Below are 57,294 nucleotides of genomic sequence, written 5' to 3' on the forward strand. Positions count from 1 at the left end.
GATCGGGCTCGGGCCCTTCAACCTCGGCCTCGCCTGCCTCACCGAGCCGATCGCCGAACTCAGCGGCGTCTTCCTGGAGTCGAAGCCCCACTTCGAGTGGCACTCCGGCATGTTCCTGGACGGCGCTCATCTGCAGACCCCGTTCATGTCGGACCTCGTCACCCTCGCCGACCCGACCTCCCCGTACTCCTTCCTCAACTACCTGAAGGAAACGGGCCGTCTGTACGCGTTCTACATCCGCGAGAACTTCTACCCGCTGCGCGTCGAGTACGACGCCTACTGCCGCTGGGCCGCGGACAAGCTGAGCAGCGTCCGCTTCGGGACGACGGTCACCGAGGTGACCTACGAGGACGAGCTGTACGTCGTGCGCACCGGCGCCGGTGACGTGTTCCGCGCCCGGCACCTGGTCCTCGGTACCGGCACCTCGCCCCATGTCCCCGAGGCCTGCGCCGGCCTCGGCGGCGACTTCATCCACAACTCCCGCTACATGCAGCACAAGCGGGAGCTCCAGGCCAAGGACTCGATCACCCTGGTCGGCAGCGGACAGTCCGCCGCCGAGATCTTCCACGACCTGCTCAGCGAGATCGACGTCCACGGTTACCGGCTGAACTGGGTGACCCGCTCGCCGCGCTTCTTCCCGCTCGAGTACACCAAGCTGACCCTGGAGATGACCTCCCCGGAGTACATCGACTACTTCCACGCGCTGCCCGAGGCGACCCGCTACCGCCTTCAGTCGGAGCAGAAGGGGCTGTTCAAGGGCATCGACGGGGAGCTGATCGACGCGATCTTCGACCTGCTCTACCAGAAGAACGTCGCCGGCCCGGTCCCCGCCCGGCTGCTGACCAACTCCTCGCTGGAGAGCGCCCGGCACGACGAGGGCACGTACACCCTCGGCTTCCGCCAGCAGGAGGCGGGCACGGACTTCGAGCTGCGCTCGGCGGGCCTGGTGCTGGCCACCGGCTACCGGTACGCCGAACCCGCCTTCCTCGCCCCGGTCCGCGACCGGCTCCGCTACGACTCCCACGGCAACTTCGACGTGGCCCGCAACTACGCCGTCGACGTCACGGGCGGCGGGGTCTTCCTGCAGAACGCGGGCGTCCACACCCACTCGGTCACCTCGCCGGACCTCGGCATGGGCCCGTACCGCAACGCGTCCATCATCCGCGAGCTGCTCGGCACCGAGTACTACCCGGTCGAGAAGACCATCGCGTTCCAGGAGTTCACCGTATGAGCATCACGACCGCCGTCGGCACCTTCACCGTCCGCCCCCTGGATCCCGTCGAGGACGCCCCGCTGCTGCACGGGTGGGTGACCCATCCCAAGGCCGCCTTCTGGATGATGCAGGAGGCGAAGCTGCACGACGTGGAGCGCGAGTACATGGCCATCGCGGCGAGCGGGCACCACGAGGCCCTTCTCGGGCTGCTGGACGGCGAGCCCGTCTTCCTGATGGAGCGCTACGACCCCCGCCACGTCGAACTCGTCGGCCTGTACGAGCCGGAGCCGGGCGACGTCGGCATGCACTTCCTGGTCGCCCCGAGCGACACCCCCGTGCACGGCTTCACCCGGGCCGTCATCACCGCGGTGATGGAGCACCTGTTCGCCGACCCGGACGTCCGCCGGGTGGTCGTCGAGCCCGACGTGGGCAACAAGGCCGTGCACGCCCTCAACGAGGCCGTCGGCTTCGTGCCCGTCCGGGAGATCGACAAGCCGGAGAAGCGCGCGCTGCTGAGCTTCTGCACCCGCGAGCAGTTCCGGAAGGCGGTGGCCGCGTGACCCCCGCCGAGAGCGTCGCCCACCTCTCCCCCGAGCGCTGGGCCCGCGCCGAGCGCCTGCTGCTGCGCAAGGCGCTCGCCGAGTTCGCCCACGAGCGGCTGATCACCCCGCGGGAGCTGCCGGACGGCGGCTACGAGGTCACCGCCGACGACGGCCTCACGCGCTACCGGTTCACCGCGACCCGGCGCCTGCTCGACCACTGGCAGATACCGGCGGAGTCCATCACCCGGCACCGTGACGGCACGGAACTCCCGCTGTCGGCATTGGAGTTCTTCGTCGAGCTGAAGGAGTCGCTCGGTCTGAGCGACGCGATCCTGCCGGTGTACCTGGAGGAGATCTCCTCCACCCTCGCGGGCACCTGCTACAAGCTCGCCAAACCGCAGGTCGGTGTGCGCGAGCTGGCCGGCGCCGGGTTCCAGGCCGTCGAGACCGGCATGACCGAGGGGCACCCCTGCTTCGTCGCCAACAACGGACGGCTGGGCTTCGGGGTGGGCGACTACCTCGCGTACGCCCCCGAGACCGCGAGCCCGGTCCGTCTTCTGTGGCTGGCGGCGCACCGCTCCCGGGCCGCCTTCACGGCGGGCGCCGGGATCGAGTACGCCTCCTTCGTGCGCGAGGAGCTGGGCACGGAGACGGTCGAGCGGTTCGACGGGGTGCTGCGCGGGCAGGGACTCGACCCCGAGGACTACCTGCTCATACCCGTCCACCCCTGGCAGTGGCACAACAAGCTGTCGGTGACGTTCGCCGCCGAGGTGGCCCGGCGGCGGCTGGTCCCGCTCGGCGAGGGCGACGACGCGTATCTGGCCCAGCAGTCCATCCGGACGTTCTTCAACACCGACCACCCGCACAAGCACTACGTGAAGACGGCGCTGAGCGTCCTCAACATGGGCTTCATGCGCGGTCTGTCCGCCGCCTACATGGAGGCGACCCCGGCCATCAACGACTGGCTGGGCCAGCTCGTCGAGAACGACCCGGTGCTGAAGTCCACCGGTCTGTCGGTCATCAGGGAGCGGGCGGCCGTCGGCTACCGGCACCTGGAGTACGAGGCGGCCACCGACCGGTACTCCCCGTACCGCAAGATGCTGGCCGCGCTGTGGCGCGAGAGCCCGGTGCCCTCGCTCCAGGAGGGCGAGTCCCTGGCGACGATGGCCTCCCTCGTCCACGTCGACCACGAGGGCCGTTCCTTCGCGGCCGCGCTGATCGAGCGGTCGGGGCTCACGCCGGTGGAGTGGCTGCGCGGCTATCTGCGCGCCTACCTGACCCCGCTGCTGCACAGCTTCTACGCCTACGACCTCGTCTACATGCCGCACGGTGAGAACGTCATCCTGGTCCTGGAGGACGGGGCGGTGCGGCGGGCCGTCTACAAGGACATCGCCGAGGAGATCGCGGTCATGGACGCGCAGGCCGTGCTGCCGCCCGCGGTCGAGAGGATCCGGGTCGACGTCCCCGAGGACACGAAGCTGCTGTCGGTCTTCACGGACGTCTTCGACTGCTTCTTCCGCTTCCTGGCCGCCCAGCTCGCGGACGAGGGAGTCCTCTCCGAGGAGGGCTTCTGGCGGACGGTCGCCGAGTCGGTGCGCGCCTACCAGGAGGCGACGCCCGAACTGGAGGACAAGTTCCGGCAGTACGACCTGTTCGCGCCCGAGTTCGCGCTGTCCTGCCTGAACCGGCTCCAGCTGCGCGACAACCGGCAGATGGTCGACCTGGCGGATCCGTCGGGCGCCCTGCAGCTGGTCGGGACCCTGAAGAACCCGATCGCCGGGTTCTGAGCGACGGGCTCGCGACGAGCCCCCGGTACGGGCGGGCGCCCCGGAGACGGTCCTCCGGGGCGCCCGTCGTCGTGTGCGGTCAGTGCGCGGGCCAGGGGACCTGCGGGGAGCGGTGGTAGCCGATTCCCAGGGCGTCCCAGCGCGGTGCCTGGGCGGCCAGCCGCACCTTGTAGGTGTCCCAGTCGTGCGTGGAGGCGGGGGACCAGCCGAGCTCGGCGGCCCCGGGGAGCCTCGGGAACGCCATGACGTCGATGTCGGCGGAGCTTCGGATCGTCTCCGTCCACAGCGGCGCCTCGACGCCTCTGACGGCCGCGGCCGGGACTCCGGGAAGGTAGCTGCCCGGGTCCCAGTCGTAGGCCCGCCGCACCTCGACCAGGCCGGCCCAGTCCTGCCCGAGCGGGGTGTCGGCGGTGTACTTCATGTCGAGGTAGAGCCGGTCCGCGGGCGACAGCACGATCCCGGTCCCGTTCCGCGCGGCCCGGGCGACCTGCTCCTTCTCCTCGGCGCCGGTGTCGTCGAGCCCCCAGTACTGGGCGACGGCGCCCGCGGCCGGCGTGGCCCCGGTCAGCTGGTGCCAGGCCATCACCTTCTTGCCGTACTTGGCGACGATGGGCTGCACCTTGTCCATGAAGGTCACATAGTCGGCGTGGCTGGTGGAGTGCGCCTCGTCGCCGCCGATGTGGAGGTAGGCGCCGGGGGTGATCGCCGCGAGCTCGCGGATCACGTCGTCCACGAAGGCGTACGTAGCCGGCTTGCCGACGCACAGCGAGCTGAAGCCGACGTCGGTGCCGGTGTAGAGCGGCGGCGCGACCCCGTCGCAGTTGAGGTCCGCGTACGAGGAGAGGGCCGCGTTGGTGTGGCCGGGCATGTCGATCTCGGGGACGACCTCCAGGTAGCGGGAGGCGGCGTACCGGACGATCGCGCGGTAGTCGGCCTGGCTGTAGTGGCCGCCGGGTCCGCCGCCGACCTCGGTGGAGCCGCCGTGGGCCGCCAGCCGGGGCCGGGAGCCGACGGCGATGCGCCAGCCCTGGTCGTCGCTCAGGTGCAGATGCAGCTTGTTGATCTTGTAGAGCGCGAGCTCGTCGATGTAGCGCTTCACCTGGGCGACGGTGAAGAAGTGCCGGGAGACGTCGAGCATGGCGCCGCGGTAGGCGTAGCGCGGGGAGTCCGTGACGGTGACGCCGGCGACCCCCCAGGGTCCGCGCTGGACGGTCCTCCGCTCGACCGCGGCGGGCAGCAGCTGACGCAGGGTCTGGACGCCGTGGAAGAGGCCCGCGGGCCGGCCGGCCGTGATGGTCACGCCCGAGGCCCCGCTGCGCAGCCGGTAGCCCTCGGCGCCCAGGCCCTTGCCGCCGAGCCGGAGCCGGATCGCGCCCGCCCCGTGCGAGGAGACCGGCAGCCGGTAGCCCGTGGAGGGCCGCAGGATGTCCGCGAGGTACTCGCCGACCGCGCGGACCTCGGGCGTGCCGTCGACGCGGATGCGGGTGCCCGCGGTGATCCGGTACGGGGCGCCGCCCTCCTCGAGGGAGGCGGGGGCCGGCACGAGCCGGACCGGCGGCGCGGCCGCCCGGGTGTGCGGTGCCGCGCCGGCGAGCGAGAAGCCGGCCGCCGCCACGAGCAGCAGCGTGCCGAGGAGGCGGGGCGTTCTGCGGTGCTGTCTCACATGCGCTCCCTTCGGGACCCGGCGCGGGGTCCCCCGGCCCGTCCTCGGCCGTTTCCCGTGCCGTGGCCCCTCGATGTGGTCGAGACGCCTGATTGGTCGAGACCACTCTGCCGCAGGTGCGGTGGAACAATCCTCCCCATGGCGGAAATCATCCAGCGGGACGGCACGTGGATCTTCGACGGGGACGCCGTGCGGCTGACTCCGGGGCGGGACAAGAACGTCGGTCTGCTGCGTCGCACGCTGGGTGAACTCACCGTGCCGCTGGGCGCGTTGGCGGGCGTCTCGCTGGAGCAGGGCCGCAGGGCGGGGCGGCTGAGGCTCCGGCTGCGCGAGGGCGCCGATCCGCTGCTCCAGGCGACCGGGGGCAAGCTCACGGAGCCGAACGATCCGTACCAGCTGACGGTGGAGCCCGACCGGCTCGGCGTCGCCGAGTACTTCGCGGACGAGGTCCGGGACGCGCTGCTGCTCGACCAGGTCCCCTCCGGGCCGGTCGACGGCTATCTGCTGCCCGGCCCGGCGGTGCCGTTGTCGGCGTCCGCCGGTGACGGCACGGCGAGCTTCGACGGCGAGCGCGTCCGGCTGGAGTGGAACTGGAAGACGGAGGACGCGAAGTCCGCGTCGGGCGCCCGCTCGCTCGCCCTCGGGAACATCACGGCCGTCGAGTGGCGGCCCGCCGCCGGGCTGGAGAACGGCTGTCTGCGCTTCACCGTGCGCGGCGCGGACACCAAGGCGCCGCCGAAGTACGACCCCAACTCCGTGGAGCTGTGGGGCTTCAAGAGGGACCCGCTGATGGCGCTGGTCGCGGCGGCCGTGCAGGCGAGGCTGCCGCATCCGGCGGCCTCGGGCGAGGCCCGGGCCGCCGAGCTGCCGGCCGGTCCGGCGGCCCCGGGTCCGGACGCCGGGTCCGACCACGACGCCCTCCTGCGCAGGCTGCGCGAACTGGGCGAGCTGCACAGGGAGGGCGTCCTGACGGACGAGGAGTTCACCCTGGCCAAGCAGGCGGTCCTCAAGCGCCTGTAGGCACGGGCGGACGAGGACCGCCGCCGGCGCGGGCCGGCCGCCGGTCAGGTGGCGGTACGCCCCGCCTTCCGGGCGCACCTGATGCCTGCCGGCCGTGTCCGCGTGGCCGGTGACCGCCCGGCCGTGGCGTGGCCGGTGGCCTGTTCCGGACCGCGCGCCCCGGACCGGGGTGCTACTTGGCCCGGCGTGCGATGGTGAAGTGGTCGACCTCCCCGCCGGTCTCGGCGATGCCGCGGACCTTCAGGGTGGCCAGGCGTCCCTTCGGGGCGGGCTGGACGTCGACGCGCAGGAACGAGTAGTTGAGGTAGCGCACGCGCGACCAGTCGACCGTCTCGTTCTGCCGGCCGTCCTTGAGGTTGACGAAGGAGGCCACGGACTCGACCTCGTTCTCCTTGCCCTCGTAGGACTCCGGGGCGCTGAACGCGTACAGGCTGCGACCGGCCGCGCCGGCCGTCACGTACACGACCCCCTCGGTCTCGGTGTACGCCGTGCCGCCGATCGGCAGCTTCTTGGTGACCGCGTTCGCCTTGATGACGTCCGTGCGCTCGTACTGGTGGTTGTGGCCGTTGATCACCAGGTCGACGGTGTACTTCTCGAACAGCGGCACCCACTCCTGTCGCACGCCCCCCTCCGAGGCGTGCGCCGTGGAGGTGCAGTAGGCGCAGTGGTGGAAGAAGACCACGACGAAGTCCACGTCCTTGGACGCGCGGAACTTCTTGAGCTGGCCCTCCAGCCACGTGGTCTGGGTGCCGCCGGAGATGCCGAGGTTGGCCGGGATCTCGAAGGAGACGTCGTTGGCGTCCAGCGAGATGATCGCCGTGTTGCCGTGGACGAAGGAGTAGACGCCGGGCAGGTTGGCCTTGTCGGGGCCGTTGTCGGGGAGCGTCCAGCGGGCCTCCTCGCCGCCGTAGCCGTTGGGCGAGTACCAGGCCTCCATGTCGTGGTTGCCGTACGCCGGCATCCACGGCACCTGCTTGGCGACCGTCTCGGTCTGGGCGAGGAACTGGTCCCAGATCCGCGAGTCGAAGCCGGTGTCGGTGGTCTTGCCCTGGCCGGCCGGGTCCGCGTAGGCGATGTCGCCGGCGTGCAGGTGGAAGGCGGGGTTCTGGGCGAGCAGCAGGGCGTCGTTGGCCAGGCCGTGGTAGCCGACGCCCTCGTCGCCGAAGGCGGTGAAGGTGAAGGGCTCGGCGTGCGCGGGCGCGGTGGTGAAGGTGCCGAGCGTGCCGAGCAGGTGCGGGGCGGCCGGGTCGAAGCCCGCGTGGCCGACGCCGTAGTAGTAGGTCTTGCCGGGGCGCAGACGGGTCAGCCGCGCGTGCAGGTAGTACTGGGTGTGGTCGCCGCTCGCGCCCACGCCGGCCGGGGTGTAGAGGGTGCGCACCTCGGCCTCGATCTTGCGCGAGAGGTCCCAGGGGTGAGCGCCGATGCGGATGTAGGGCTTGCTGACCGCGGCCGGCACCTGCCAGGAGACGGTCATCTCGGTGCGCGGGTCGTTGCCGAAGGCGAGGTGGCGGCCGAACGGGGCGACGAGGGCGCCGTCGACCTTCTCGGCGGCGGCGGGGGCGGAGGTCCGCCGCGCCGGGGCGGCGGCCTCGGCGACGCCGGGCACGAAGGCTCCGCCGGCGACGGCGCCGATGGTCACGGCGCCGCCTCTGATCATGTTGCGCCGGGAGAATCTGGCGCGGAGGTACTCGTGCTGCTCGGCCATGGTCATCTTCTCGGCGAGCCGCTCGGGTACGCCCATGCGTGGAGTGTCCATGGCTCCAGAAGTTGCTCTCGGCAATCGACGCGGCGCAAGACGCGGGATGGACAGCCTGTAAACAGCGGCCCATAAGAGTTTCAACACCCGCTTGCCCGATATCGGGCAGGATTCTTGCGAATCGTCTTCCCGTCCTCCAGGATCAACGGGTGCACGACGAACTCGTTGATCATTTGACGCGGTCGACCCCCCTGAACCGGGGCGAGGCGCTGCGGGTGGTCCAGGACGTTCTCGCCTACTTCGACGAGACGGCCCAGGAGTTCGTCCGGCGCCGCCACCGCGAGCTCCAGGCCCAGGGCCTGGTGAACGCGTCGATCTTCGAACGGATCGAGGCGGACCTGAAATATCGCGCGGTCGCGCCGCCGGAGCTCACGCTCAGGCAGCTGCGCCGCATCGTTTACGGCTGAGGGAATCACCTGTATGTGCGGAATCGTCGGATACATCGGCAGGCGTGACGTGACCCCGCTGCTGCTGGAAGGCCTGCAGCGCCTGGAGTACCGCGGCTACGACTCGGCGGGCATAGTCGTGACGTCCCCGAAGTCGGCCGGCCTGAAGATGGTCAAGGCGAAGGGCCGCGTGCGCGATCTGGAGGCCAAGGTCCCCAAGCGCTTCGCCGGCACCACCGGTATCGCCCACACCCGCTGGGCCACCCACGGCGCCCCCTCCGACGTGAACGCGCACCCGCACATGTCCGCCGACTCCAAGGTCGCGGTCGTGCACAACGGCATCATCGACAACGCCTCCGACCTGCGCAAGAAGCTCGAGGCGGACGGCGTCGAGTTCCTCTCCGAGACCGACACCGAGGTCCTCACCCACCTGGTCGCCCGCTCCCAGCAGGAGAAGCTGGAGGACAAGGTCCGCGAGGCGCTGCGGGTCATCGAGGGCACCTACGGCATCGCGGTGATGCACGCCGACTTCCCCGACCGCATCGTGGTGGCGCGCAACGGCTCCCCCGTCGTGCTCGGCATCGGCGAGAAGGAGATGTTCGTCGCCTCGGACATCGCCGCCCTGGTCACCCACACCCGCCAGATCGTCACGCTGGACGACGGCGAGATGGCCACCCTCAAGGCCGACGACTTCCGGACGTACACCACCGAGGGCACCCGGACGACGTCCGAGCCGACCACCGTCGAGTGGGAGGCCGCCTCGTACGACATGGGCGGCCACGACACGTACATGCACAAGGAGATCCACGAGCAGGTCGAGGCGGTGGACCGCGTGCTGCGCGGCCGCATCGACGACCGGTTCTCCACGGTCCACCTCGGCGGTCTGAACCTGGACGCCCGTGACGCGCGCGCCGTGCGCCGCGTGAAGATCCTCGGCTGCGGCACCTCGTACCACGCGGGCATGATCGGCGCCCAGATGATCGAGGAGCTGGCCCGCATCCCCGCGGACGCCGAGCCGGCCTCCGAGTTCCGCTACCGCAACGCGGTCGTCGACCCCGACACCCTCTACATCGCGGTCTCCCAGTCCGGTGAGACCTACGACGTCCTGGCCGCCGTCCAGGAGCTCAAGCGCAAGGGCGCGCGGGTCCTCGGCGTGGTCAACGTCGTCGGCTCGGCGATCGCCCGCGAGGCGGACGGCGGCATGTACGTGCACGCCGGCCCCGAGGTCTGCGTCGTCTCGACGAAGTGCTTCACCAACACCACCGTCGCCTTCGCGCTGCTCGCCCTGCACCTCGGCCGCACCCGTGACCTCTCGGTCCGCGACGGCAAGCGGATCATCGAGGGCCTGCGCAAGCTCCCCGCCCAGATCGCCGAGATCCTGGAGCAGGAGGACGAGATCAAGAAGCTGGCCGAGCAGTACGCCGAGGCCCGCTCGATGCTCTTCATCGGCCGCGTCCGGGGCTACCCGGTGGCCCGTGAGGCCTCGCTGAAGCTGAAGGAGGTCTCGTACATCCACGCCGAGGCCTACCCCGCCTCCGAGCTCAAGCACGGCCCGCTGGCGCTCATCGAGCCGGCGCTCCCCACCGTGGCGATCGTCCCCGACGACGACCTGCTGGAGAAGAACCGCGCCGCCCTGGAGGAGATCAAGGCCCGCAGCGGCCAGATCCTCGCCGTCGCGCACCAGCACCAGGAGAAGGCCGACCAGACGATCGTCGTCCCGAAGAACGAGGACGAGCTCGACCCGATCCTGATGGGCATCCCGCTCCAGCTCCTCGCCTACCACACGGCGCTGGCGCTCGGCCGGGACATCGACAAGCCGCGCAACCTCGCCAAGTCGGTCACCGTCGAGTAGTCGCCGCCACCGCCGGGCGGCACCGCGCCGCCCGGCGAACGCCGCGCAACTCCCTTGCCGGCCGACGGACATGAACGGTCCCCGTGCGCACCACCCGCGCACGGGGACCGTTCTTCGAGGGGCCGGAGCCGCCCAAAACCCCGGCCCGCGCCGGGGTCAGCCGGTGGCCGTCACCCCCCGGCCGGCGGCGCGTCGCGGAAGTGCGGTGGGCCAGTGGGCGAGAGCCGCGGTCGCCGCGTACCAGACGACCGCTCCGGCCGCGACGGAGAACCAGCCGCCGGCCTTGCCGAGGCCGGTGCTGTCCGCGAACCGGCCGATGGCGAGGAGCAGCAGGGAGACGAAGAACAGTCCGTGGGCGCCCTGGCCGAGCGTGTCCCCGCCCGCGAGGGTGAGCGAGAGCACCAGGAGCGCGAAGAGCAGCAGGAAGAGTCCCGCCGCGTTGTCGGAGACCTGGGCGCCGGCCGAGACGGCCCAGGTGAACCAGAAGGCGCCGAGTCCCGTGAAGGCCGTGCCGTTGGCCGTGTCACGGTCGCGGAAGGCGAGGAGACCGGCGACGAAGAGCGCTACGCCGCCTATGTAGTGGGCCAGTGACACGGCGTCGGCCGCCGTCACTCCGTCGATCAAGTCGGTGTACCCGAGGCCGAAGGCCAGCAGGGTGACACCGAGCGCGAGTCTTCCGACGATGGTGGTGGTGCTTCCCGCAGAGACGTCGTTGTCCACGGCGGGCTCCCTTCATGCCTGTGCAGTTGTGCTGCGCCGTACCGGTCGCCGCTAGGACCGGCGTCCCTTATATGCCCTTCACAAAGGCACAAACACCTCTACGCGTCAGTAGGTTCACTGAACGAACAGAGAAGGGGGGCGGTCGGGCGCCGACGAGGACATCGGCAGGAACACCGGCAGGGACGCCGACGGGAACCTCGTACCGGGAAGGGACGGGCCGTCAGGGAATGACGATGACGGGGCGCTTGGCCCGCTTGGCGAGCCGTCCCGCGACCGAGCCGAAGATGCGTCCGACGATGCCGTGCGTGGAACCCACCACTATCGCGTCCGCCTCGTACTCCCGGCCCACTTCCTCGAGTTCGTGGCAGATGTCGCCGCCGCGCTCGACCAGGATCCAGGGCACCTCGGAGAGGTACTCGGCGCAGGCGAGTTCGAGTCCGAGCACCTCGGTGCGGTGGTCGGGGACGTCGACGAAGACGGGAGGCTCGCAGCCCGCCCACACCGTGGTGGGCAGCCGGTTGGCCACGTGGACGATGATCAGGCCCGATCCGGAACGGTGGGCCATCCCGATCGCGTAGGCGAGGGCACGCTCGCTGGACGTCGAGCCGTCGAAACCGACGACGACGCCGTGCTTGAAGGCGGGATCGCAGGAGTGGCGGGGTTCTTCCGCCGCCAGGGGCTCGGCCGCCGTGGGATCGGCGAGCGGGCGCTTGCGGTCCGCGGGATCGAAGAATTCGTGACCGGCCATGGGTGTCTCGGCGTTTGGATCCTCGTGGTGGGGACGACAACGAACGGCAGAGCTGTGTCTGGGAAACATCTTCCCAACCCCATACCCCCAAGGGTACGGCGGCACGCCTCCTCTGCCCAGATCCCGCGCGCCTTACGCGGCATTCCAGGGAGCATGCACGAGAGGACGCCCGTAACGCAATGGTTGCTGCCCCGTACAGCTGGTTTGCGCAGGGTCCCCGGTGAATTTGCACCCGCCCCCGCGAACGGGGATCCCGGCCGCCGCGGGCGACCGGCCGACCCCCGTCCGGACACCCGCTCCACCGGCCGGGCAGTGACCGGCGGGTCGAACACGCGTTGAACCGGTCGCGGCCGTCGCACGGACGGCACGCCGTGGAGATCACACCCCGTGGACAGCACGGAGGACACCGGAGCGAGAGGGAGCAGCGCGTGCCCGGACCCGAGACCGTCCCCCGTCCCCGCGTACCCTCCGCCCCCGCCTTCCCCTCCGTCCCGCCGGCCCGCCCCGTCCGGCGCGCCCCGGCGGCGGCCCCTCCCGGATCACGCGCCGGATCGCGATCGGGAACGCACTCCGCTCCGCGCCCCTCCGCGCCGACCGCGGCGGACCCCGTGGGCGAGGTGATCCGCTGGGCCGCGTTCAGCTGCTTCCTGGTGCCCGTGGTCCTGCTCTGGTGCGGCGGCTCGCCCGCCGGCGCGGCCGGTACGGCCCTCGGCCTCGCCGCGATGACCGGACTCTGTGTGATCCTGCTGCGCCGGTCCGAACGGGGGGCGGTGCTCCTGGCCGACGAGCAGCGGGAAACGCCGCGCCCACGGGCCCGGCGGCACGCCGTCGGACAGCGCCGACGGCATGTCAGGGGCGGCACGGGGCATACGGGCCGGGCGGGGTTCGCGGGGTCCGGGAACGACTCCGGGGCACGGCTCGGCCCATGGGGCAAGAACGGCACGGGAGTTCACCGAGGCGGACGTCACAGTGGGGGGAACAAGTCGGTCGACTGACCGGTTTGCGCGTACACCTACGCTGGTTTTCAGCCAACTTCCGGCCATGGCTCATCCCTTGCTCGAACGACCCCCCAACCCCCGTTCGACCTGCACCTAAAGGGGTATCGGGGGCTCGCGCACCCTACGTGGATTGGCCACCGCGACGAGGCGCACTTCCCTGCGGCGCCCACGAGTGCAACGCTTCGTGATCGAATGCTTCGCGCCAAGTTGCCATGTCGACATTCTGCGGAGTAGCGAACTGGTCACCTTGGCGCCGACGGACACAGTAGATTCGATCTTGTCTTACGGCGGGGGACTCGTGCAGGACCGAGGGGAAACGTGCAGGAGCGACACAACCGAGGAGCCGCGACCACCGAGGGGGGCTTAGCAGGATGAGCCACGACTCCACTGCCGCGCCGGAAACCGCGGCCCGGAAGCTGTCCGGGCGACGCCGCAAGGAGATCGTCGCGGTGCTGCTGTTCAGCGGCGGCCCCATTTTCGAGAGTTCCATTCCGCTGTCGGTGTTCGGGATTGACCGCCAGGACGCCGGCGTGCCGCGCTACCGCCTTTTGGTGTGTGCCGGCGAGGAAGGCCCGCTGCGGACCACAGGGGGCCTGGAACTCACCGCACCACATGGCCTGGAAGCGATCTCCAGAGCAGGCACGGTCGTCGTGCCCGCCTGGCGGTCGATCACCTCGCCACCACCGGAGGAGGCGCTCGACGCACTGCGCCGGGCCCATGAGGAAGGCGCCCGCATCGTCGGGCTGTGCACCGGCGCCTTCGTGCTGGCCGCGGCCGGATTACTGGACGGCCGTCCGGCGACCACCCACTGGATGTACGCGCCGACGCTGGCCAAGCGCTACCCGTCGGTGCACGTCGATCCCCGCGAGCTCTTCGTGGACGACGGCGACGTGCTGACATCGGCGGGTACGGCGGCCGGAATCGATCTCTGTCTGCACATCGTGCGGACGGACCACGGCAACGAGGCGGCCGGCGCGCTCGCCCGGCGTCTGGTCGTCCCACCGCGGCGCAGCGGGGGCCAGGAGCGCTATCTCGACCGGTCGCTGCCGGAGGAGATCGGCGCCGACCCGCTCGCCGAGGTGGTCGCCTGGGCTCTGGAGCACCTCCACGAGCAGTTCGACGTCGAGACGCTGGCGGCTCGCGCCTATATGAGCCGCCGGACCTTCGACCGCCGGTTCCGCTCGCTCACCGGAAGCGCTCCGTTGCAGTGGCTGATCACCCAGCGCGTCCTCCAGGCGCAGCGTCTCCTGGAGACGTCCGACTACTCGGTGGACGAGGTCGCGGGCCGCTGCGGCTTCCGCTCACCGGTCGCGCTGCGGGGTCACTTCCGGCGGCAGCTGGGTTCGTCCCCGGCCGCGTACCGGGCGGCGTACCGCGCCCGCAGGCCGCAGGCCGACCGGTCCGTGGATCCGGACGGCCCGACGGGCCCGGTCGGACCGCCGCCGTCGCTGCACCAGGAGCACGCGGGCCCGGTGCCGATGCAGTCCCGCCGCGCCGCGGTGGCCGGCGCGCTCGGCGCGGCGGCCTCGCTCTCGGCCGACGCGATGCGGGAGCGGGCGGAGCTGTACGCCGCGGGCAGGGCGAGCCTGCCCGGACAGCGCAGCGCGCCGTAGTCCGGAGTCCGGACGACGACGGGCGAAGCAGAACGCGCGGGGTCCGCACCTTCTCGGGTGCGGGCCCTTTCGCGTGCGGGCCGCGGCCCGGCGCGATCCGCCGCCCCGGCGGGGCGCACGGGCGGGTCCACGGAAGGGGGCGGGCCGTAGGGTGAGGCACATGAACGATCGCATGGTGTGGATCGACTGCGAGATGACCGGACTCTCGCTGTCGGATGACGCGCTCATCGAAGTGGCCGCGCTGGTCACCGACTCTGAGCTGAACGTGCTCGGCGAAGGGGTGGACATCGTGATCCGCCCGCCGGACGCGGCCCTGGAGACGATGCCGGACGTGGTGCGCCAGATGCACACGGCCTCGGGTCTGCTGGAGGAGCTCGCCCGGGGCACGACCCTGGCGGACGCCGAGGAGCAGGTCCTCTCCTATGTACGTGAGCACGTCAAGGAGCCGGGCAAGGCCCCGCTCTGCGGGAACTCCGTCGGAACGGACCGCGGCTTCCTGCTGCGCGACATGCCGACGCTGGAGGACTACCTCCACTACCGCATCGTGGACGTGTCCTCCGTCAAGGAGCTGGCCCGCCGCTGGTATCCCCGGGCGTACTTCAACAGCCCGGAGAAGAACGGCAACCACCGCGCGCTCGCGGACATCCGCGAGTCCATCGCCGAGCTGCGCTACTACCGCGAGGCGATCTTCGTCCCGCAGCCCGGCCCCGACTCGGACACCGCCCGCACCATCGCGGCCCGGCACGTCCTGCCCGCCGAATAGGCCTTTGACGGGGCCCTGCTGGGCCCCGCAAAAAGGTGTGCGCGAGCACCCCTCAGAACCCTGTACACTTTTTCTCGGCCGGTCAGGGAAAACCCCGAAGACCGGACATGGTGGGTGTAGCTCAGTTGGTAGAGCACCTGGTTGTGGTCCAGGTGGCCGCGGGTTCAAGTCCCGTCACTCACCCTGAGTGATCAGCCGGTGACCTGGTGAACAGGTCACCGGCTGATTGCGTTCCCGGGCCGTGGTGACCGTACGCTCCCCCTCGTGTCCCAGCCCACGCATCCCCCCGCCACGCCGCGCCTGGATCTTCTTCCACTGCGCCCCGAGCACGCCGACGAGATGGCCGGGGTGCTGTCCGATCCGGCGCTGCACACGTTCATCGGCGGGGCGCCGGACACTCCGGGGGCCCTGCGGGCCCGGTACGAGCGCCTCGCCGCGGGATCACCCGATCCCGGCGTCCTGTGGCTCAACTGGGTCCTGCGCGAGCGCGCGACGGGATCCCTCGTGGGCACCGTCCAGGCGACCGTCACCGACGGGACCGCCGAGGTCGCCTGGGTCGTGGGCACGCCCTGGCAGGGCCGTGGGTACGCGGTGGAGGCGGCGCGGTCCCTGGTCCGGCAGCTGGTCCGGACGTACCCGCTCACCACGGTCGTGGCCCATGTGCACCCGGCCCACCACGCCTCCGCCGCCGTCGCCGCGGCGGCGGGCCTCACGGCGACGGACGAGATCCAGGACGGCGAGACCCGCTGGAAGCTGACCGTACGCACCTGACAACCCCGGCTCCGGGCCCCGGACCGGCCCCGTGACGCGGGACCGGCCTTCCGCCGCCGACGGAGGGTGGGCGGAGTCCGTCATCCCGGCAGGGCGCCCGGCTGCCCGGGCGCCGGTGCGACGGCCTCAGGAAGAGGCGCGTACCACCAGTTCCGCGGGCAGCACGAGCTGCCGCTTCTCCAGGCCCCGGGAGGCCACGGGACGGCGGTCCGCGATCTCTCCGAGGAGGAGGTCGATCATGGCCCGGCCCATCTCCTCGATGGGCTGGCGGACGCTGGTCAGGGGCGGGTCCATGTGCCGGGCTATGGCCGAGTCGTCGTAGCCGATGAGCGCCACGTCGTCCGGGATGCGCCGCCCGCTCTCGCGCAGCACCTGACGGGCGCCCGCCGCCATCACGTCGGAGCCGGCGAAGACCGCGTCGATGTCGGGGAAGCGCTCAAGGAGCAGGGTCATCGCCCGCCGCCCTCCCTCCTCGGTGAAGTCGCCGGGAACGATCAGCCGGTCGTCCACCTCCCGGTCCGCGTCCCGCAGACCCTGGCGGTAGCCGTCGACACGCCGCTGGGCGCCGTAGACGTCCATGCGGCCCGCGAGGTGGCCGATCCTGGAGCGCCCCCGGGAGACGAGGTGCTCGACTGCCGCCCGTCCGCCGCCGTAGTTGTCGGAGTCCACCGACGGAAGCGTCTCCTCCGCCGAGCGCCGGCCGCTGATCACGGCCGGGATCTCGAGCTGGGCGAGCAGGTCGGGGAGCGGGTCATCGGCGTGCACCGAGACCAGCAGGACGCCGTCCACGCGGTGCGCGGCCAGGTACTGGGCCAGGCGCTGCCGCTCCCGGTCGCTGCCCGCGAATATCAGCAGCAACTGCATCTCCGTCTCGGAGAGTTCCGCGCCGACACCGCGCAACATGTCCGAGAAGTACGGTTCCGCGAAGAAGCGCGTCTCCGGTTCGGGGACGACGAGGGCGATCGCGTCCGTGCGGTTGGCCGCGAGGGCGCGGGCCGCCGTGTTCGGGACATATCCGAGCTCCGCGACCGCCGCCTCGACCGCGGCCCGGGTCGCGTCGCTGACCCTCGGGGATCCATTGATCACCCGGGAGACCGTGCCGCGGCCCACACCCGCGCGCGCGGCCACCTCTTCGAGGGTCGGCCGCCCACCGCTGCGGCCCCGCGCTCCGTGGCCTGCCATGGCCCTCCGCCTCCCGTTGACACCAAGTTGGCCTGGAATCTAACAGCCCCGTCCGGCGGGGCTCGCGCCACTGGGCCGCAGCCCGGCGATCATCACCGCGCGGACAACCCCCGTCCGGACGCCCGGGGAGCCATGAGAGGCTTCCGGCCATGTGGCGGAATGACATCTTCAGCTAACAGGCCGATAACTGAACGCATCTCTCCGCTCCCCCGCCCTTGACACCCCCGCCCGAACCAGCGACTCTTCAACACATCACTGGTGGGAGCGCTCCCACAGTACCTGACACATACACAACCCGCACGTTCCCCGCCCGAGCCGCAGCGAGAAACAACGGGCGCCACCAATGCAGTTGGCCGGGGGGTCGGCACGTCAGGCAACAGGAGGACGCAATGCGTACGAGTACCCGCCGGTCCCGCAGACTGGCGGCCATAGCGGCCGTCGCAGCGATGACCGCAGGGCTGCTGGCCGGCTGCTCGAAGGACTCGAACGACGGCAAGTCCGACTCCGACGGCGGAGGCAGCGGCAAGACGCAGCTGACCATCGGCACGTTCGGTGTCTTCGGCTACAAGCAGGCCGGTCTCTACGACGAGTACATGAAGCTTCACCCCAACATCTCGATCAAGGAGAACGTCACCACTCGTACCGACGTCTACTGGCCCAAGACGCTCACGCGTCTGCAGGCCGGCTCCGGCACCGACGACATCCAGGCGATCGAGGTCGGCAACATCACCGAGGCCGTCCAGACCCAGGCCGACAAGTTCGTCGACCTCGGCAAGGAGGTCGACAAGTCGCAGTGGCTGGGCTGGAAGCTCTCCCAGGCCACCACCAAGGACGGCAAGACGATCGCGCTCGGCACCGACATCGGCCCGATGGCGATCTGCTACCGCAAGGACCTCTTCGCGAAGGCCGGTCTGGAGACCGACCGCACCAAGCTCGCCGCGCAGTGGAAGGGCGACTGGGCCAAGTACGTCGACCTCGGCAAGACGTACATGAAGAAGGCGCCCAGCGGCACCAAGTTCGTGGACTCCGCCTCCTCGGTCTACAACGCCGCCCTCGGCGGCGAGAGCCAGCGGTACTACGACAAGGACGGCAACGTCATCTGGGACAAGTCCACCGGTGTGAAGAAGTCCTGGAACGCCGCCATGACCGTGGCGACCAGCAACATGTCGGCGAAGCTGAAGCAGTTCGACCCGACGTGGGACCAGGGCTTCGCCAAGGGCTCGTTCGCGACCGTGGCCTGTCCCGCCTGGATGATGGGCTACATCCAGGAGAAGTCCGGTGACGCGGGCAAGGGCAAGTGGGACGTCGCCGCCGCGCCGACCGCGGCCAACTGGGGCGGTTCGTTCATCGGTGTGCCGACCGCGGGCAAGCACCAGAAGGAGGCCGTCGCCCTCGCGAAGTGGCTGACCGCGCCCGAGCAGCAGGCGAAGGTCTTCGCCAAGCAGGCGAGCTTCCCCTCGACCCCGGGGGCGTACTCCAGCCTGACGCCGGCCGCCGCCACCACGGAGTACTTCTCCAACGCGCCGATCACCCAGATCTTCGGCGACTCGGCGAAGACCATCCCGGTCCAGTACTTCGGCACCAAGGACCAGCCGATCGGCACCGCGATCACCGACGTCGGCATCCTCCAGGTCGAGCAGAAGGGCAAGACCCCCGACCAGGGCTGGAACGCGGCAAAGGCTGAGATCAAGGACGTGCTCGGCCAGTGACCAGCTCCAAGCAGGCTCTCGCGCAACCCGCGACGAGCGCCGACGCCGCGCCCGGCTCTCAGCCGGGCGCGGCCCGGGGCGCTCAGGGTCGCGGTACGCCGCCGCAGCACCCGGGTTCCTGGCGCAGCCGGCTGTACCGCTGGGACATGAAGGCGTCGCCGTACGCATTCATCGCCCCCTTCTTCATCATCTTCGGGGCCTTCGGCCTCGTACCGCTGCTCTACACCGCCTGGTACTCGCTGCACAATGTGCAGCTGTCCGGCCTTGACCACCAGACCTGGGCCGGTCTGGACAACTACAAGAATCTGCTGTCCTCGGAGTTCTTCTGGAACGCCCTGGAGAACACCTTCTCCATCGGCGTCATCTCCACGGTGCCGCAGCTGCTCATGGCCCTCGGGATCGCCCATCTGCTCAACTACCGGCTGCGCGGCTCGACCGTGTGGCGGGTCGTGATGCTCACCCCGTACGCCACCTCGGTGGCGGCCGCGACGCTCGTCTTCACGCTGCTGTACTCGTGGGACGGCGGAATGGTCAACTGGCTGCTGCACTTCGTGGGGGTCCACCCGATCAACTGGCGCGAGTCGGACTGGGGTTCCCAGTTCGCCGTCTCCTCGATCGTGATCTGGCGCTGGACCGGCTACAACGCGCTGATCTACCTCGCGGCGATGCAGGCCATTCCCACGGACCTGTACGAGTCGGCCGCGCTGGACGGCGCCGGCCGCTGGCAGCAGTTCCGCCACGTGACGATCCCCATGCTGCGGCCGACGATCCTGTTCACCGTGGTCGTGTCCACGATCGGTGCCACCCAGCTCTTCGGTGAACCGCTCCTGTTCGGCGGCGTCAGCGGCTCCAAGGGCGGCTCCGCCCACCAGTACCAGACGCTCGGCCTCTACATGTACGACCAGGGCTGGGGCATCGGCAACCTCGGCAAGGCGTCGGCGATCGCATGGACGATGTTCCTGATCCTGCTGATCATCGCCGCGGTCAACCTGCTGATCACGCGACGGCTGAGGAAGTCCCAATGACCACGACTGAACTGACCGCCCCCCAGGCGGAGACGAAGGGGACCGGGGACACCAGGGGCACGGGGCGCCGCCGGGTGCTCGGCGCGGGCAAGCAGCTCCACGCGGGGCCGGTGACGTACATCGTCCTGACCGTGTTCGCCCTGGTCTCGCTCGCGCCGCTGGTCTGGACGGCCATCGCGGCCTCGCGCAACAACACCCGGCTCGCGCAGTCGCCGCCGCCGCTGTGGTTCGGCGGGAACCTGTTCTCGAACCTCGAGTCCGCCTGGGACCAGGCCGGGCTCGGCACCGCGATGATCAACTCCACGATCGTGGCCGGGACCATCACCCTCGGCACCGTCGTGTTCTCCACGCTCGCCGGGTTCGCCTTCGCCAAGCTGAAGTTCAGGTTCTCCGGACTCCTGCTGCTGCTGACCATCGGCACGATGATGATCCCGCCGCAGCTGGCCGTCGTCCCGCTGTACCTGTGGATGAGCAACCTGGGCTGGTCCAACCAGCTCCAGACGGTCATCCTGCCGACCCTCGTGAGCGCTTTCGGCACGTTCTTCATGCGGCAGTACCTGCTGCAGGCCCTGCCCTCCGAGCTGATCGAGGCGGCACGGGTGGACGGCGCGAACAGTCTGCGCGTCGTGTGGCACGTCGTCTTCCCGGCGGCCCGCCCGGCGATGGCGGTGCTCGGTCTGCTGACGTTCGTCATGGCCTGGAACGACTTCCTGTGGCCCATCATCGCCCTGAACCAGCAGGAGCCGACGGTGCAGGTCGCCCTCAACGCGCTGGGCACCGGCTACATCCCCGACCAGGCCGTCATCATGGCGGGCGCGCTGCTCGGCACCCTGCCGCTGCTCATCGCCTTCCTCCTGTTCGGCAAGCAGATCGTGGGCGGAATCATGCAGGGCGCGATCAAGGGCTGACCCGCCCGTCCAGGGGCCGGGTCACCGGAGCCTCGGCCCCTCACGTCCGCCCTTCCCTTCCCCACCTCCAACACGTCGGTCTTCACGACCCCCTTGGGAGCGCTTCCATGCCTGAGTCCGCAACACCCGTGACTTTCCCTCCGGCCTTCCTCTGGGGTGCGGCGACCTCCGCCTACCAGATCGAGGGCGCGGTCCGCGAGGACGGCCGAACGCCGTCGATCTGGGACACCTTCAGCCATACACCGGGCAAGACGGCCGGCGGCGAGCACGGTGACATCGCTGTCGACCACTACCACCGCTACCGCGACGACGTGGCCCTGATGGCGGACCTGGGCCTCGGCGCGTACCGCTTCTCCGTCTCCTGGTCGCGGGTGCAGCCCACCGGCCGGGGTCCCGCCGTCCAGCGCGGCCTGGACTTCTACCGCCGCCTGGTCGACGAGCTCCTGTCGAAGGGCATCAAGCCGGCCGTCACCCTCTACCACTGGGACCTGCCGCAGGAGCTGGAGGACGCGGGCGGCTGGCCCGAGCGCGAGACCGCGCTGCGCTTCGCCGAGTACGCGCAGATCGTGGGCGAGGCGCTGGGCGACCGCGTCGAGCAGTGGATCACCCTGAACGAGCCCTGGTGCAGCGCCTTCCTGGGCTACGGCTCCGGGGTGCACGCCCCCGGCCGCACCGACCCGGCGGCGGCCCTGCGCGCCGCCCACCACCTGAACCTCGCGCACGGGCTCGGCACCTCGGCGCTGCGTTCCGTGATGCCGTCCCGCAACTCGGTCGCGGTGAGCCTCAACTCCTGCCCGATCCGGCCGCTCACGCAGGACCCGGCGGACCTGGCCGCGGTCCAGCGCATCGACGACCTGGCCAACGGCGTCTTCCACGGCCCGATGCTGCACGGCGCCTACCCGCAGTCGCTGTTCACGGCGACCCGGTCGATCACCGACTGGTCCTACGTCCAGGACGGCGACCTCGCGCTGATCCACCAGCCGCTGGACGCCCTCGGCCTCAACTACTACACGCCGACGCTCGTCTCGGCCGCCGCTGCCGCGACCGAGGGTCCGCGCGCGGACGGGCACGGCTCCAGCGCGCACTCCCCCTGGCCGGGCGCGGACGACGTGATGTTCCACCAAACTCCGGGCGAGCGCACGGAGATGGGCTGGACGATCGAGCCGCAGGGGCTGCACGACCTGATCATGCGCTACACCCGGGAGGCCCCGGGCCTGCCGCTGTACATCACGGAGAACGGCGCGGCCTACGACGACAAGCCGGACCCGGACGGCCGCGTCCACGACCCCGAGCGCGTCGCCTACCTGCACGGCCACCTGTCCGCCGTGCACCGCGCGATCGCCGACGGCGCCGACGTCCGTGGCTACTTCCTGTGGTCCCTGCTGGACAACTTCGAGTGGGCCTACGGCTACGAGAAGCGCTTCGGCGCGGTCTACGTCGACTACGCGACGCTGACCCGCACGCCGAAGTCGAGCGCCCACTGGTACAGCCAGGCGGCCCGCACGGGCACGCTGGCGCCGGTGACGCCCGCCGAGTAGGCGGACGCATCCCCCGGTCACGGGGGACCGAGGACACGGGGCGCGACACCCGAGGGGGGTGCCGCGCCCCGGCCCGTACGCGCCGCCCCGACAGGCGCGCGGCGCGAGGGAGAAAGGGCCTGGGCCCCGTCCGAGTCACCGGACGGGGCCCAGGCCCTTCGTGCTTCGTCACGACGCCCCGGCCGGGTGGGGGGTGGCTGGTGGAGAAGACCGGCCGGGGCGTGCGCGACCCCCGTTTCGCGATGGCTACTTGAGAGCGGCGAAGGCCTTGGAGAAGGCGCCGTCGCTCTGGACGATGGAGCTGCAGGTGGCGTCCGCCGTGCTCTTGGCGCCGCCGGGGCACTGCTTGTCACGGGCGCCGGACCACATCGACAGCCAGCCGATGCCCTTGGACTGCGCGAAGGAGACCAGCTGCGAGGCGTCGTCGACCTTGAAGATCTCCGAGGACACGTCGTTGACGCCGATCATCGGGGTGATCGCGACGGTCTTCCAGGCGGCGCTGTCGGACAGGCCGAGGACGCTCTTGATCTGCGCCTGCGTGGCGGTGGCGGCCTGCTGGGCGAGGTCACCCATGTCGCCGCTGAACGCCGGGCCGTAGTCCATCGCCATGATGTTCACGGTGTCGATCTTCACGCCGTTGGACTTGGCGTCGGCGAGCAGGTTCACGCCGTCCTGGGTGAGCCCCTGGGGCAGGACCGGCAGGGTGAAGGAGACGTCCAGGCCCGGGTGCTGCTTCTGGAGCTTGGCGATGGCCTGGGACCGCTTGGTGTTGGCGGCCGTGTTCGGCAGCGCGCCGCCCTCGACGTCGAAGTCGACCTTCGTGAGCTTGTAGGCGTCGACGGCCTTGCCGTACGCCGCGGCCAGCGCGTCGGCGGAGGAGCAGGACGTGGCCAGCTCCGTACCGGAGGCACCGCCGAAGGAGACCCGGACGTCGCCGCCCTTGGCGCGCAGCGCGCCGATCTGCGCCGCGACCGCGTCGGTGGCGAGGTCGCTGACGCCGCCCCACTTCGGGGTGCAGCCGCCGCCGTCGGTGACGAAGGCGAGGTTGTAGTTCTTCACGCCGGTGGCGTCGGCCGCCTTGAGCAGGTCGAAGGCCGGGAAGAGGGAGGTGTCGACGTAGGGCGCGAAGCCCGCGCTCGTCGTGGTGCCGCTGCCCGAGGTCTGCGTGGGCGACGGGGTGGCCGTGGCGGTCGCGGTGGCGGTCGGCTTCGGGGTGGCGCTCTGCGTCGCGGTCGCGGTCGGGGTGGGCGCGGCCGTGGGGGTCGCGGTCCCCGTCGGACGGCCGCTCGGCTCGGGGGTCGCCCCGTCCACCGAACACTTGGTGCCGTCGATGACGCAGCCCGTCGGGTTCGCGGTGCCGTTCACGACGAAGCCGACGGTGACGGACTCGCCGGCCGCCAGGCCGTCCTTGTCCCAGGACGGGGGCGTCACCGTGACGTGCTGGCCGCTGACCGAGGACGTCGCGTCCCACAGCGAGCTGAGCTTGGAGCCGGCGGGCAGGTCGAACTCCAGCTTCCAGTCGGGCTTGCGCTGGGCCGTGTCGTTGGAGACGACGTACTGCGCGGTGTACCCCGTGGACCACTCGCTGGTCCGGGTGTACGCGGCGCCGACACTCGACGCGTTCGCGATACCGGTGAACAGGAGGGCGCCACCACCGGCCACGGCCGCCGCGACGACGGCGCCTATCGCCTTGTTCCTGCCACTGACCTTGCGCCGGTGCGTGCTGCTCATCGCGTGCCTGCCTTCGCGGAATCACGGGGGGGTTCACTGGGGTCGTCCCAGGGGTGCGGGCATCACGCTAGCGATCCGGAATCGGTCAAACCGGTTGATCCGGACGCCGGTTGAGGATCTTAGGGTCCGCTTAAGGAAGGCATCGGGAGCCGTTAAAGGTCGAGACCAATGTGGGCGTTTTGGCGGGCGTCGGGGACTCGCGAGGTACCTGCTCAGCGCACGGCCGCACGCCGGCGGCGCCGTACGCTGCCGCGGTGGCCGCTGCGGACCGGGGCCCTGCCGTCCAGCTGGATCCAGATGCGCACCTCGGTCCCGCCCAGCACGGACGAGCCGATCCGGACGTCGCCGCCCGTCGCCTCCGCGAGCCGGCGCACGATGTCGAGGCCGAGGCCCGTGGATCCGTCGTTGCCCGAACCCCGGCCGCGCGCCATCGCCGCCTCGGGGTCCGCGATCCCGGCGCCCGCGTCCGACACCAGGACGATCACGGCGTCCTCGGCGTTGTGCACGTCGACCGCGAAGGCCGTGCCCTCCGGGGTGTGCCGGAAGACGTTGCCGAGGAGGGCGTCGAGCGCGGCGGCGAGGTCGGCGCGGGCCACGGGTATGCGGCACGGCCGGTCCACACCGGCCACCCGCACCTTGCGGCCCTCGTCCTCGGCGAGCGCCGACCAGAAGTCCATGCGCTCGCGCACGACCTCGGACGCGTCGCAGCCGGCGCCTGCGCCCAACGCCGCGGTTTGCGGCTTGGCCTCCCGGGCGGTCCTGATGATCGTGTCGACCTCGCGCTCCAACTGCTCCACGGCGGCCCGGGTCTGGTCGGCGGCCGGCCCGTCGCCGAGCGAGGCGGCGTTGAGACGGAGCACGGTCAGCGGGGTGCGCAGCCGGTGCGAGAGGTCGGCGGCGAGCTCCCGCTCGTTGGCGAGGAGCTGGACGACCTGGTCGGCCATGGAGTTGAAGGCGACGGCGGCCTGCCGCAGTTCGGTCGGCCCCTCCTCGGGCACCCGGGAGCCCAGCTTGCCCTCGCCCAGTTCGTGCGCGCTCTCGGCGAGGCGCTGCGCGGGCTGCACCATCCGCACGCCCAGCCGGTCGGCGACCGCGACGGAGCCGATGACGAGGGCGACGCCGACCGCCGCGAGGACCGCCCAGGCCGTGCCGACGCCGTTGCTGACCTCGGCCTCGGGCACGTACACCTCGATGACCGCGATCCCGGAGCTGAGCGCGACGGGCTGGAGCAGCGCCGAGCCGCCGGGCACCTCCGCGGTGGAGGCACGGCCCAGCCGCCGGGTCATGGCGATGTCCTTGGCGACCGCGCGCCTCCGGCCGATCTCGACCGAGGGTTTGCCGTCGCCCGCGGGGATGTGCACGGCCATCTGCGCGTCCGCGCCCGCGGACGCGACGACGCGCTCCAGCTCGTCCCGGTCGGTGGTGATGGAGAGTGCGGGCGCGATGGCGGCGGCCTGCCGCTCGGCGTTCGAGAACGCCCGGTCGCGCGCCATCTCCTTGATCACCAGACCGAGCGGGACCGCGAAGGCGACGACCACCATCGTGGTCACCGCCACGCACACCTTGACCAGTGCCCACCTCACAGCGGCCGCTCCGCTCTCGGGGGTTCCAGCTTCACGCCGACGCCCCGCAGGGTGTGCAGATAGCGCGGCCGGGCCGCCGTCTCCCCCAGTTTGCGGCGCAGCCAGGAGAGATGGACGTCTATGGTCTGGTCGTCGCCGTAGGACTGCTGCCACACCTCGGCGAGCAGTTCCCTGCGGGGCACGACGACCCCGGGGCGTCCGGCGAGGAACGCGAGCAGGTCGAACTCGCGCCGGGTGAGGTCGAGTCGGACGCCGTCGAGTTCGGCCTGGCGGCGCAGCGGGTCGATGGCGAGCCCGCCGACCCGGATGACCGTCGGCACGGGGGCCTCGCCCACGGTGGTGCGTGAGCGGCGCAGCACCGCGGCCATGCGCGCGGACAGGTGCTCGACCGAGAACGGCTTCGTCAGATAGTCGTCCGCGCCGGCGTTCAGCAGCCGGACGATCTCCGTCTCGTCGTCCCTCGCGGTGGCGATGATGACCGGGACGTCGGTGATCCCGCGCAGCATCTTCAGGGCCTCGGACCCGTCCAGGTCGGGCAGTCCGAGGTCGAGGATCACGACGTCGAAGGGGAAGTGGGCGACCTCGCGCAGCGCCTCCAGCGCGGTGCCGACACTGCGCACGATGTGCGCGGCCTCGGTCAGATGCCGGATGAGCGCCGAGCGTACGAACTGGTCGTCCTCGACAACGAGCACACTTGCCATGGGCGGCACCGTACGCCATCCGGGCGTGGCCGTCCGGCGCCTGTGGACAACGCTCATCAGGCAGTTGTGGACAATCCCGGCCCACTCGGCGGGGGACATTCCGGATCTTGGCAGGGCCGGGAGACACCCGTGGTGCTCGTGGTGCAGTATGGCCGCGATGCGCAGAGGACTCGTACACGTACTCGCGTGGTCGCTCGCCACGGGCGCGGCGGTCACGCTGTCGTGGTGGGGTGTCCACACCGTCATGACGGGCACGGCCTACGACCCGCCCCGGGCACTGCCCCTCACGGTGGCGGGCGCGACGGCCAAGGAGACGCTGCCGCTGGCGTCCTCGACACGGCGGGCCGAGCCGTCCAGGAGCGCCCCGGTCACACCGTCCGCGCGTCCGAAGCCGAGCGCGACGCCCTCCAAGTCAGCTGCGGCGAGCGGCAGTCCGTCGCCGTCGCCCCCCGCCGCCTCCGCCTCCGCGACCGGGCAGGTCAAGAGCTACGACTCCGACGGCGGCCGGGTGGTCTTCGACATCACCGCCACGTACGGGACGCTGGTGTCGGCGACGCCGAACACCGGCTGGTCGATGCAGGTGTGGAAGACCGAGACGTGGATCCGCGTGGAGTTCAGCTCGGGCGCCGACCGGGTGTCGGTGTTCTGCGACTGGCACGACGGGCCGCCGCACGTGGACATCGGGACGTACTGAGTCCGGCGCCGGGCCGGGCGGGCGCGACTTCGCGGACACCCCGAGGGCCTGCCGGGCAACTCCCTTGCGCCCGGCGGCAGACGACCGGATCGCCCGAGCCGCCCTAGCGGAACACGGACGGTGGTGGTGCCGGTGAGGCGACCGCCACGGCGTCCGTGACCGGGACCGCGCCGCCCGTGAAGTCCAGGAGTCCCCTGCCGTGTTCGACCCGGGCGGGATGCGGGTCGGAGGCGGCGCGGCGGGTCAGCTCGGCGATGGGAAGCGGCCGGCCGGACGCGACGAGGACGGCATTGCCGAAACGTTTGCCCCGCAGCACGGTCGGGTCGGCGACCAGGGCGAGTTCGGGGAAGACGGAGGCCACCGTGGCGATCTGGCCGCGGAGATGGGCGAGCGGGGGCCCGTCGGCGAGGTTCGCGGCGTAGACCCCGGAGTCCTTCACCGTCCGGCGGACCTCCGCGACGAACTCGGCGGACGTCAGATGGGCCGGGGTGCGCGCCCCGCTGAAGACGTCGGCGATGACCAGGTCCGCCCAGCCGTCGGGCACCTTGGCGAGCCCCTCCCTGGCGTCCACGGACCGCACCCTGATCCGGGCGTTCGGGTCCAGCGGCAGCTCGCGGCGCACCAGTTGGACGAGGGCTGCGTCGCGTTCGACGACCTGCTGGGTGGAGCGGGGGCGGGTGGCGGCCGTGTAGCGGGCCAGGCTGAGGGCGCCGCCGCCGAGGTGGACCACCTGCACGGGCTTGCCGGGCGGGGCCAGCAGGTCGATCACGTGGCCGAGCCGGCGCTGGTACTCGAAGCTCAGGTACGCCGGGTCGTCGAGGTCGACGTGGGACTGCGGGGCGCCGTCGATGAGCAGCGTCCAGGCGCGCGCCCGGTCGCGGTCGGGCAGCAGCTCGGCGAGTCCTCCGTCGACGGCCTCCACGACCGCCTCGGCGGCCTGCCCGCGCCGTCCGCCCCGTCCGGTGTCGCGGCCCTCGTCCGCCCGCTGATTCCTCGCCCGTGCCATCTGGCCATTATCGGGGCGCGCGGGCGGGTCGGCTCAGCGGCGGGTGACCCGGGTGCCCGGACCGCTCACCGGCAGCCGTCCGCCGCCTCGATCAGCCGGGCGGCCTCGCCCAGCGCGGCCCGCAGAACCGCCGGATCGGTCGCGAGATCGGCGTCCCCGGGCGGGAGAAGCCAGTCCGAGCCCTCGACCGGAGGCTCGGGGGCGGTCGCCCGCAGTCCCCGGCCGTCGGTCTGCGTACAGGTGCTTCCGGGCACGTCCCAGGCGTCGGCGGTGCCCGGCGGCACCAGGAAGCCAAGGGTGTCGCCGCCGCCGTCGTGCAGGACGGGCCCCACGTGGTCGGCCGCGCCGCGGCGCAGGATGTCGACCGCCTCCAGACCCTGGCGGGCGGGGACGGTCACCAGGTCGCACTCGGCGGCCGGCAGCGGGACGCCGTGATCCGGGGACGGCCCGTGCCGTCCGGTCGACGGCGGCGTACGGAACTCGGTGCTCTGCGCGATCTGCATCCCGGCCTCCAACGGAACCCCTCCTCAACAACGAGTGGGTCGGGAGTTCGGGCGGCTCCCGGTCCATCCGGTTCAACGCTCCGGGACGTCAACGGCTACGGCGAAACTCCGCCACAAAGGATGGCAGTTCATGGCAGATCGTGGATGAGATATCCGGTTTGTAGCCAAACCCAGCGTGGCGGCGTTGTCACACCAGGTACGTTCGTGCACCGCCGGAAGCAGGGCACCTACCGGGTACAACCCGGTCAACTCGGTCTCCTGTCCGGCGTGGTTCGACGGTTCGCAAGAGAGGGCCCGGCCATGGCGTCGTCATCGGTGACCTCGTCCCCGTCCCCCCGGCCTGCACGGCCGAATCTCGCCTTCCGGCGGTTGCGCGGACAGCGCTCCCCGGGCGAGTTCGCCGCGCTGGTGCGGCGGGCCGCGCGCGAGATCGGCGAGCGGGTCAGCTGCGACGCGCGCTACATCGGGCGCGTCGAGGCGGGCGAGATCCGCTGTCCCAACTACGCGTACGAGCGGGTGTTCCTGCACATGTTTCCCGGCCGCACGCTGACCGACCTCGGTTTCACCCCCCGCTCATGGGTACGCGGACGCGGGGCGCGCGACCCGGGCGAGCCACAGCCCACACCCTTCACGATCCCTCCGCACGCCTCTTGTGAGACGGACGGGGCGCACGAGACGTATGAGTCACCGGGTCCGCTCCACGTCCCGGCCCCGTACGGACCGCGCACCGCGCACCACACGGACAGCCCGCACGATCCGCACAGCCCGCACGATCCGTACGACCCGCACCCGGTGTGCGATCCGTACGACCCGTACGAGAAACGCGATCAGAACCACGAGGAGAGCGACGTGCAGCGTCGCGCATTCATGACCGGAGGCACCGCCACCGTGGCGGCCTCGCTCGGCCCCTTCGCCCTCGGCGGCACCGCCGCGGCCGGCGAACGACGCGTCCACCGGGCGGGGACGTCCGAGGCGGGCGCCCTCGAAGAGGCCGTCCGCAGGATCAGGCTGCTCGACGACAGACACGGGGCCGACGGGCTCTACCGCCGCGCGGCGGCACCGCTGCGCACCGCGTACGCGCTCCTCGACGCGGGCACGACCCGGCAGACCACCGCCGACCGGCTCTACTCCGGCGCCGGCGAACTGGCCATCTCGGTGGGCTGGCTGGCCCACGACTCCGGGCGCTTCGACGACGCGCGCTCGCACTACGCGGAGGCCCTCGCGACCGCGCGGATGGCGGGCGACGCGGGCCTGGAGGCACACGCCTTCTGCAACACGGCCTTCCTCGCCCGCGACGCGGGACGCCCGCGCGAGGCCGTCCGCGCGGCCCAGGCGGCCCAGCGCGCCGCCCGGCCCCTCGGCTCGCCCCGGCTGCTCTCCCTGCTCGCGCTGCGCGAGGCGGGCGGCTGGGCCGGACTCGCCGACCGCCGCGGCTGCGAGCAGGCGATGGCCCGCGCGCAGGCCCTCTACGGCCGAGGCCCCTCGGAGACCGACCCGGAGTGGATGACCTTCTACGGAGAGGCCGAGCTGGAGGGTCTCGAGGCGCAGTGCTGGTCGATGCTGGGCGACTGGCCCCGGGCGGCCCGCCACGCGCGCCGCGCCGCGCATCTTCAGGACCCGCACTTCACCCGCAACATCGCCCTCTACACCGCGGAGCTCGCCGACGACCTGGCCCGCGGCGGACGCCCGGACGAGGCCGCCGTCGCCGGCCAGCGCGTCCTGGACCTGCTGAACGAGGTCCAGTCCTCCCGCATCCAGACCATGCTGGCGGGAACGGCCCGGGTGCTCCTCCCGCACCGCAGGGCCTCGGGCGTCTCGGCGTTCCTCGACCGCCACGCGGGCCTGCCGCGCACGGCGTGAGAACCGCCGGTCAGACGCTCAGGTGCCCGCAGTCGTTCCACACCTCGACCGCCGGCTCCCCGTAGGCCCAGCCCAGCACCGACAAGGAGGTCGGGTTGAGCCGGATGCGGGCCGCGAAGTCCAGCGGGAGACCCAGCCAGCGGGCGCCTATGGAACGCAGGATGTGCCCGTGGGCGAACACCAGGACGTCACGGTCCTCGGAGCGGGCCCACGCGACGACCTCGTCCGCGCGCGCGGCGACCTGCTCCAGGGTCTCCCCGTCGGGAACCCCGTCGCGCCAGATGAACCAGCCGGGGCGGATGTCCTGGATCTCGGCCGGGGTCATGCCCTCGTAGGCGCCGTAGTCCCACTCCAGGAGCGCGTCCCAGGCGCTCGCCCGCTCCCCGAAACCGGCGAGTTCGCACGTGTCGCTCGCCCTCGAGAGCGGGCTGGTGCGCACCTCGAGACCGGGCAGGGCGTCGAACGGAGGCCGGTGCAGCCGCTCGCCCAGCAGCTTGGCGCCGCGCCGCCCCTCCTCGAGGAGCGGGATGTCGGTCCTGCCGGTGTGCTTTCCGGACAGCGACCAGGCGGTCTGTCCGTGCCGGGCCAGCAGGATGCGCGGTGCCATGACGAGGAACCTTTCCGGGACGGCGGCCCGGACGAGCGCGTCGGCTCACCCGTGGACGACTGAGGAGTGGGTCACTCCATCATCGCTCACCCCCGCTCCGGGCAACCCGGGGGGCGATCTCCGCGTCTTTGAGATCCGGGGCGCCCCTCCGGGGCGTTCGGCCGCCCCGTAAAATCCCGGGGTGGCCACGAACCGCCTGGTCACCACGAGCAGACGGGCACGAGCAGATGGGGGAGGGCGATCGGATGCCGGGGACCGATGCAGCGCGTACCGAAGCGGCACCGCGCGCCCGGTCGGGCCGGTCGGCCGGACCGCGCCCGGCGGCCGCACCGGGGGTCCGGCTGCGCTGGTGGACCGAGGTCCCGCTGATCCTGCTCGTGTACGGCGCGTACACGGCGGGCCGGCTCCTGGCCAAGGGCGACACGAGCGGCGCCGTGGACCACGGCCTGGCGATCCTGCGGGTCGAGAAGGCCCTCCGCCTCAACGCCGAGCACCCGCTGAACCGGCTGTTCACCCGGGAGGCCTGGCTCGGCATACCCGCCGACTTCTGGTACGCCTCCCTGCACTACGTGGTGACGCCGGCGATCCTCATATGGCTCTTCCGCTCCCGGAAGGTGCTCTACCGCGCCGCCCGCACCTGGCTGTGGACCTCCACCTTCATCGGCCTGATCGGCTTCACCCTGCTGCCGACCTGCCCGCCCCGGCTGCTGTCGCCCGAGCACGGCTTCGTCGACACGATGGCCCAGTACAGCGCCTACGGCTGGTGGGGCGGCGAGGCGAGCGCCCCGCGCGGCATGGGCGGGATGACCAACCAGTACGCGGCGATGCCGAGCCTGCACGTGGGCTGGGCGCTGTGGTGCGGGGTGATGCTCTGGCGCCACGGCCGGACGCCCGCGGCCAGGGTCGCCGCCGTCGTCTATCCGCTGTTCACCACGATCGTCGTGATGGGAACGGCCAACCACTACTTCCTGGACGCCGCCGCGGGTGTCGTGGTGATGGGGGCCGGCCTGCTGCTGACCCCGCTCGTGCTCCGGGTCGCGGACCGGCTGCGGACGCTTCTCGCGGTCCGTGTCCCGTGGGTCCGGGGTGCCTCGCGGGACGAGGGTTCCGCGATTGTCAGTGCGGGGTGCCAGACTTCCACGGGTGAACGAATTCCCCGACAGCGCGAGTCCCGACCCGGGCCGGGAGCCGAGCCGGGTGCCGCCCCCACGGACGCCGGGGACAGCGCTGCGACAGCAGCTCGCTGAGCTGCGCGGTCCGGACACCGCACCCAAGGCACTGGACGCGCGCGCCCTCGCGGCGCTGGCCGCCAATCCCGGGTGCGACCGGCGGGCCCTGCTGGACGGCGTGGGCGTCGACAAGGCGAAGCTGGCCGGAGCGCTCGGCGCGCCGTCGGCGTTCGGGATGTCGCAGTTCGCCTTCATGCGGGGCAACGCGTTCGAGGCGCGGGTCAAGGCCGACGGGGGCGCCGAGCTGCTGCGGCTGGTGCACGAGCGGCTGGACCCCCGCGCCGAGCCGCCCGGCTCCGGTACCGCGCCCGACCTGTCCGCGATCGGCCCCGAGGGGCGCACGGCCCGTACGGAACTGGCGCTGCGCGAGGCCACCGGGGCCGGCGTCTGGACCCTGCTCGACCACCCCATGCTCGCCCTGGACGTCGCGGGATCCCCCGCGTTCCTGGAGCCGGACGCCGTGGTCGTGCACCCCGACGGCGGCTGGACGGTCGTCGAGATCAAGTCGTTCCCGATGCTCGACGGTTCGGCCGACCCGGCCAAGGTGGGCGCCGCCGCCCGGCAGTCCGCGGTGTACGTCCTGGCCCTGGAGGAGGTCGCCGCCCGCCTCGACCCCGCTCCCGAGGTCCACCACCGGATCCTGCTGGTCTGCCCGAAGGACTTCTCCAACCTCCCCGCCGCCTCGGCCGTCGACGTACGCAAGCAGCGCGCGGTCACCCGCCGCCAGCTCGCCCGCCTCACCCGGGTCGAGGACATCGCCGCCGCCCTGCCCGAGGGCATCTGCTTCTCCCCCGACCTTCCCGCCGACGAGCTGATGACGGCCGTCGAGTCGGTCCCGGCGACGTACGCCCCCGAGTGTCTGTCCGCCTGCGAACTGGCCTTCCACTGCCGGGCCCGCTCGCGCGAGCGGGGCGCGGTCACCTCGCTCGGCCGCTCGCTGCGCGCCGAGCTCGGCTCCCTGACGACCGTGCCGGACGTCCTGGCCGCGGCCCGCGGGACGGCCGGCGACCCCGCGGACCCCGCCGTCGCGGCCCTCAGAAGAGCGGCCCTGCTGCGGACGGAGGCGCTGCGCGGCACGCCCGCGACGGCCGGTGCCCCGGACGGCCGGGAGGCGGGCGCATGTCGCTGATCACCGCCCTCGCCCGGCTGGAGGCCGTCGAGAGCGGCCGGGCTCAGCCCGCCGCCACCGTGCTCCACCGCCATCTCGGCGAACGGCCGCTCGTGTTCGTGCCGCTGACCACCGCGGGCGAGGCCGGGGCCCCGCTCGGCGCGCTCGTCGGCACCGACCGGAACGCGCCCCGGCTGCTGGTCGTGCCGCAGCCGCGCGACCGCGACCTGCGGTTCGCCTTCCTCGCCGAACTGGCGGACGTCGTCCTGCCCTACATCGACTCGTTCGCGGACGTGGTCGAGCCGGCCGAGCGCAGCGAGACCGACCCGGAGACCGGCAAGCGCGTCAAGGTCGAGGTCGAGCTGTGCGCGGACGCCCCGCAGCTGATCGTGCCGGGCCGGGCCGGCATCGACTTCGTCCGTCTCCTCGGCCGCTCCACCCGCTTTCGGCGCACCGCCGAGCAGGACCCCGAGGCACCGCATCCGGCGCCGCCCCGGGTGCCGTTGTTCGGGCGCTGGCTGACCCACTTCGGGGAGCGCGCCCGGGTGCCGGGCTCCGCCCTGCTCCTCGCCCTGACCGACGTGCTGGCGCGGCACTGGGCCACCGGGCAGAGCAGCCTGGAGGACCAGCACCTCGGCGCGCTGCTCGCCTGGCTCGATCCGCCCGAGGGCGAGGCGGGCGCCGAGGCCGCGGTGCGGGCCGAGCTCCAGCGGGACGCGCGCGGCCAGCTCGTCTGCCCGCCCGCGGGACCGGCCACCGACCCCGCCTTCGACAACCAGCTGCTGGCCCCCGCGATCGAACGCTACGACCGTGCGCGTACGGCGCTGGCCGCCGCCGAGGACGGTGTGCAGGCGGACGACCGGCTCGGTGAACTGACCGCGGCGGAGCGGGAGATCCGCGATCTCGTAGCGAGCGTCACCCGGCCCACCTGGGACGCCGTCTGGCACGGGCTCGACCTGCTGCGGGCGCTGCCGGAGGGGGCGCACACCGCCGACCGGTGGACCCGCGACCGCTGGTCGTTCACCGGGCACCGCGACCGGGTGGTGGCGGGCGAGCCGCCGCAGCCGCGCCGTGACGACGCGGTCACCGCCGCGAACAAGCTGGCCACCCGCGAGCGGGAACAGGCCAGGCTGGAGGCGCAGGAGGCACTCGACGACCCGCTGGTCATGGCGGGCCGGCGGCTCGCCGGAGAGGCGTTCGCGGGCGAGGTCACCGAGGTGGTGATGGCCTACAGCGAGGGGAAGCGGCCGAGTCCCCGTCCGCTGGTGACCGTGCGCACGGAGGACCGCCCGCACCTCGCGGAGCGGGCCAAGGTGTACCGCTCGCTCGGCGGGAAGCCACAGTCCGCGGAGTTCGTCGGGCTCGACGACGAGGGCGCCCTGGTGCTGCGGATCGTGGACAAGATGGGGCGCGGCAAGGAGCCGGAGGCCGGTTCCCTGCCGGAGAAGGGGGACCTCGTCTGCTTCACCGCCTTCGAGCACGAGCAGCGCGGCGGCGCCAAGCTGCCCGACCCGGAGGAGACGCCGTGGACGCACGGAGGGCCGCCGGGTGAGCCCGGTGCGCCGCCGCTGCCGGACCCGGTGACCGAGGAGGACGTCCTTTGACCGCCGTCGCGACCGCCGTCTTCGACCCGGGCGCCGAGGCCGCCCGCGCCACCGACGCGATCCTGCACGACACCCTGCACGGCACCGACCGCGGTGTCGTGGTCGACTCCCCGCCGGGCGCCGGCAAGTCGACCCTCGTGGTCCGAGCCGCCCTCGAACTGGCATCCGCCGGGCGCCCGTTGATGGTCATCGCGCAGACCAACGCGCAGGTCGACGACCTGGTGCTGCGGCTCGCGGAGAAGGCCCCCGACCTGCCCGTGGGGCGGCTGCACAGCAGCGACTCGGACCCGTACGACAAGGCGCTCGACGGCCTGGACCAGGTCCGCAAGTCCGCCAAGGCGGCCGACCTCGCGGGCCTGGACGTCGTCGTGTCGACGGCGGCGAAGTGGGCCCACGTCAAGGGTGTCGAGCCGTGGCGGCACGCGATCGTCGACGAGGCGTACCAGATGCGCTCGGACGCGCTCCTCGCCGTCGCCGGGCTCTTCGAGCGGGCGCTGTTCGTGGGCGACCCGGGGCAGTTGGACCCGTTCGCGATCGTCGGCTCGGAGCAGTGGGCGGGCCTGTCCTACGATCCGTCCGCGTCCGCGGTGAGCACGCTGCTCGCGCACAACCCGCATCTGCCGCAGCACCGGCTGCCGGTGTCCTGGCGGCTGCCCGCGTCGGCCGCCCCGCTGGTCTCGGGGGCGTTCTACCCGTACACGCCGTTCCGCAGCGGCACCGGTCACGGGGACCGGCGGCTGGACTTCGGTGTCCCGTCGGACGGTTCGGGCACCGACCGGGTCATCGACGAGGCGGCCGCGTCCGGTTGGGGGCTGCTGGAGTTGCCGGCCCGGAACACTCCGCGCACCGACCCGGAGGCGGTCCACGCGGTGGCCGCCGTGGTGCGCCGGCTGCTCGACCGGGGCGGGGCGGCCACGTCGGAGCGGGCGCCGGACCCGGTGCCGCTGACGGCGGAGCGGATCGCGGTGGGCACGGCGCACCGCGACCAGGCCGCCGCCGTACGGGCGGCGCTGGCCGGTCTCGGCGTCACGGACGTCACCGTGGACACGGCGAACCGGCTCCAGGGACGGGAGTTCGACGTGACGGTCGTCCTGCACCCGCTGTCCGGGCGGCCGGACGCGACGGCCTTCCACCTGGAGACCGGACGTCTGTGCGTACTCGCTTCCCGGCACCGGCACGCGTGCATCGTGATCTGCCGGGAAGGAATCACGGAGTTGCTGGACGACCACCCGTCGACCGAGCCCGTGCAGCTGGGAGTGACCGTGAAGTTCCCCGACGGCTGGGAGGCCAATCACGCGGTGCTGTCGCATCTGGCGGAGCACCGGGTGGCCTGGCGGCCCTGAACCCGGCTCCGGGAGGAGCGCGGATCCCCGGGGGCGCACGGCCCCCCGGGGCCCACTTGCGCGGACGCGAGACAATGGACGGTGGCCCTTTTCCGAGAGGGGCCCCGAACCGTACGAGGAGGAGAAGACATGGCGGAGCCCACGCCGCGTCGGAACGAACCGCGGCTACGCCCCGCGCCCCTGCTCTTCGAGCCCGCGGAGGCCGCCGGGGATCCGGAGCATTTCTTCGACCTGGAGTCGATCGACGATCCGCGCGCGCTGCTCGACCGGTCCACCGAGCTGGCGCAGGCGTTCCGCGCCGCCGCCGACCGGGCCGTCGAGTTCCAGGCCATCGCCGCCGCGCAGCTCGCCGATCCGCGCCGTTTCGACCGGCTGACCACGGCCTCGATCGCGGAGCGGGCCGAGTGGACCGAGGACTACGCGAAGAAGATGGTCGAGTTCGGCCAGGGTCTGCTGCGGGGCACGGAGGGAACCGGCCACGGCCACGGAGTCACCGACGCGCTCTGACCGGCCCCGGCCGGGCGCCGACGTGGCTTCCCCCGGCCGCTCGCCGGCATATGCCAGTCGGGCAAGATACTCCGCCTCACCCCCGCCTGTCCCGATTTCCGGCAACCCTCCGGGGCGGGACGCTCACCGCCGGTAGACGTATCCGGCATGAGCAGCACACGGAACCCGTCGATCAGCAGCCCGTACGGCACCGGCGTCCGGTCGCCCGAGGGGCTGGACGTCTCGGGTGTCACGGCCGAGGGCGCCGCCTGGCTCGCCTCGGCGGGGGCGTATCCGCGCAGCACGCTCGCCCTCTGGCGCGAGCGGCCGGACGCCCCCGTGATCCTGCTCTGCGGCAGCGCGTTCGACGTGGTCAGCACCTCGGCCCTGTTCGGGCGGCGGATGCTCGACCGGCTCTGGGACGAGGGGCCGGGCTCCGGGCCGGTCGCGGCCCACCGCGGACGGATCCTGCTGTTCGCCGCCCCCGGCACCGCCCAGCGGCTGCCCTCGCTCATGGAGTGGGAGGAATGGGGCACCGACGCGCCGGGACGCGCGGACGCCTCACCCGGGCTCATGAATCCCTCACGGGGACGCGCAGACGCCCCACCGGAGCACCTGAACACCTCACCGGGACACGCCGACGCCACGCCGGGGCACGCGGACGCCGCGCCGGGACGCGCGGGCGGCTCGCCGGGAAGCCCGGACGCCCTCGGGGGCACTGCTGAGCGCCGCATGAAGCCGGAGTCCGATGCCGCCGCGGAGGCCGGGGAACGTACGGGTTCCGGGGGTACTGGCCGGGGCGCGCACCCGGGTTCCGACGCCGCCCCGCCCGGCGGGTACGCGAGGCGGGGCCGGCAGATGCCGCCGCTGCTGTGCCACGGCACGGGAGACGCGATCACCGTGCCCCCGCCGTGTACCGGAGCCGTCGGACCGGCCGGCGCCCGGCCCGATTCCCGCTGGCTGGTCGCCCCCGACACGCGGCAGCCCTGGCTCCCGGGCCCCGAGATCCTGCTCTGGGCGGCCGTACGGGCGGCCCGTGCCGCGGCCTCGGCGGCGGTACGGATATCGATTTTTCCTCGCGCCGATCAGGATGCTAAGGTCTACGACGTCAGCAGGCGCCGCTAGCTCAGTTGGTTAGAGCAGCTGACTCTTAATCAGCGGGTCCGGGGTTCGAGTCCCTGGCGGCGCACGCCAACGAGAGCGGGATGATTCGCGGAAACGCGGACATCCCGCTCTCGTGGTTTCCGGGTACTTCCGCCGCCCGGGATGGGGTGTTTCCGGGGTGCTTCCGCCGCCCCGGGGGTCCGCGGGCAGCCCCCCTTCCCCCCTCAGCCCGTGGTGATCCTCACCGTCCAGGCCCCGGAGGCCGTCCTGTCCTCCACCTGGACGCGGACGTCTGCGCCCGGCACCTTGAAGCTCTCCCCGAGGCGCACCGGCGCGTCGGCGAGGGGCGGGTACACCGAGTCCTCCCAGCAGGCCTCCGTACGGGGGTGGGCGTCGAGGACCTGGATGGGACCGCTGCCCGACTCGGTACGGCTGCGGACCCGGTACACGAGGATCCCCTGCTCGCACGTGGAGCCGTCGTTGCCCGCCGATCCGCGCGCCTCCAGGGCGATCGCGCTGTCCGGGCCGGTGGGGACGACCGCCAGTTTGGTGCCCCGGCCGACGCCGAAGGCCTGCGAGCCGGGCGGGGCCGCCACACCCAGCGCGCCCGGGGACGTGGCCGGCGCGCCCGCGCCGGGCGCGGAGGCCGAGAGCGCCTTCGCCGGCAGCGGCGGCCCCTGCCAGGCCGCCCCCGCCCCGGCCGCCGTCCCGTCCGGTCCGCTCCGCCCGCTCGCCCCGCTCGGCTTGTCCGACCTCTTCGCACCACCCGGTGCACCCGCCCCACCCGGTGCGCCCGCCCCGCTCGCCCGGCCCGCCCCGGCCGTACCGTCGGCCGCCGACGCGGCGGAACGGCTCGCCAGCACACCGGTCCCGGCCGCTCCCCCGGCGCCCGCCCCGGCCGCGCCGACACCGGCCCCGGCGGGCCCGGCCTCCAGCGGTTCCAGCGTCAGCCGGGTGGTTCCGGTGCCGAGGACGCAGGCCACCTGGTGCGGTTCCAGCCATCCCAGCCGCCACTTGTGCCAGCCGAAGAGGTCGGGAGACAGCCCGAACTGGCTGCCCATGAGGTCCCAGTCGCCCACGTACGTGTCCCAGTCGCCCTCGCCGTCGGTGGGACGGTGGTACAGGTCGGGCAGGTCGAAGACGTGGCCGGTCTCGTGTGCGAGGACGAGACGGTCCGGCGGGTGCTTCTCGAAGACGGTGACGACGCGCCGGATGTCCTTGCCGTCCGCGTGCAGCGGCGTGTCCAGGTTGACGACCTTGGTGGCGTCCGAATCGACGCCCGGCGCGTCCGGGTCCGCGACGAAGTAGACGACGTCGTAGCGCGAGAAGTCGACCCGCGGGTCGGCCACGGAGAGGGCGTCTCGCAGATAGGCGGCGCGGTCCCCGGCGTTCCAGTCGCGCTGTATGGCGTACGACGTGGAGGGGTGCGGCATCTGGATCCAGGCGCGCTGGGGATGCGGCCGGACGGTGAACCTGCCGTAGGAGGCCTGCTCGAAGAAACGGCTGGTGGCCGGGAAGTAATCGCCGGTCAGCTCGGAGGGCGTGGTGCGCGGGGCGGAGTCGGGGAAGGACAGGAAGACCATGACCGCGTCGAGGGGGCGGGTGGGGCGCTCGTAGGAGGCGTTCCAGGTGTCCACGCCCTCCGAGTGGTGCGCCCCGGTCCGCGTCAGGGCGCAGGGGGAGGCGAGGGGTTCGGCAAGGGCGTGGCCCGGCCCCAGGGAGGTCGCGGCGAGCGCCGTCATCGAGGTGAACAGGGCCGCGGCGCTGCGCCACCGGGCCCCGTCGCGGACGCGACCGCGCAGGGCCCCGCGTGCGAGGACCCTCAGGGGGAGCGGACGCGGCACGTCGACCTCCGGATGCGGTTTCGGGACACCGCACCCAGCCTTATTTAATTTGTACTACTTTGCCCTGTTTGTCTGCACCGGAAGGGTGAGGGGGCCGCGGGGCCGACACCCCCGGACGTGCACGGAACGTCACCTGCGGTCGACGCGCGGGGGAACCGTCCGGATAACAGGCAGAAACGATCTGTCAGAACAGCTGGTTGTTCCTGGACACTGGACAGTGGCTGCACCGTTTCGAAGGCAGCCTCTATGATCGGCACACTTTCCTGCACCGACACGGCTTGTGCGGCCGCCCGTCACCGGCCGACCGCCCCGAGAGACCCATACGAAGAACGAGTGCACTGCGGGAGCGAGCGGTGAGCGGAACGTCCGAAGGGCCGGCGCCCGCGGGGGACCTCGTCCGGCCGGCCGTCACAGAACGTCACGTCGACACGTCTTCTCGTACGTCGGCCGGGACCTCTCCCGGCTCCTTCGCCCCCTCCGTACCTTCCGTGGCGCCGGGGCCGCCTTCCGGGACGCCCGCACCGGCGGCGATCCCCGACGGAACGTCACTCCGCACCTTCCACGCGGCCTTCGCCACCGCCCCCCTCGCGATGGCCGTCGTCGACCGCGAGGGTCTCGTCGTCACCGCGAACGAGGCACTCGGGACGCTGCTCGGCGCCGCCGCGGGGACGTTCGTCGGGCGGGCCGCCGCCGACGTGGTGGACCTGGCCTCCGACATCCGCACCTGGCACGCGTACCGCGAGCTGCTCGGCGGCAGCAAGGCCCGGCTGCGCTGCACCCGCCGGCTCAAGCACCCCGACGGCCATGTGATCTGGGCGCAGGTCACGATCGCACCGCTGCCCGAGCGGGAACGGGCGGTCCTGATCTCGGTCACCGACATCGGCGCACGGCGTGAACTCCAGGCGCGGCTGCGGCACTTGCAGATGCACGACCCCGTGACCCGGCTGCCCAACCGGGCGCTGTTCTTCGAGCGCCTGTCGGCGGCGCTGGAGGCGGAGGCGTACGAGGAGTGCGGCACCGGCCGGATCGGGCTCTGCTATCTGGACCTGGACGGGTTCAAGGCGGTCAACGACACCCTCGGCCACCGGGTCGGGGACCGGCTGCTCGCGGCCGTCGCGGAGCGGCTGACCCGCTGCGCCGAGCACGCCGGGCTCACCCGGACGGCGACTCCGCTGGTGGCACGGCTGGGAGGGGACGAGTTCGCGCTGCTCGTCGAGGACTCCACGGGCACCGATCAGCTGGCGGACCTCGCCGAGTCCGTACTGAAGTCGCTCCAGGCCCCGTTCGACCTGTCGGGGCAGCGGCTGTCGCTGTCGGCGTCCATCGGGGTCGTCGAGCGGCGCGGCGCCGGCACCACGGCGACCGCTCTGATGCAGGCCGCGGACACCACGCTGTACTGGGCGAAGGCTGACGGCAAGGGCCGATGGACGCTCTTCGACCCCGAGCGCAACGCGCACCGCATGACCCGTCAGGCGCTGTCCTCGACCCTGCGAGCGGCCGTCGACCGGGGCGAATTCACCCTGGAGTACCAGCCGTTGGTCGGTATGGAGGACGGGGGTGTGCACGGGGTCGAGGCGCTGGTCCGCTGGAACCACCCGAGGTTCGGGACGCTGACCCCGAACCGGTTCATCTCCCTGGCCGAGGAGGACGGTTCGATCGTCCAGCTCGGCCGCTGGGTGCTGGCCACCGCCTGCCGTCAGGCGCGCCGCTGGCAGCTGGACCGCCCGGACGCCCCGCCGATCTTCGTCAGCGTGAACGTCGCCGTGCGCCAGGTCTGGGACTCCGACCTGGTGGCGGACGTGGCGAAGATCCTGGCCGAGACCGGACTGGCCCCGCATCTGCTGCAGTTGGAGCTTACGGAGTCGGCGGTGATGGGGTCGGCGGGGCGGCCGCTCCAGGCGCTGCAGGCCCTCAGCGACATGGGGGTCCGCATCGCCATCGACGACTTCGGCACCGGTTATTCGAACCTCGCCTATCTGAGCCGGCTCCCGGTGTCCGTGCTGAAGCTGGACGGCGCCTTCGTCCGCGGCTTCCAGTACGAGAACGCCGACGGCTCGTCGGCCCACCCCAACCCGGCCGACGAGGTGATCGTCGAGGCGCTCGTCCAGCTCGCCCACCGGCTCGGTCTGACGGTCACCGCGGAGTGCGTGGAGACCGCCTCGCAGGCGGCCCGGCTGCGCGGGATCGGCTGCGACACCGGCCAGGGCTGGCTGTACTCCCGGCCGGTGGCGCCGGAACGCATCTCGGCGCTCCTGTCGTCGGCTCCCTGCCCCCGGACCTGAGCGCTCCCCCGGGCCCGCGCTTCCCTGCTTACCCGGTAATGCGTCCCTACTTACCCGGCAACCCGTAGGCGTCGGCGATCAGTTCGTAGGAGCGCAGCCGTACGTCGCCGCTGTGCGCGTTGCCGGTGATCATCAACTCGTCGGCTCCGGTGCGCTTCTGGAGGTCGTCGAGGCCGGCGCGCACCTCGTCGGCGGTGCCGTGGACGACGTTGGCGTTCCAGGAGGCCACGAACTCCTGCTCCATCGGGCTGAACTCGTAGGCCTCCGCCTCCTCCGGGGTCGGCACCAGGCCGGGACGCCCGGTGCGCAGCCGGACCATGTTCAGGGCGGCGGCCAGCACCTGGCGGCGGGCCTCCTTCTCCTCGTCGGCGGCGAGGGCGGCGACTCCGATGAGGGCGTACGGGGCGTCGAGGACCGCGCTCGGCCGGAACGAGGCGCGGTAGAGGTCGAGGGCCGGGATCGTGTTCTGCGCCGAGAAGTGGTGGGCGAAGGCGAACGGCAGACCGAGGGTCCCGGCGAGGCGGGCGCTGAAGCCGGAGGAGCCGAGCAGCCAGACCGGGGGCCGGTGCGGGGACTGGACTCCGCCCGGCGAGGTGGCCTGGACGGGGCCCGGGACGGCGTGGATCCGGGCGTAGGGGTGGCCGTCGGGGAAGTCGTCGTCCAGGAAGCGGACGAGTTCGGCGAGCTGTTCGGGGAAGTCGTCGGCGCCCTCGCCGAGCCGCTGGGTGCGGCGCAGTGCGGCGGCCGTGGCCCCGTCGGTGCCCGGCGCCCGGCCGAGACCCAGGTCGATACGGCCCGGGGCCATCGCCTCCAGCGTGCCGAACTGCTCCGCGATCACCAGCGGGGCGTGGTTGGGGAGCATCACTCCCCCGGAGCCGAGCCGGATGCGGTCCGTGTGGGCGGCCAGGTGGGCGAGGATCACGGCCGGCGAGGAGCTGGCGACGCCGGGCATCGAGTGGTGTTCGGCCACCCAGTAGCGGTGGAAGCCGCGGGACTCCGCGAGGCGGGCCAGGCCGACGCTGGTGCGCAGGGCGTCGGTCGCGGTGCGACCCGCGCCCACGGTGACGAGGTCCAGGACGGACAGGGGCACGGGGGCGGTGCCCTGTGCCGTGCCGCGGATCTCTTCCTGCTCGGCCGTCTCTGCCGCCGTCTCGTCCACCGGGGTGCCTCCTGTCGCGTACGCGGTCTCTCCTCGCGGTGCGAACAGGAGGGTGTCTCCGGTTATTCCCTCCGGCTCCCCGGCGTGGGTGTGCACGCCCCGGGTGGGGCGGGGGCACAGGATTGTTCGCCCCCTCCGCCCCTTCCCGTCCCGCACCCGGGGTGCTCCGCCCCCGGACCCCCGCTCCTCGAACGCCGGAGGGGCTGGACCCCCTCTACACCTGGACGATCGGTTCCCTCGTGAAGAGGGTGCCGAGCGCCGGGGCGTTCAGACGGCGGTCGGTCAGGCGCAGGGCCTCCCAGACCGTGACCTGGCCGGCGGTGAGGACCGGTTTGGCCAGGGCCTTCTCCAGTTCCGTCAGATGGGAGGCGGTGTGCAGGGCCGTGTCGGGCAGCAGGACCGCGTCGGCGTCCGGGTGGTCCGCCTCCCGGGCCAGGGCGAGGACCTGGTCGAAGTCCCAGCCGGCCGGCTCCGCGGCGCTCGCGCCGGCGCCGTGCACCGCGACCGTCTGCGTGCCGCTCTCGTTCAGGAACTCCGCGAGGAGCGCGGCCACGTCGTCGGGGTAGGTCGCGCCGATCGCGACCCGCCCGGCCCCGAGCTCCTGGGCCGCGTGGGCGAAGGCGAAGGACGTCGATGAGGCGGGCACCCCGGCCGTCCGGGCGAGGGCGCGGACCTGCTCGTGGGCGCCCTGCACCCCGTGCACGAAGCTTCCGCCGGCACTGGCCCAGACGACGGCCTCCGCTCCGGACAGGCGCAGTTCCTCGACACCGGCCGCGAGACGCGGTGCCGAGCCCAGGTCGAGCAGCGCGTCCACGCGGTGGGCGTCCTCCGCCCGGTCCGTGTGGACGACGGTCAGGCGGATGTCGCTGCCGAGCAGCTGCTCGATGCGGGGGTAGTCGTCCTCGGCCGAGTGGCCCGGGTAGAGGAATCCGAGTGCGGTCATGCCCAACCTTCCTGTTCTTCGGGAAGTACGGGTCCCCGGCGGGCGGCCGGATCAATCAAGCCGTGGACGGGGGCCCACCGCCCGGGTACCCACTTGGCGCAGCGCCGCCCCCATCGGCACCCGGTTGGCCGAGATCGTCGGGTACCGAGTCGTCGGGCCCGGTCGCCCCCGTTCCGGGCCGGGGCGAGACCGGACGGGGCCGGGCCGGCCCCGTCCGGCGGGCGCGGAAGCCGGGAAGGAGGGCCGCGGTCACCGGCGCTCCGGCCTCGTGGCCCCGGGACGGGCGGGCAACCGGCGGGGTGCGAGCCCGTGTTGACGCAGGCGGCTTCGGGTGCGAGCGTGGTCGGTCCGCGCGTCCCGGCCGGACCGGCTCGCCCCCCGGCCCCGCCCGGCCGCGGGTCGTCCCCGGTCACACCGCCCCAGGAACCTCCAGAGAAGCGGACTCGCTGTGCGCATCGGTCTCCCGCTGTGAACGCCCGTACCTCCCCCGGCGCGTCCCGCCCGTCGGCCCCGGTCACCCTCCTCGTGCTGGGCTCCGACCCGCTGCCCCGGCTTGGCCGGCTCACCGGCCGGGCCCGTATCGAGTACGCCGACGACACCACGCTCGCGGAGCGGCTGCCGCACGCCGACGTGCTGCTGGTGTGGGACCTCGGCTCACGGGCGCTGCGCCGCGCCTGGCCCGGCGAGGGGCCCCGGCCCCGCTGGGTGCACGCGGCCAGCGCGGGCGTGGACCATCTGCTGGGTCCCGAGCTCGCCGCCTCCGACACGGTGGTGACCAACGCGCGGGGTGTCTTCGACCGGCCGATCGCCGAGTACGTGGCCGCGCTGGTCCTCGGCATGGCGAAGGACCTGCCGCGGACGCTCGACCTCCAGCGCCGGCACGAGTGGCGGCACCGCGAGTCGCAGCGGGTGGCCGGGACCCGCGCCTGCGTGGTCGGATCGGGTCCGATCGGGCGGGCGATCGTCCGCACCCTCAAGTCGCTCGACGTCACCACGGCGCTGGTGGGACGCGTCCCGCGCACCGGGGTCCACGGCCCGCTGGAACTGGACCGGCTGATGGCCCGCGCCGACTGGGTGGTCTCCGCCGCCCCGCTCACCGAGGAGACCCGGGGCATGTTCGACGCCCGGCGCTTCGGGATGATGCAGCCCTCGGCCCGTTTCATCAATGTCGGGCGCGGACCGCTCGTCGTCGAGGAGGCGCTCGCCGAGGCCCTGTCGAAGCGCTGGATCGCGGGTGCGGCCCTCGATGTCTTCCAGCACGAACCGCTCGGACCCGACAGTCCGTTGTGGGACGTCCCGGGTCTGATCGTGTCGCCGCACATGAGCGGGGACACCGTCGGCTGGCAGGACGAACTGAGCGCCCAGTTCGTGGAGTTGTACGAACGCTGGGCCACGGGCCGGACGCTGTCGAACGTCGTCGACAAGAAGCGCGGGTACGTCCCGGGGCACTGAACCGCCTCCGGAAGACAGGGGCCCGGCTCCGCGAAGGCGAAGGAGCAAAGTCCCCCGTCACCGGGGCCGTTCCGGGCGGGTCGGGAGCCCGTAGGCCATGGACGGACCGGAACCGTTCCGCATACATCCCATGGTCTCGGGTAGCCGCGCGCCCATGGCTCCACTGGGTAATGCAGATGCGAACGCAAGCGGGAACGACAGACATCCGCCCGGCACGACCCGCCGGTCGCTGCTCGCGGGGGTGGCGGCGCTCGGCGCGCTCGGCGCCGCCGGATGCAGCCGCGTGGCCACGGCGGCCTCGGCGGACGGCGGCGACCTCCTCGACCGGCTGAGGGCGCAGGGCGTCGTCCGTCTGGGCATCGCGGGCGAGATCCCCTTCGGCTACATCGACAAGGACGGACGGCTCACCGGAGAGGCACCGGAACTGGCCAGGGCGGTCTTCAAGCGGCTGGGTGTCGACCGGGTCCAGCCGGTGCCGACCGAGTTCGGCTCGCTCATACCCGGGCTCAACTCGCAGCAGTTCGACGTCGTCTCCGCCGGGATGTACATCAACGCGGACCGCTGCGAACAGGTGATCTTCGCCGACCCCGATTACCAGATGCTCGACGCGTTCGTCGTGCGCAAGGGCAATCCGAAGGGGCTGCACGACTACAAGGACGTCGTGGCGAAGAAGGCCAGGTTCGCGACGGGCACGGGGTACGCGGAGATCCAGTACGCGGTCGAGGCCGGGTACAAGGAGAGCGACATCCTGATCGTGCCCGACCAGGTGGCCGGACTGAACGCGGTCGAGGCGGGGCGCGCCGACGTCTTCGCCGGGACCGCGCTGACCGTCCGCGAGGTGGTGCGGAAGTCGGCGAAGGCCGAGAGCACGAAGGCCTTCGCGCCGCTGGTCAAGGGCAAACCCCACGTCGACGGGGGCGGCTTCGCGTTCCGCTCCGCGGAGACGAGGCTGCGGGACGCCTTCAACGCCGAGCTGCGCCGGATGAAGCAGAGCGGCGAAGTCTTCCGCGTCCTGAGGCCGTTCGGCTTCACCAGGGCCGAGATGACCGACCTGACGGCGAAGGAGCTGTGCCGCGGATGACACCGGGTCTGTGGAAACTCGTCCTCGACGGCATCTGGGTCACCGTCCAACTGCTCGTCCTCAGCGCGTTGCTGGCCGGCTTCATGTCCTTCCTGGCAGGGATCGCGCGCACCTCACGACGGTGGGTCGTCCGCTTCCTCGCGGGCCTCTACACCGAGGTGTTCCGCGGCACCTCCGCGCTGATCATGATCTTCTGGGTGTACTTCGTGCTGCCGCTCGCCTTCGGCTGGCAGCTCGTCCCGCTGTGGGCGGGCACGCTGGCGCTGGGGCTGACGTACGGGGCGTACGGCTCCGAGATCGTGCGCGGCGCGCTGAACGCGGTCGACCCGGCCCAGCGGGAGGGCGGCATCGCGCTCGGCTTCACGCCCTGGCAGCGGATGCGGCTGATCCTGCTGCCGCAGGCGGTGCCGGAGATGATCCCGCCGTTCTCGAACCTGCTGGTCGAACTGCTCAAGGGCACGGCCCTCGTCTCCGTGATGGGCATGGGCGATCTGACGTTCAGCGCCACCCTGGTGCGGCTCGCGCTGCAGCAGAGCGCGGAGATCTACACGTACGTGCTGCTCATCTACTTCGTGCTGGCCTTCCTGCTCACGCGGCTGATGCGCGGTCTGGAGAAGCGGCTGAAGGCAGGGGTCGGCAGGGCGTCGGACAGTGTGCCGGCCACCGGGACGAAGCGGGCGGCGACGGCCGGTGCGGGCGCCGGCGCGACCGCGGGCGGGAGTGCCTCATGAACCTCGTACCCCTGACCCCGACGACCGCGACGAGCGGGACGAACGCGATGACCGGGACGACGACGGGTGGTGCCGAATGACCTGGGACTGGAACGCCGTCGGCGCCTTCATGCCGCACTTCTGGGACGGCCTGCTGGTCACCCTGGAGGCGCTGGCCCTCGGCTCGGTGATCTCCTTCGCCCTCGGCCTGGTGTGGGCGCTGCTGATGCGCGCCCCGACCCGCTGGGTGCGCTGGCCGGTCGGGGCGGCCACCGAGTTCGTGCGCGACACCCCGCTGCTGGTGCAGCTGTTCTTCCTCTTCTACGTGCTGCCCGAGTGGAACATCACGTTCTCCGCGCTGACCACCGGTGTGATCGCGATCGGACTGCACTACTCGACGTACACGATGCAGGTCTACCGCGCCGGTATCGAGGGCGTGCCCGCCGGGCAGTGGGAGGCGGCCACCGCGCTCGGCCTGCCCGCGCGGCGCACCTGGACGGCGGTGATCCTGCCGCAGGCGGTCCGGCGCGTGGTGCCGGCCCTCGGCAACTACGTCATCGCGATGCTCAAGGACACCCCGCTGCTGATGACCGTCACCGTGCTGGAGATGCTCGGCGAGGCGCGGCTGTACTCGCAGCAGCACTTCCAGTTCACGGAGCCGCTCACGGTGATCGGCGTGGCCTTCATCCTCATTTCCTATCCGGCTTCCCTGCTGCTGCGAGCCCTGGAGCGACGTCTTGTCCGCTGACACGAACACCCTCGACAACCCCCCGGTGGACGGCAGCGAGCTGATCCGCTTCGACAAGGTCACCAAGCGCTTCGGGGAGCACACCGTCCTCGACGGGCTCGACTTCCGCGTCGACTCCGGCCGGCACGTCACGCTGATCGGGCCGTCCGGCTCCGGCAAGACGACGATCCTGCGGCTGCTGATGACCCTGACCCGGCCGGACGAGGGCACGATCACGGTCGCCGGGGACCGACTGTTCCCCGCCCCTGGCAAGCAGGTCCGCGAGGTCCGCAAGAAGATCGGGATGGTCTTCCAGCAGTTCAACCTGTTCCCGAACATGAGCGTCCTCAGGAACGTGACCGAGGCGCCGGTGACCGTCCTCGGCCTGTCCAGGGACGAGGCGGAGGAGCGGGCCCGGGGACTGCTGGACCTGGTCGGCCTCGCGGACAAGTGCGACCAGCGGCCGGGCCGGCTGTCCGGCGGCCAGCAGCAGCGCGTGGCCATCGCCCGCGCGCTGGCCATGCGGCCACAGATCCTGCTGCTGGACGAGGTGACCTCGGCGCTCGACCCCGAACTGGTCGCGGGCGTCCTGGACGTCCTGCGCGACATCGCCCGCACCACGGACATCACGATGCTCTGTGTGACCCACGAGATGAATTTCGCCAGGGACATCTCGGACCAGGTCCTCATGTTCGATTCCGGCCATGTCATCGAGTCCGGGCCACCGGAGAAGATCTTCGGCGACCCCGAGCACGAGCGGACCAGGGAATTCCTCGGCGCGGTCCTCTGACGCCGGGGCGCGGACGAGGGGCGGAGGGGGAGCGCGCCGGACAAGGTGCGAGGTCCCGCGCCCGGGGCATGCCCGAAGGGCCTTGCCTGTGGCATATGCCAGCGTGGCGCGCTCCTGCTGAGAGGCCTGGAGCGCGCCACCAATCTCGTCAACAGACCGCCACGGACCGCGCCTTGACCGTTATCGTGTAAGGAGCCCAGCTGTCCGGGCCGACGTCATTTTTGAGCCGGGCCATGAAGCGCAGGGGGAAACCGTGGCGCTGAAGAACGAGCCGACCGCGCCGTACCACTCGGCCCAGGACGCGCTGCGCGTCCTGGAGACCGTCTCGCACCACACGACCGGCGTCACCGAGGCCGAGCTCTCCCGCCGGTGCGGCATCGGCGCCGACCGGCTCACCGCACTCCTGCGCATGCTGCGCCGCGAGGGCTACGTCGAGCAGATCACGGACGGCGCGTACGTCACCGGCGCCGCCCTCGGCCGGCTCGGCTCCGCCCACGGCCGTGAACAGGCGCTGCGCGACAAGCTCCAGCACACGATCGACCGGCTCCGCGACTCGGTCGGCGCCGCGATCTACATCAGCCGCTACATCGACGGCGAGGTGCACGTCACCCAGTACGCGGAGAGCCCGTCGACCCCCGCGGTCAACGAATGGGTCGACTTCCGCTCCTCCGCACACGCCAGCGCGGTCGGCAAGAGCCTTCTCGGCCAGCTCGACCACAACGGCCGCCGCGACCACCTCGCCCGCCACAAGATGGCCCGGCTGACCTCCCGGACCATCACCAGCGAGCGGCTCCTGCTGTCCCGCCTCGACTCGCAGCCGGCCACCGTGCCCGTGCTCGACCTCCAGGAGTACGCGATCGGCACGGTCTGCGCGGCCGTCCCGATCACCGCGGGCTCCTCGGTCGGCTGTCTCGCCCTGTCCCTGCCGGTCGAGCACGCCCACCGGCTCCGCCGCGCCGCCGACACGCTGAACCGCGGAGCGGCCCCGGTGCTGCTCTCCCTCGCGATCTGACCGCCGACGCACCGGGTCCGCCCGGGGTGGTCGGAAGCAGCCCCACGGACCAGGTAGTATTTCTTTTGTCGCCGACCGCAGCAGCGGGAGGCGAGAGTCATGCGCCGCTAGCTCAGTTGGTTAGAGCAGCTGACTCTTAATCAGCGGGTCCGGGGTTCGAGTCCCTGGCGGCGCACCTTGGTGAAGGCCCTCCACGATGTGGGGGGCCTTCACGCATGTCCGGGAGAGCCGTCCGGGAGGTCCCGGCCGGACCGGGGCGGTCCGCGCTCCGGCAGCCCTCGAACCGGCCCCGGCCGACCGCCCCGCTCACCCGGTCAGCTCCCCCTGACGAACTCGGTCAGCACCCGCGCCAGCAGCTCCGGGTCCCGGGCCCCGCACAGTTCGCGCGCCGAGTGCATCGACAGCCCCGCGACGCCCACGTCGACCGTCGTCACGCCGAGCCGGGCCGCGGTGATCGGCCCGATCGACGTCCCGCACGGCATCGCGTTGTGGGACACGAACGGCTGCCACGGCACCCCGGCCCGTTCGCAGGCGGCGGCGAAGGCGGCGGCGCCGACCCCGTCGGTGGCGTACCGCTGGTTGACGTTGACCTTGATCACGGGGCCGCCGTTGGGCAGCGGCCGGTGGTCCGGGTCGTGGCGCTCCGCGTAGTTGGGGTGCACGGCGTGGGTCATGTCGGAGGAGACGCACAGGGCGCCGGCGAGGGCCCGCTCGAAGTCCTCGGGACCACCGCCCCTGGCGGTCACGGACCGGCTCAGCACCCGCTCCAGGAACGGGCCCTGGGCGCCGGAGTCCGATCCGCTGCCGACCTCCTCGTGGTCGAAGGCGGCGAGCACCGGCACCTGGGCGGGCGGGCGCCGCGAACCGGCCGCGGCGACCAGGGCGGTGACCCCCGCGTGCACCGATATCTGGTTGTCGAGACGCGGCGCGACGATGAACTCCTCCTCCGCGCCCAGGTACCCCGGCGACTGGACGTCGTGGAGCATGAGGTCCCAGCCGAGGACGTCGGCGGCGTCGGCGCCGGCCTCGTCCGCGATCCGCGCGAGCAGGGCTCCGGGGCGGGGGCCGCCGAGCGCCCACAACGGGGTCATGTGCCGCTGCCGGTCCAGTGCGAGCCCCTCGTTGACGGTCCGGTCGAGGTGGATGGCGAGCTGCGGCACCCGCAGCAGCGGCTTGTCGACGCGGACCAGCCGGGTCGAACCGTCGCGCAGGGCCAGCCGCCCCGACACGCCGAGGTCCCGGTCGAGCCAGGTGTTCAGGGGCACTCCGCCGTAGATCTCCACCCCGATCTGCCGCCACCCCGCCGAACCGGTGTCCGGCGCGGGCTTGACCCGCAGGTTCGGCGAGTCGGTGTGGGTGCCGACGATCCGGAAGGGGGTGTACGCGGGGGCGCCCGGCGGGACGTACCAGGCGAGCAGCGCTCCCCCGCGCACGACGTAGCGGCCGCCCTCGGCTCCGGCCGTCCAGTCGTCCCGCTCCCTCAGCTCCGCGAAGCCCGCCTTCTCCAGGCGCTGCGCCGCGCTCGCCACCACGTGGTACGGCGAGGGGCTGGCTCTGACGAAGGCGAGCAGGTCGTCGTTGTGTCCACGGTCGCGCGTGTCATGTGTGGGGGACATGAGGTGCCTTTCGGGTGCCGTCGAGGGGTGGGGTGGGGGTCGTCGGACTCTCCCGCCGAACTCGCCCGCCGGGCGCGGTCCGACGGGGCGGCGGCCCGCTCGGGAGGGGCCCTGGCCCTGAGCCGCGGGGGCACGACAAGGCATCGCCCAGGCTCGGATGCCGGACAACGCGCCACCGCCCGGGCCACCGGCATCACCGCCCGGGCCACCCGCGCCACCATCCGCGCCACCGTCGTCATCGTCACCGGTACGGGCGCGAGCCGGGGCGGCGCGGCCCCGCGGCTCCCGTGTCCGCGACCCGGATCAGGCAACGCGACGCCCTTCTTCCCTCGGCTCGGGCCCCCGGCGCGGCGGCCCCTCGGCAGACGTGCCCGGATATCCTCCCCGCCGAAGGCGGCCGGGATGCCTCCGGTCACGGCCGTTCCCGAACCGCCGCCGGACGTCCCCTCGCACGAGCCCCCGCCGCTACCGCGTCAGCAGGTCCTCCCGTCCCTGCGCCCGGTACCGGGCCACCAGGACGGCCAGGTCGGCCGCCGTCAGCCGCCGGTACGCCGGCTCGCCCGGGGGCCGCCACCACACCGGGTCGGCGCAGCGGAAGCCCTCGCGCCTGAGGGACACCCGGTGGATCTTGTTGGTGGCGGTGACCGGCATCCGTTCCACGATCCGCAGGAACCGGGGCGCCATCTTCGTGCCCAGGTCCGGCTGCGCCAGCAGGAACGCGGCGAAGGACGCGGGGGTGAAGCGCGCGCCCTCCTTCAGGGCGAGGGCCGCCATCACCTGGTCGCCCGCCACCGGGTCCGGTACGGCGTACACGGCGACGGCGCCGGCGTCCTCGTACCGCGCGAGGATGTTCTCGATCATCGCGGCGGCGAGGTTCTCGCTGTCGACGCGCAGCCGGTCGTCGCTCCGTCCGGCGAAGTAGAGGAACCCCTCGGCGTCGCGGTAGAAGAGGTCGCCGGTCCAGAACCAGCCCCGGCCCGCCCCGGAGGACCCGTCGCCGGGCTCTCCCTCGGGGCCGACCTCCCGACTCGCTCCCTCCGCGCCGTCCGCCCGCTCCCCCGCTCGCTCTGCTTCCCTCGCCCCCGTCCCCGCCGGGCCGGCAGCCGCCCCCCGGCGCCGGGCCGCCTCGGCCCCGGGATTGCGCCAGTACCCCTCGAAGAGCGAGGTGCCCCGGTTCACCAGCTCCCCGATCGCCTCCCCGCCGTTGAGCAGACGCCCGTCCCCGGTGAAGACGGCCGGCGGGCACTCGCGTCCGGTGGCCGGGTCGATCACCGCGAGGTCGTCCGAGGGGGCCGCCCGTCCGATCGCCCCGGCCGGGGTGCCGGGTGTGCGCTGGACGGCGGCGCCGCCCTCCGAGGAGCCGTACCCCTCGACCAGCCGCGCCCCGAAGCGTTTCTCGAAGGCCGCCGCGTCGACCGCGCCCGCCTCCGTCCCGAAGCCCAGGCGCAGCGGGTTGTCGCGGTCGTCGGGCCGGGCGGGCGTGGCCAGCAGGTACTGCACGGCCCGGCCGACATAGGTGAAGTACGTGGCCCCGCAGGCCCGTACGTCGGGGAGGAACCCGGAGGCGGAGAAGCGGCGCCGCAGGGCGATCCCCGCTCCGGCCGCCAGCGCCGGGGCCCAGTCGGCGATCACCGCGTTGCCGTGGAACATCGGCATGCAGATGTAGTGGGTGTCGTCCGCGCGCACCCCGAAGTGGTCGACGAGCGAGCGCCCGGCGGCGGCGATCCTGCCCTGGCTGCAGATCGCCGCCTTGGGCGCGCCGGTCGAACCGGACGTGAACAGCAGCAGGAAGCGGCTGTCCGGGCGGGCCGGACCGTCGTCGGGCGTCGCTCCCTCGTAGGTCGCGAGGAGCTCGGCGTAGGCGTCCGTGTCGGTCACCAGGACGCGTACGCCGGGGAGTTCGAGTCCGTCGAGGAGCGGCAGATGGGCCCGCTCGGTGACCAGGATCCGGCACTCGGTGTGGAGGATGTCCCGGGCCAGTTCGGGTCCGCGCCGGGTCGGATTGATCCCCGCGACGGCGGCGCCGGCGAGGGCGGCCGCGCCCAGCCACATCGGGTACTCGGGGGTGTTGTCGAGCAGCACGCCCACATGCGGCTCCGCGCCGGGCGGCAGGGTCCCGGCGAGCAGGGCGGCGCGCGCCGCCGCGCCCGCGGCCAGCCGGTGATGGCTGGTGACCCGGCCCTCGAACCACAGCCCCGGGCGGTGGTCGCCCCACCGCTCCCGCACGAGCTCTCCGACGGTGCGCTTCCTGGACTCCATGGCGACGCAACATAATTGACGCGCCGTCAGATGAGGAGCCCCGTGCGGAAGCGACTCCGTCCCGCGCCCCCGTGGCCCACCCCTCGGGCGCTCTAGCCCCCGAAGAAGCCGTCGGCGCTGGAGACGGCCTCGTGGTACGTGATCATGAAGCCGACGCAGAAGCTGACGATCACGCCGCAGAACACCAGCACGCCGAGCGTGCCCGCGGCCGCTTTGGCCGGGCTCGGCGCGTGGGCCGTGGCCTTCTCGGGGCGCTCGGCGTTGTAGTAGGCGGGGACGATGTCGCCCTCGATGACCGTCCGGGGACCGTTCGCCTCCTCGAAACGGATCACGCGGCCCTCGCGCGTCGTGAACTCGTAGACGTGGTGCAGGGTCGTGGTGACGGAGGTGTCGTTCCCTCCCCCGCTGACCGTCGTGTACGACCGCAGACAGCGCGCCTCCGCGGTCAGTCCGCTGCTCCAGGCGCTGCGCAGCTCCAGCGAGCGGCGCACGGACTTGCCCGCCAACAGCAGCACGAGGGCGATGATCAGGCTGGGCAGGACATAGAAGAACACACTCATGACGGTCCCCCGGTGGTCGGACACTGCTCCCCGCACGTCGACGCGGTCGTGTCGACGTGCGGGGAACATACCCGCGCCCGGGCCGTCCGCGCCTCAAGTCAGGCTCAGAAGTAGGACGTTCGGCCCCGGGCGGTCAGAACGTGACGTCCGCGCAGGAGTAGAACGCGTTCGTCGTGTCCGCCACCGTCCACACCCCGAGGATGATGTGGTGCCCGGTCCGGCCGCCGGGCAGCGTGCCGGTGTGGGTGAGGGTGGCCGGGGGGCGCTGTCCGTTGTAGGGGACCGTCAGGAACGGGGTGGTCTCCAGGTCCGCGCGGGTCAGCGCGTGGTTCTGGTTCCAGCCGGTCTTGGTGATGAAGTACTTGAAGTCGGTCGTCGCGTGCATCGCCGTGAACTGCCAGCGGAACGTGTAGCTCGCGCCCGCGGTGACCCTGGTCGTCGGCCAGGCCGCGCCCGCCGGGGTCTTCGGCTGGTCGAGCTGGCTGAAGTTGGCGTGCCCGGCGGAACAGATGCTGCCGTCGGCCGGCCCCGCCGCCGGGAAGCCCTTGAGACCCTCGACGCTCTGCGGTTCCCATTGGATGTCACCGCAGTTGGCCACGATGCCGCCGTTGGCGGCGCACATCTTCTGCCTGCTGAGGGGCTGGTCGGTGTAGCCGTGGGCGCTGGCGCCGCCCGTGGAGAGCACGAAGGTGCCCGCCGTGGCGAGACCGAGCGCCGCCGCGTACACCTTCGCTTTCCTGCCGGTGCGGGACCGGCCCGCGAGGTTGTGGTTCGTCCGTGTGCGCATGCTGCCGCTCCTGAAGGACGTGGGGGATGTTCCCGTGGGGCGCCCGCGCGAGGTTCAGGTCTAGACCAAGTGTCAGATTATTGCGGGTAGTTGAACATGTCCATACCAATGGACGACCCGGTCGTCCCCGGCCGCCACAGGTTCCCGGCCGCCCCGGCCCGCCCGTCCACGCCCAGGGCCCCGCACCCGACCTCCTGGCCTCCAGGCCTCCAGGCCTCCAGGCCTCCAGGCCTACGGCGCCATCTCCCCGCGCCCCGTGCAGAACGCCACCGTCAGGTCCTTCACCAAGGCCTTGCGCTCGTAGTCGTCCAGTTCGACAAGCCCCCGCAGGGTCAGCCGGGTCACCGTGTCCTCCACCGAGTCGACGACCGAGCCGAGCACGCTGTCGCGGTGCTGGGCGTCCAGGGCCGCGATCCGGCGGCGCTGCATCAGCGCGGCGATCTCCGGCGCGTACTCGATCCGGGTCGGCTGGGCGGAGAACACCTCAAGACCGACCGGGGCCGTGTCCGCCGCGACCATCCGGGTCAGCGCCTCGCCGACCGCGTCCGTGTTGCGCAGGGTCAGGTCCCGGACCACCGCGGGCGGCAGCTCGGCCGGCAGCTGGGACAGCACCCGCGAGAGGGCGGCCTCCACGCACTCGCGCAGATACGTCCGGTGGTCGTCCACCGCGAGCGTGGCCCGCGCGGTGTCCTTCACGCGCCACACGACGAGCACGACCACCCGCAGCTCGACCCCGTTCGCGTCGACCACGGACATCGGCTCGCTGCGCCAGTGCCGCAGCCGCACGTCGACCCGGCGGCGCAGCACCAGCGGGTTGACCCACATCAGCCCGGTGCGCCGGACCGTGCCGCGGTAGCGCCCGAACAGCCCGAGCACCCATGCCCGCCCGGTCCGGCCGCGGGCCAGACCGCCGAAGCCGAACAGACCGAGCGCGCCCGCCCCGGCGTACGCGGCCCACGCGGCGGGCCCGAGCCCGCCGCCCGCGTGCGCGTGCAGTTCCAGCGCCGTCAGGACGGAGGGTGGCAGGACGCCGGCCCACCAGGACGTGAGGGCGCATCCGGCCACACCGCACACCCCGGCGAGCACACCCGCCGCACCGGGCAGCACCCTTGCGGGCCGTTCGACCAGCTCGGGATCGGCCTCCGGCACCGGGCGCGGAGGTCTGCCCGGCACGGGCCGCCGGACCCTCGGCTGCTCCCCGGTGCCGCGCCGACGGCCCACGACGGCGGGGGCCAGCGGCACGGACACCGGTTCGGGGTCGTCACGGAAGAGAAGGTGGACGGGGATCTCGGTGGTGGCCTCGTTGTGGATGAGCCGGACACCGCGGTGGACGCCGCTGGTCTCGGCCGCCGTCTCGCAGCGGGGTTCCGCCGGGGGTGCCCCCTCGGACTCCGGGGTGTCTGACGTCGTCGTACTCATAGCTGCCTCCATGCCTCCGCGCCTGGAAGTGTGTTCACGAGCCGTGGGAACGGCCGGCTCAGGAGAAGAGCCGCCGCCAGGTCTCCGGTCCCGGGTAGCCGTCCGCCGCGCCGCCGCGCCAGCCCTGGGCGCGCTGGAACGCCTCGACGTTGCGCCGGTCCGCCTCGCCCCAGCGCGGCCCAGGACCGGAGGTGTAGTACTTGCCGAACCCCTTCTTCACCAGCTGCTTCCCGAGCCGGGTCACCGCGGCGTCGCTCACCCCGGGCCGGAAGACCGCGCGTCCCGGGTAGCCGGGCACGGCGTGCGAGGAGCCGGGTCCGGACGTCACCGCGGGGATGTTCCTGCCCTTCCTGCCGACTAGGTACGACCAGGTCTTCGGACCGGGCAGCCCGTCCGCGTCGGCACCCTTCCAGCCCTGGGCGCGCTGGAACGCCTGGGTGGCCCGCCGGTCCGCGGCCGACCAGCGCGGCCCCGGCCCCTTGGAGTAGAAGCGGCGCCCGCCCCGGTCCACCAGGAGCCGGCCGAGCTGGGTGACGTACGCGTTGTTCGCGCCGTTCCCGAAGTACGCGGCCCCCGGGTAGCGGGTCGACGTGGAGGGCGGCGCGCCGCCCGCGCCCTCGGTCACCCCCCGGTAGCGGTAGGGCACGTAGTGGTCGGAGTTCGTCCAGTACGCGTACGGGGTGGGCTGCTTCCTGGCACGCGGCGGGGCCTGTTCGTAGGCGACGTACTGGGTGTGCGTGTAGTCCGTCCAGCCGCCGAAGATGACGACGTGCGAGCCCTTCTCGGGGTTGTCGGGGTTGTGGAAGAGCAGGATGTCGCCCGGCTGGAGCCGGTCCTTGGTGATCCGCACCCCGAAGCTGTCGAGGCTGCCGGTCCACTCGTTGCCCGGCAGGTTCCAGG

49 protein-coding genes and 3 tRNA genes (2 of these 52 cut by a window edge) are annotated in these 57,294 nt (G+C 72.4%); 32 read left to right on the forward strand and 20 right to left on the reverse strand.

What is annotated here, in order from left to right; all coding sequences use genetic code 11:
- The 3 genes in view from IO36_RS11680 to IO36_RS11690 are tightly spaced (each overlapping or abutting the next) and all read left to right on the forward strand, a layout consistent with a single transcriptional unit that may run on beyond the window.
- Positions 1-1,231: the 3' portion of a lysine N(6)-hydroxylase/L-ornithine N(5)-oxygenase family protein gene (locus IO36_RS11680; protein WP_037619075.1), read on the forward strand. The gene continues 47 nt to the left of window position 1, outside the view; 1,231 of the gene's 1,278 nt are visible here — the last part of the coding sequence; its start codon lies off the left edge, out of view; its stop codon occupies positions 1,229-1,231.
- Entirely contained in the window at positions 1,228-1,773 is a 546-nt protein-coding gene (locus tag IO36_RS11685) for a GNAT family N-acetyltransferase (protein ID WP_037619079.1), read from the forward strand. Before IO36_RS11680 ends, IO36_RS11685 begins: the two co-directional genes overlap by 4 nt.
- A complete protein-coding gene (locus IO36_RS11690; RefSeq protein WP_037619083.1) occupies positions 1,770-3,542 on the forward strand; it encodes an IucA/IucC family protein in 1,773 nt (590 codons plus the stop codon). The genes IO36_RS11685 and IO36_RS11690 overlap by 4 nt, the downstream gene beginning before the upstream one ends.
- A 79-nt stretch (positions 3,543-3,621) precedes the next feature.
- On the opposite strand, the gene IO36_RS11695 is transcribed toward IO36_RS11690, so the two are convergent.
- Positions 3,622-5,205 (reverse strand): beta-N-acetylhexosaminidase, encoded by a 1,584-nt coding sequence (locus tag IO36_RS11695; RefSeq protein WP_037619084.1) that lies wholly within the window; start codon positions 5,203-5,205, stop codon positions 3,622-3,624.
- A 138-nt stretch (positions 5,206-5,343) separates the two neighbouring features.
- On the opposite strand from IO36_RS11695, the gene IO36_RS11700 reads away from it, so the two are divergent.
- Positions 5,344-6,225 (forward strand): DUF4429 domain-containing protein, encoded by an 882-nt coding sequence (locus IO36_RS11700; protein ID WP_037619086.1) that lies wholly within the window; start codon positions 5,344-5,346, stop codon positions 6,223-6,225.
- Positions 6,226-6,397: 172 nt separating this feature from the next.
- Here IO36_RS11700 and IO36_RS11705 read toward each other — a convergent pair whose 3' ends face one another.
- A complete protein-coding gene (locus IO36_RS11705) occupies positions 6,398-7,966 on the reverse strand; it encodes a purple acid phosphatase family protein (protein WP_037619088.1) in 1,569 nt (522 codons plus the stop codon).
- A gap of 164 nt (positions 7,967-8,130) precedes the next feature.
- On the opposite strand from IO36_RS11705, the gene IO36_RS11710 reads away from it, so the two are divergent.
- Complete coding sequence (locus IO36_RS11710; RefSeq protein WP_037619090.1) at positions 8,131-8,388, forward strand: hypothetical protein; 258 nt, start codon at positions 8,131-8,133, stop codon at positions 8,386-8,388.
- A 13-nt stretch (positions 8,389-8,401) separates the two neighbouring features.
- The gene (gene glmS / locus IO36_RS11715) at positions 8,402-10,219 is read left to right on the forward strand and encodes a glutamine--fructose-6-phosphate transaminase (isomerizing) (RefSeq protein ID WP_037619093.1); all 1,818 of its coding nucleotides are present in this window, start codon (positions 8,402-8,404) and stop codon (positions 10,217-10,219) included.
- 156 nt (positions 10,220-10,375) lie between these two features.
- Here glmS and IO36_RS11720 read toward each other — a convergent pair whose 3' ends face one another.
- Both IO36_RS11720 and IO36_RS11725 read right to left on the reverse strand, forming a co-directional pair.
- Positions 10,376-10,939: a GPR1/FUN34/YaaH family transporter gene (locus IO36_RS11720; protein WP_037619094.1), complete on the reverse strand. Its 564-nt coding sequence runs from the start codon at positions 10,937-10,939 to the stop codon at positions 10,376-10,378.
- A gap of 220 nt (positions 10,940-11,159) precedes the next feature.
- On the reverse strand, positions 11,160-11,687 hold the full coding sequence (locus tag IO36_RS11725) for a universal stress protein (protein ID WP_037619095.1): 528 nt from the start codon (positions 11,685-11,687) through the stop codon (positions 11,160-11,162).
- Positions 11,688-12,295: 608 nt separating this feature from the next.
- Between IO36_RS11725 and IO36_RS43740 the strand changes: the two genes are divergently transcribed.
- From IO36_RS43740 to IO36_RS11750, 5 genes are all read left to right on the forward strand, one after another.
- The gene (locus tag IO36_RS43740; RefSeq protein ID WP_078943126.1) at positions 12,296-12,682 is read left to right on the forward strand and encodes a hypothetical protein; all 387 of its coding nucleotides are present in this window, start codon (positions 12,296-12,298) and stop codon (positions 12,680-12,682) included.
- Positions 12,683-13,056: 374 nt separating this feature from the next.
- Complete coding sequence (locus IO36_RS11735; RefSeq protein ID WP_037619096.1) at positions 13,057-14,298, forward strand: helix-turn-helix domain-containing protein; 1,242 nt, start codon at positions 13,057-13,059, stop codon at positions 14,296-14,298.
- 160 nt (positions 14,299-14,458) lie between these two features.
- Positions 14,459-15,061: an oligoribonuclease gene (gene orn / locus IO36_RS11740; protein WP_037619097.1), complete on the forward strand. Its 603-nt coding sequence runs from the start codon at positions 14,459-14,461 to the stop codon at positions 15,059-15,061.
- 110 nt (positions 15,062-15,171) lie between these two features.
- Positions 15,172-15,244, forward strand: a tRNA-His gene (locus IO36_RS11745).
- A gap of 81 nt (positions 15,245-15,325) precedes the next feature.
- Positions 15,326-15,832 (forward strand): GNAT family N-acetyltransferase, encoded by a 507-nt coding sequence (locus tag IO36_RS11750; protein ID WP_037619100.1) that lies wholly within the window; start codon positions 15,326-15,328, stop codon positions 15,830-15,832.
- Positions 15,833-15,958: 126 nt separating this feature from the next.
- On the opposite strand, the gene IO36_RS11755 is transcribed toward IO36_RS11750, so the two are convergent.
- Positions 15,959-17,014 (reverse strand): LacI family DNA-binding transcriptional regulator, encoded by a 1,056-nt coding sequence (locus IO36_RS11755; protein ID WP_037619101.1) that lies wholly within the window; start codon positions 17,012-17,014, stop codon positions 15,959-15,961.
- 389 nt (positions 17,015-17,403) lie between these two features.
- Between IO36_RS11755 and IO36_RS11760 the strand changes: the two genes are divergently transcribed.
- The 4 genes from IO36_RS11760 to IO36_RS11775 all read left to right on the forward strand — a co-directional run bounded on the left by IO36_RS11760 (position 17,404) and on the right by IO36_RS11775 (position 22,194).
- Complete coding sequence (locus IO36_RS11760) at positions 17,404-18,723, forward strand: ABC transporter substrate-binding protein (RefSeq protein WP_037619102.1); 1,320 nt, start codon at positions 17,404-17,406, stop codon at positions 18,721-18,723.
- Complete coding sequence (locus IO36_RS11765) at positions 18,720-19,748, forward strand: carbohydrate ABC transporter permease (RefSeq protein ID WP_037619103.1); 1,029 nt, start codon at positions 18,720-18,722, stop codon at positions 19,746-19,748. Before IO36_RS11760 ends, IO36_RS11765 begins: the two co-directional genes overlap by 4 nt.
- The gene (locus IO36_RS11770) at positions 19,745-20,656 is read left to right on the forward strand and encodes a carbohydrate ABC transporter permease (protein WP_037619104.1); all 912 of its coding nucleotides are present in this window, start codon (positions 19,745-19,747) and stop codon (positions 20,654-20,656) included. The genes IO36_RS11765 and IO36_RS11770 overlap by 4 nt, the downstream gene beginning before the upstream one ends.
- 107 nt (positions 20,657-20,763) lie before the next feature.
- Entirely contained in the window at positions 20,764-22,194 is a 1,431-nt protein-coding gene (locus IO36_RS11775; protein WP_037619105.1) for a GH1 family beta-glucosidase, read from the forward strand.
- A gap of 246 nt (positions 22,195-22,440) precedes the next feature.
- On the opposite strand, the gene IO36_RS11780 is transcribed toward IO36_RS11775, so the two are convergent.
- The 3 genes from IO36_RS11780 to IO36_RS11790 form a co-directional block, all read right to left on the reverse strand.
- Positions 22,441-23,925, reverse strand: coding sequence for a glycoside hydrolase family 18 protein (locus tag IO36_RS11780; RefSeq protein WP_037619107.1), 1,485 nt, complete (start codon positions 23,923-23,925; stop codon positions 22,441-22,443).
- Positions 23,926-24,137: 212 nt separating this feature from the next.
- Positions 24,138-25,508, reverse strand: coding sequence for a HAMP domain-containing sensor histidine kinase (locus IO36_RS11785; protein ID WP_037619108.1), 1,371 nt, complete (start codon positions 25,506-25,508; stop codon positions 24,138-24,140).
- Positions 25,505-26,209, reverse strand: a complete 705-nt coding sequence (locus IO36_RS11790; RefSeq protein WP_037619109.1) for a response regulator transcription factor — start codon at positions 26,207-26,209, stop codon at positions 25,505-25,507. Before IO36_RS11790 ends, IO36_RS11785 begins: the two co-directional genes overlap by 4 nt.
- A 157-nt stretch (positions 26,210-26,366) precedes the next feature.
- Between IO36_RS11790 and IO36_RS11795 the strand changes: the two genes are divergently transcribed.
- Positions 26,367-26,903 carry a hypothetical protein gene (locus IO36_RS11795; RefSeq protein WP_037619465.1) on the forward strand — a complete coding sequence of 179 codons (537 nt, stop codon included), beginning with the start codon at positions 26,367-26,369 and terminating at the stop codon, positions 26,901-26,903.
- Positions 26,904-27,006: 103 nt separating this feature from the next.
- Here the strand turns inward: IO36_RS11795 and IO36_RS11800 are convergent, their stop codons facing one another.
- Together IO36_RS11800 and IO36_RS11805 are read right to left on the reverse strand one after the other, a co-directional pair.
- Positions 27,007-27,909 (reverse strand): spermidine synthase, encoded by a 903-nt coding sequence (locus tag IO36_RS11800; protein ID WP_037619110.1) that lies wholly within the window; start codon positions 27,907-27,909, stop codon positions 27,007-27,009.
- Positions 27,910-27,974: 65 nt separating this feature from the next.
- A complete protein-coding gene (locus tag IO36_RS11805) occupies positions 27,975-28,412 on the reverse strand; it encodes a hypothetical protein (protein ID WP_037619467.1) in 438 nt (145 codons plus the stop codon).
- Positions 28,413-28,712: 300 nt separating this feature from the next.
- Here IO36_RS11805 and IO36_RS11810 point away from each other — a divergent pair, with 300 nt between their 5' ends.
- Positions 28,713-30,272, forward strand: a complete 1,560-nt coding sequence (locus tag IO36_RS11810) for an NsdA family TPR-like regulatory protein (RefSeq protein WP_037619112.1) — start codon at positions 28,713-28,715, stop codon at positions 30,270-30,272.
- Between the two features lie 10 nt (positions 30,273-30,282).
- Here the strand turns inward: IO36_RS11810 and IO36_RS11815 are convergent, their stop codons facing one another.
- Positions 30,283-30,879, reverse strand: coding sequence for a histidine phosphatase family protein (locus IO36_RS11815; RefSeq protein WP_037619114.1), 597 nt, complete (start codon positions 30,877-30,879; stop codon positions 30,283-30,285).
- A gap of 245 nt (positions 30,880-31,124) precedes the next feature.
- Here IO36_RS11815 and IO36_RS11820 point away from each other — a divergent pair, with 245 nt between their 5' ends.
- The 7 genes from IO36_RS11820 (at position 31,125) to IO36_RS11845 (ending at position 37,838) form a co-directional block, all read left to right on the forward strand.
- Complete coding sequence (locus tag IO36_RS11820; RefSeq protein WP_051900321.1) at positions 31,125-32,126, forward strand: phosphatase PAP2 family protein; 1,002 nt, start codon at positions 31,125-31,127, stop codon at positions 32,124-32,126.
- The gene (locus IO36_RS11825; protein WP_037619117.1) at positions 32,077-33,237 is read left to right on the forward strand and encodes a hypothetical protein; all 1,161 of its coding nucleotides are present in this window, start codon (positions 32,077-32,079) and stop codon (positions 33,235-33,237) included. Before IO36_RS11820 ends, IO36_RS11825 begins: the two co-directional genes overlap by 50 nt.
- Positions 33,228-34,820 (forward strand): hypothetical protein, encoded by a 1,593-nt coding sequence (locus IO36_RS11830; protein WP_037619118.1) that lies wholly within the window; start codon positions 33,228-33,230, stop codon positions 34,818-34,820. The genes IO36_RS11825 and IO36_RS11830 overlap by 10 nt, the downstream gene beginning before the upstream one ends.
- Positions 34,817-36,163, forward strand: coding sequence for an AAA domain-containing protein (locus IO36_RS11835; protein ID WP_037619119.1), 1,347 nt, complete (start codon positions 34,817-34,819; stop codon positions 36,161-36,163). The genes IO36_RS11830 and IO36_RS11835 overlap by 4 nt, the downstream gene beginning before the upstream one ends.
- 129 nt (positions 36,164-36,292) lie before the next feature.
- A complete protein-coding gene (locus IO36_RS11840) occupies positions 36,293-36,670 on the forward strand; it encodes a hypothetical protein (RefSeq protein WP_037619120.1) in 378 nt (125 codons plus the stop codon).
- Between the two features lie 147 nt (positions 36,671-36,817).
- Complete coding sequence (locus IO36_RS49325; protein ID WP_425535521.1) at positions 36,818-37,774, forward strand: hypothetical protein; 957 nt, start codon at positions 36,818-36,820, stop codon at positions 37,772-37,774.
- Positions 37,765-37,838, forward strand: a tRNA-Lys gene (locus IO36_RS11845). Before IO36_RS49325 ends, IO36_RS11845 begins: the two co-directional genes overlap by 10 nt.
- Before the next feature lie 139 nt (positions 37,839-37,977).
- Here IO36_RS11845 and IO36_RS11850 read toward each other — a convergent pair.
- Positions 37,978-39,597: a M6 family metalloprotease domain-containing protein gene (locus tag IO36_RS11850; protein ID WP_037619121.1), complete on the reverse strand. Its 1,620-nt coding sequence runs from the start codon at positions 39,595-39,597 to the stop codon at positions 37,978-37,980.
- A 353-nt stretch (positions 39,598-39,950) separates the two neighbouring features.
- Here IO36_RS11850 and IO36_RS11855 point away from each other — a divergent pair, with 353 nt between their 5' ends.
- Entirely contained in the window at positions 39,951-41,879 is a 1,929-nt protein-coding gene (locus IO36_RS11855; RefSeq protein ID WP_037619122.1) for a putative bifunctional diguanylate cyclase/phosphodiesterase, read from the forward strand.
- 46 nt (positions 41,880-41,925) lie between these two features.
- Here IO36_RS11855 and IO36_RS11860 read toward each other — a convergent pair whose 3' ends face one another.
- Positions 41,926-43,038, reverse strand: coding sequence for an LLM class flavin-dependent oxidoreductase (locus IO36_RS11860; protein ID WP_037619123.1), 1,113 nt, complete (start codon positions 43,036-43,038; stop codon positions 41,926-41,928).
- Between the two features lie 214 nt (positions 43,039-43,252).
- Positions 43,253-43,981: a maleate cis-trans isomerase family protein gene (locus IO36_RS11865; RefSeq protein WP_037619124.1), complete on the reverse strand. Its 729-nt coding sequence runs from the start codon at positions 43,979-43,981 to the stop codon at positions 43,253-43,255.
- Between the two features lie 468 nt (positions 43,982-44,449).
- Here IO36_RS11865 and IO36_RS11870 point away from each other — a divergent pair, with 468 nt between their 5' ends.
- The 7 genes from IO36_RS11870 (at position 44,450) to IO36_RS11900 (ending at position 49,928) form a co-directional block, all read left to right on the forward strand.
- On the forward strand, positions 44,450-45,433 hold the full coding sequence (locus tag IO36_RS11870) for a D-2-hydroxyacid dehydrogenase (protein ID WP_037619125.1): 984 nt from the start codon (positions 44,450-44,452) through the stop codon (positions 45,431-45,433).
- Positions 45,434-45,587: 154 nt separating this feature from the next.
- On the forward strand, positions 45,588-46,514 hold the full coding sequence (gene ehuB / locus IO36_RS11875) for an ectoine/hydroxyectoine ABC transporter substrate-binding protein EhuB (RefSeq protein ID WP_078943147.1): 927 nt from the start codon (positions 45,588-45,590) through the stop codon (positions 46,512-46,514).
- On the forward strand, positions 46,511-47,245 hold the full coding sequence (gene ehuC, locus IO36_RS11880) for an ectoine/hydroxyectoine ABC transporter permease subunit EhuC (protein ID WP_037619128.1): 735 nt from the start codon (positions 46,511-46,513) through the stop codon (positions 47,243-47,245). The genes ehuB and ehuC overlap by 4 nt, the downstream gene beginning before the upstream one ends.
- A gap of 76 nt (positions 47,246-47,321) precedes the next feature.
- Positions 47,322-47,972, forward strand: coding sequence for an ectoine/hydroxyectoine ABC transporter permease subunit EhuD (gene ehuD / locus IO36_RS11885; RefSeq protein ID WP_037619129.1), 651 nt, complete (start codon positions 47,322-47,324; stop codon positions 47,970-47,972).
- Complete coding sequence (gene ehuA / locus IO36_RS11890) at positions 47,962-48,741, forward strand: ectoine/hydroxyectoine ABC transporter ATP-binding protein EhuA (protein ID WP_037619131.1); 780 nt, start codon at positions 47,962-47,964, stop codon at positions 48,739-48,741. The genes ehuD and ehuA overlap by 11 nt, the downstream gene beginning before the upstream one ends.
- A gap of 253 nt (positions 48,742-48,994) precedes the next feature.
- Entirely contained in the window at positions 48,995-49,753 is a 759-nt protein-coding gene (locus tag IO36_RS11895) for an IclR family transcriptional regulator (RefSeq protein WP_037619132.1), read from the forward strand.
- 101 nt (positions 49,754-49,854) lie between these two features.
- Positions 49,855-49,928: transfer RNA gene (locus tag IO36_RS11900), tRNA-Lys, on the forward strand.
- A gap of 139 nt (positions 49,929-50,067) precedes the next feature.
- On the opposite strand, the gene IO36_RS11905 is transcribed toward IO36_RS11900, so the two are convergent.
- The 6 genes from IO36_RS11905 to IO36_RS11930 all read right to left on the reverse strand — a co-directional run.
- Entirely contained in the window at positions 50,068-51,369 is a 1,302-nt protein-coding gene (locus IO36_RS11905; RefSeq protein WP_037619134.1) for a M18 family aminopeptidase, read from the reverse strand.
- Positions 51,370-51,834: 465 nt separating this feature from the next.
- Positions 51,835-53,628: an AMP-binding protein gene (locus IO36_RS11910; protein ID WP_037619135.1), complete on the reverse strand. Its 1,794-nt coding sequence runs from the start codon at positions 53,626-53,628 to the stop codon at positions 51,835-51,837.
- Positions 53,629-53,720: 92 nt separating this feature from the next.
- Positions 53,721-54,188, reverse strand: a complete 468-nt coding sequence (locus tag IO36_RS11915; RefSeq protein WP_037619469.1) for a DUF3592 domain-containing protein — start codon at positions 54,186-54,188, stop codon at positions 53,721-53,723.
- Positions 54,189-54,321: 133 nt separating this feature from the next.
- Positions 54,322-54,975, reverse strand: a complete 654-nt coding sequence (locus tag IO36_RS11920; protein WP_051900323.1) for a lytic polysaccharide monooxygenase auxiliary activity family 9 protein — start codon at positions 54,973-54,975, stop codon at positions 54,322-54,324.
- Positions 54,976-55,206: 231 nt separating this feature from the next.
- The gene (locus IO36_RS11925; RefSeq protein WP_037619137.1) at positions 55,207-56,394 is read right to left on the reverse strand and encodes an SPFH domain-containing protein; all 1,188 of its coding nucleotides are present in this window, start codon (positions 56,392-56,394) and stop codon (positions 55,207-55,209) included.
- 58 nt (positions 56,395-56,452) lie between these two features.
- On the reverse strand, positions 56,453-57,294 hold the 3' portion of the coding sequence (locus IO36_RS11930; protein ID WP_037619139.1) for a peptidoglycan-binding protein. The gene runs 499 nt beyond the window's last position; only the last 842 of its 1,341 coding nucleotides appear in the window; its start codon lies off the right edge, out of view — the gene reads right to left on this strand; the stop codon is at positions 56,453-56,455.

The sequence above is a fragment of the Streptomyces aureus genome (assembly GCF_000725495.1).
Taxonomy (GTDB): domain Bacteria; phylum Actinomycetota; class Actinomycetes; order Streptomycetales; family Streptomycetaceae; genus Streptomyces; species Streptomyces aureus_B.

Excerpts from the sequence above, each read along its gene's own strand:
- IO36_RS11705 (WP_037619088.1), bottom strand. The coding sequence starts at position 7,966 with ATGGGCGTACCCGAGCGGCTCGCCGAGAAGATGACCATGGCCGAGCAG.
- IO36_RS11685 (WP_037619079.1), top strand. The coding sequence starts at position 1,228 with ATGAGCATCACGACCGCCGTCGGCACCTTCACCGTCCGCCCCCTGGAT.
- IO36_RS11905 (WP_037619134.1), bottom strand. The coding sequence starts at position 51,369 with ATGTCCCCCACACATGACACGCGCGACCGTGGACACAACGACGACCTG.
- orn (WP_037619097.1), top strand. The coding sequence starts at position 14,459 with ATGAACGATCGCATGGTGTGGATCGACTGCGAGATGACCGGACTCTCG.
- IO36_RS11700 (WP_037619086.1), top strand. The coding sequence starts at position 5,344 with ATGGCGGAAATCATCCAGCGGGACGGCACGTGGATCTTCGACGGGGAC.
- IO36_RS11915 (WP_037619469.1), bottom strand. The coding sequence starts at position 54,188 with ATGAGTGTGTTCTTCTATGTCCTGCCCAGCCTGATCATCGCCCTCGTG.
- IO36_RS11815 (WP_037619114.1), bottom strand. The coding sequence starts at position 30,879 with ATGGCACCGCGCATCCTGCTGGCCCGGCACGGACAGACCGCCTGGTCG.
- IO36_RS11840 (WP_037619120.1), top strand. The coding sequence starts at position 36,293 with ATGGCGGAGCCCACGCCGCGTCGGAACGAACCGCGGCTACGCCCCGCG.
- IO36_RS11795 (WP_037619465.1), top strand. The coding sequence starts at position 26,367 with ATGCGCAGAGGACTCGTACACGTACTCGCGTGGTCGCTCGCCACGGGC.
- IO36_RS11780 (WP_037619107.1), bottom strand. The coding sequence starts at position 23,925 with ATGAGCAGCACGCACCGGCGCAAGGTCAGTGGCAGGAACAAGGCGATA.
- ehuD (WP_037619129.1), top strand. The coding sequence starts at position 47,322 with ATGACCTGGGACTGGAACGCCGTCGGCGCCTTCATGCCGCACTTCTGG.
- IO36_RS11760 (WP_037619102.1), top strand. The coding sequence starts at position 17,404 with ATGCGTACGAGTACCCGCCGGTCCCGCAGACTGGCGGCCATAGCGGCC.
- IO36_RS11805 (WP_037619467.1), bottom strand. The coding sequence starts at position 28,412 with ATGCAGATCGCGCAGAGCACCGAGTTCCGTACGCCGCCGTCGACCGGA.
- IO36_RS11755 (WP_037619101.1), bottom strand. The coding sequence starts at position 17,014 with ATGGCAGGCCACGGAGCGCGGGGCCGCAGCGGTGGGCGGCCGACCCTC.
- glmS (WP_037619093.1), top strand. The coding sequence starts at position 8,402 with ATGTGCGGAATCGTCGGATACATCGGCAGGCGTGACGTGACCCCGCTG.
- IO36_RS11735 (WP_037619096.1), top strand. The coding sequence starts at position 13,057 with ATGAGCCACGACTCCACTGCCGCGCCGGAAACCGCGGCCCGGAAGCTG.
- IO36_RS49325 (WP_425535521.1), top strand. The coding sequence starts at position 36,818 with ATGAGCAGCACACGGAACCCGTCGATCAGCAGCCCGTACGGCACCGGC.
- IO36_RS11810 (WP_037619112.1), top strand. The coding sequence starts at position 28,713 with ATGGCGTCGTCATCGGTGACCTCGTCCCCGTCCCCCCGGCCTGCACGG.
- IO36_RS11910 (WP_037619135.1), bottom strand. The coding sequence starts at position 53,628 with ATGGAGTCCAGGAAGCGCACCGTCGGAGAGCTCGTGCGGGAGCGGTGG.
- IO36_RS11800 (WP_037619110.1), bottom strand. The coding sequence starts at position 27,909 with ATGGCACGGGCGAGGAATCAGCGGGCGGACGAGGGCCGCGACACCGGA.
- ehuB (WP_078943147.1), top strand. The coding sequence starts at position 45,588 with ATGGCTCCACTGGGTAATGCAGATGCGAACGCAAGCGGGAACGACAGA.
- IO36_RS11770 (WP_037619104.1), top strand. The coding sequence starts at position 19,745 with ATGACCACGACTGAACTGACCGCCCCCCAGGCGGAGACGAAGGGGACC.
- IO36_RS11725 (WP_037619095.1), bottom strand. The coding sequence starts at position 11,687 with ATGGCCGGTCACGAATTCTTCGATCCCGCGGACCGCAAGCGCCCGCTC.
- IO36_RS11925 (WP_037619137.1), bottom strand. The coding sequence starts at position 56,394 with ATGAGTACGACGACGTCAGACACCCCGGAGTCCGAGGGGGCACCCCCG.
- IO36_RS11920 (WP_051900323.1), bottom strand. The coding sequence starts at position 54,975 with ATGCGCACACGGACGAACCACAACCTCGCGGGCCGGTCCCGCACCGGC.
- IO36_RS11865 (WP_037619124.1), bottom strand. The coding sequence starts at position 43,981 with ATGACCGCACTCGGATTCCTCTACCCGGGCCACTCGGCCGAGGACGAC.
- IO36_RS11830 (WP_037619118.1), top strand. The coding sequence starts at position 33,228 with ATGTCGCTGATCACCGCCCTCGCCCGGCTGGAGGCCGTCGAGAGCGGC.
- IO36_RS11775 (WP_037619105.1), top strand. The coding sequence starts at position 20,764 with ATGCCTGAGTCCGCAACACCCGTGACTTTCCCTCCGGCCTTCCTCTGG.
- IO36_RS11790 (WP_037619109.1), bottom strand. The coding sequence starts at position 26,209 with ATGGCAAGTGTGCTCGTTGTCGAGGACGACCAGTTCGTACGCTCGGCG.
- ehuC (WP_037619128.1), top strand. The coding sequence starts at position 46,511 with ATGACACCGGGTCTGTGGAAACTCGTCCTCGACGGCATCTGGGTCACC.
- IO36_RS11820 (WP_051900321.1), top strand. The coding sequence starts at position 31,125 with ATGCCGGGGACCGATGCAGCGCGTACCGAAGCGGCACCGCGCGCCCGG.